Consider the following 57,461-nt stretch of genomic DNA (forward strand, 5'->3'; position numbering starts at 1 on the left):
CGTCGAGTGTCCAAGACACGCCGTAACGACCGCCGTCACAACGGCGTTATCTGGACACTCGACGAAGGGGGTCCCGCCCGTAGGCTCGGCACCATGCGCAGCGACTGGATCACGCACCGACGCCCCGACGGCGAGGTGCTCGGGTGGATGGAACCCTCCGGCGACGGGTTCGTCGTCATCGACCTCCTCGGTCGGCGCGCGACGGAGGCGGTCGACTGGCTGACCGCCGAGGAGACGCTCGAGGAGCGCGGCATCGGCTACCTCGCCGACATGTACGAGCTGCGCCTCGACGACGGGTCGTGGCTGCGGGTGCGCATCGCCGAGGTCTCGACCTCCGGCATCCGGGTCAAGAAGGAGGATTGGGGCGCGATCGGTGCATCGCAGCTGTTCTACGACCTCGCGTTCCCGGTCGATGAAGAGGTGCTGAGGCCGCTGGGCTAGCCGCGCTCGCCCCCGAGCCCACTGAGCATCCAACCAACGCAAGCGCCGTCACCCCGTCGAGTGTCCAGAACACGCCGTAACGGCCCTACGCATAACGGCGTGTTCTGGACACTCGACGATGGGCTCGCGAGCGCCGAGCGAGCTCACCAACTGCTCTTGCGGTAATCCTTCAGGAAGATGCCGAAGAGGTCCTCGCCGGCCTCGCCGCGCACGATCGGGTCGTAGACGCGAGCGGCTCCGTCGACGAGGTCGAGCGGAGCGTGGAAGCCCTCCTCGGCGAGGCGCACCTTGGTGAAGTGCGGACGCTCGTCGGTGATCCAGCCGGTGTCGACGGCGGTCATCAGGATGCCGTCGGACTCGAACATCTCGCGGGCGCTCGTGCGCGTGAGCATGTTGAGGGCGGCCTTCGCCATGTTGGTGTGCGGGTGGCCGGGGCCCTTGTAGCCGCGGCCGAAGACGCCCTCCATGGCCGAGACGTTGACGATGTACTTCCGCCGGGCCGTCGACGCCGCCATCGCGGGGCGCAGGCGGCTCACGAGCAGGAACGGGGCCGTCATGTTCGCCAGCTGCACCTCGAGCATCTCGAGGGGTTCGACCTGGTCGACGTGCTGCGTCCAGCTGTTGATGCGGTCCTCGTCGGGGATGAGGCCGCCCGCGTCGATCGCCGTCCCGGTCATCAGCCGCTCGAGCGACGACGATCCCGCCGCCATGGCCTCGGCGGTCAGCTCGTCGGCCGTGCGTGCGGCGGAGGCGAGGATCGGGTGCGCCGACACCGACTGCGCGAGCGCGAGCGGGTGCGCGTCGTTGGTGTGGCCGAAGGTGACGAGTTCGGGCAGCGGGCCGTCCGGGAGCGGTGCCAATTCCGCATCCACCAGGGGTTTGTACGCCCCCGGCGAGCGCCGCACGGTCTGCGCCGCATTGTTGATGAGGATGTCGAGCGGACCATCGGATGCCACCGACTCGGCGAGTCCGATCACCTGGGCCGGGTCACGCAGGTCGATGCCCACGACCTTCAGGCGGTGCAGCCACTCCGCACTGTCGGGCAGGGACGAGAAGCGGCGGACCGCGTCGCGCGGAAAGCGCGTGGTGATGGTGGTGTGCGCACCGTCGCGCAGCAGGCGCAGCGCGATGTACATGCCGATCTTGGCGCGACCGCCCGTGAGCAGGGCGCGCTTGCCGGTGAGGTCGGTGCGGGCGTCGCGCTTGGCGTGGCTCATCGCCGCGCAGTCGGGGCAGAGCTGGTGGTAGAACGCGTCGACGAGCGTGTAGTCCTCTTTGCAGATGTAGCAGGCGCGGGCCTTGATGAGCTCTCCGGCGAACGGCGTCTCGACGCGCGTTGCGAGCGGGATGCCGCGCGTCTCGTCGTCGATACGGTCCGCCGCCCCGGTCGCGGTCGCCGCCACGACGGCGCGATCGGCCTCGGCGATGCGCTGGCGCTTCTCACGCCGCGACTGGCGCTTGACGTCCTTGTAGAGCTTGCCGGTCTGGCGCCGCAGCGCGATGTACGCAGGGTCCTCGCGGTCGAGCGATGAGGCGGCGTCGATCACGCGCAGCGCGATCTCGAGCTCGGTCGGAGAGATGGATGCCACGGCCTCGACGCCGAGCGCGGCACCGGACTCATCGGCATCCGGAACCGCATCGGTCGCCGACGGACCCGCGGCATCGGGCGCGGCGGCATCCGGCGCGATGTCGCGTTCGGGGGTGGGGGGTGTTTCGGGCACAGGGAAGTGTACCGAGGCGTCGCTGAACGCCGGATGGGTCATGTGCGCAGGATGCCGTCGGCCGCCTCGACGAGACGTTGCGCGTGCAGCACCAAACGCTCGCATTCTTTCCGTGACGGCAGACGGTCACCGTATGACTGACACGCTTGTATCGATTTCTTGTCGATTGCCACGACTTCTGGACAATGACCAAACGGAATCCCCGCGCGGGGTCGAGAGGGTGTGGACGCTGCTCGAGCGGCAGAGCGCCCGACGGACCTGCGGACGACGCGGAGCCGGTCGCCGCTAGAGCTTGCCGCCGTCGACCCAGCGCGTGTGGGCCTTCAGCGCGTGCAGGACTGCCAGGCGCACGACGAAGTAGACGACCAGGCCGATGATCGCGAGAGCGACCAGCCAGCCGGCGAGAAGGATGAACAGGTGAGCGCCTCCGACAGCTGAGAACATCCGGCGAGCCTAGCCGCGAGCGCGGGCGGTCACCAGAACGCCAACGCGGTGCACCCGGATCACCGGGTGGCGCGGCGACGGAGCGCGGCGAGGAGAAGGACCCCTCCGCCGAGGATCGAGACCACTCCCGCGACGAGGCCGCCCCCGACGAGCCCGCCGGTGTCGATGCCGCTGACCGCGAGCGTGCGCGGACTCGGGCTCGTCGTCGGCGTGGGATCCGGGGTGGGGGTCGCCGTCGGCGTAGGTGTGGGGGTAGGCGTCGGCAGCGGCGCGTCGATCGCGGCGCGCATCTCGCTCGCCCACTTCCACGGCGCATCCGGGCCGCCCGGCAGTGAGTTGAAGTACTCCCACCCCGCGACCCCGCCGAAGGTGGGGGTCTCGGCTTTGATCTCTTGGATGGATGCCGTCAGCTCCGGGAGCGGAATCCAGCCACTCCCGCAGTTGTCGGGGTTCGTGAGGACCGCCATCACGATCTTGCTGGCCGGAATGCCCGCGCCCTGCGTGCTCTGGTAGTCGACGATCGCGCCGTACTCGTCCGACGTCGGGTCACCCCACCCGCAATAGAACTGCGTGTTGAACCAGTCGATCGACGCCCCCGAGCTCGCATAGAGGTCGTCGTAGTCGAAGCCCGAGAGGTTGTCCTCGCCGACGAGCGCCGCGGTCACCGGCGACAGCGTGACGAGGAACGTCGAGCCGAAGTCGGCACGCAGATCGGCGATCACACGTTCGACCACGGCGATGTCGGTGTCGGTCTCGACGTCGAGATCGATGCCGTCGAGGGAGTACGTCGTGACGAAGTCGTGGAGGCGGGCGTACTGCACGTCGTAGTCGTCGGTCAGGCTCTGCCAGGTGGCGTTCTGGGCGCCGCCGATCATGCCGACGACGGCGACCCCCGCCGCCTGGATCTGCCGGAGCTCCGCCCACATGGTGTCGAAGGACGGGTCGTCGGGCAGCAGATCGTTGAGCTTCAGCTCATCGGCGTTCATGTGCACGGCGGCGAGGTTCACGACATCCACGCCGGTGCTCTCGGTGACGAGCGGCAGCGGCGAGATGTACGCGCCGGTCGAGCCGTTCACGAACTGCTTCTGGTAGTAGACGACGACCCGGCCGCTGTCGCGCACGGCGGGCGCCGCCGGGGACGCCGCCGCCGATGCCGGGCTGACGCCGCCGCCGAGCGCGAGCGCCAGCGCCGCGAGGGCGCCGCTCACGATGACCCCGATGCCGTATCTCTTCGCCGTGCGCTGCCCCATGCCCGCCCTCTCGTCCACCTCACAGAATGCCGCGCCGGTGGCATCCGGTCCAGTCGAGACACCGCACGGACATCGAGGGTTTGCGAGCCGATGACCTCGCGGGGGCTAGCGATTCGGAAGGAGTTCGGCCCGGCCGCGCGCGGCGACGGGTCGCGGTGTCCGCGACCTGTCGTACCGCAGCAGCCACCGCTGAGCCGGGATCTCGATGAGCTTGTGCAGCGCCCACGCAAGAGCCAGTGCGATCCCGAAGGCGGCGAGCGCGAGCGGCACGGCCTGACGCCACGGCAACTGCGGGTGCCCGTCGGGCCACGCCGACGAGACCGAGGCGATCACGAGCAGGTGGACGAGGTAGAACGCGAACGACACCCGGCCGAGCTCCTGCCAGAGGGGCCGCGCGAGGAAGGTCGCGTCCGCGCGGGCGTCGGCGTTCGCGAGAGAGGCGACGAGCAGCGCGTAGAAGCCGACGGTGGCGGCGAGACCCGGGTGGATGTCGGTGCCGGGCAGGGGCGGTGCCTCCGACAGCGCGTAGCCGGCCACCGCGAGCGGCACGGCGAGGACGAGGCGCACGGGCTGCCAGCTGCTCTTCTTCATCAGCAGCGCGAGGCTCACGCCGATCACGAACTCGGGCATCCGCAGCAGCGGGGTCGACGCGGCCGACATCGGAATCGGCGACGTCGACGCGATCTGCGGCGCGAGGGCGACGAGGACGAGGGATGCCGCGACGACGACGCCGAGGGTCCGGTTCGACGCCCGGGCGAGCGGGCGGATGAGGAAGGGGAAGGTGAGGTAGAAGAACGCCTCGCACACCAGGGACCAGCTCGCGGGGTTCCCCGCCTGCCACCAGTCCGGCACCCAGCCGTTGACGAGGAACACGTTCGCGACCACCGGAGCGGTGCCGTCGGCGCGGATCTCGGGGACGAGAGTGGCCGCGGCGATCAGCGCGAGGCCGACTCCGACGAGGTGCAGCGGGTAGATCCGCGCGATGCGGTGCCACCAGAACGATCGCGCGGTCTGCTGCGGCTTGTACCCCCAGGCGAGGACCAACCCGGAGAGGATGAAGAACAGGGTCACGCCGGTCTTTCCGGCCTCGAAGAGGTTTCCCCAGATCACGCCCGGTCTGCCGCCGAAGTACTCGACCGCCATCAGGTGGTGGCCGAAGATCAGCATCGCGGTCGCCCAGCGCAGCCCCGTCAGGGACGGCAGGTTGCGCACCTTGTCGAGCGGACCGGGGGTTCTCACCATCGGCGCGACGACAGGGGCAGTGAGCGTGGTGATGGCGATCGCCTCCCGTGTCGTCCTCGAGCGCGCCCACCCGCCCGTCGACGACACCGCCTATGGAGTCGACCTGAGCACGTGAAGTCGCGCAGACCGGGAGAGACGGTACACGGCGGTCCCGAGGAGATCCCTGGGAAGGGCAGGGCTTGACTCCGAGGCGCGCCGCACGTTCACCCTCGGACGCGCAGCACCCATCCGATTCGCGCACTTCTCCGAAGAGATGTCGGCGGCATGTTTTCTCCGACGGCCGCGCTCTCGCACACGGAGGACAGATGCTCGAAACGACCACGCCCGCTTTGGCGAGCCTCGCCGCGTTCCGCAACGTGACCGACCTGCTCGCTCGCCGCGCCGCCGACGCCCCCGACCACGTCGCGTTCGATGTGCCGACCGACGACCCCGCGTCCTGGCACCCCGTGACGACCGCCGCTTTCCTCGGCGACGTCCGCGCCCTCGCGAAAGGAATGATGGGCGCCGGCCTGGCGGCGGGCGACACCGTCGCGATCATGGCGCCCACGCGCTACGAGTGGGCCGTGGCCGACCTCGCCACCTGGTTCGCCGGGGGCGTCGTCGTCCCGGTGTACGACTCGTCCTCGGCATCGCAGGTCGACGCGATCGTGCGCGACGCCGGTGTGCGGTTGGCCGTCGCGGGGTCGCGGGCTCACGCCGACCTCCTGAACACGGCACTCGCGGGGACCGACGCGATCGGAACCTGGGCGATGCGCGGGGTCGACGGCATCCCGTCGCTCGACGACCTCGCCGGCCGCGGGACGCACGTCTCCGACGCCGAGCTCGAAACCCGTCGCACTCTGGCCGGTCACCACGACCCCGCGACGATCGTCTACACCTCGGGAACGACGGGCGAGCCGAAGGGGGCCGTGCTCACGCACGCCAACTTCCTCGGGCAGGTGCTCAACATCGCCGCGGCCTACCGCGAGGTGGTCACCCCGACGGGGAACACGATCATCTTCCTCCCGCTCGCCCATGTGCTCGCGCGAGGTCTGCAGCTCATCTGCATCGCCAGCGGTATGCGCATCGCGCACCTCGCAGAGCCCGCCCAGGTCGTCCCCGCCCTCTCGGTGCTCCGCCCGACGTTCCTCGTCGTCGTGCCGCGCGTGCTGCAGAAGATCCAGGCAGCCGCGGGCGAGAAGGCGGACCGCATGCGACTCGGTCGGGTCTGGGTGCGCGCGGTGTCGACTGCGGTCGCGCGCGGGCGTCGGGCGGAGAAGCAGGATGCCGGACGCCGGCACCGCGCTCCTCTGGGCTTCCGTGTGCGCGCGGCCGTGTTCGACGCCCTCTTCTACGCGCGACTGCGCGCGATCATGGGCGGTCGCGTGGACTACATCCTCTCGGGCGGGGCGACCCTCGACGGCGCCCTGTCGCTGTTCTTCCGCGGGATCGGGGTCCCGGTCATCGAGGGCTACGGGCTCACCGAGACCACCGCTCCCCTGACGGGCAATCTGCCCGGCCGCATCGTCTCGGGGACGGTCGGCCTTCCCCTGCCGGGGTCGACGGTGCGCATCAGCCCCGAGGGCGAAGTGCTCGCGCGCGGAGTGGGCGTGTTCGCCGGCTACCGCGACCCCCGACACGATGCAGAGGCATTCGTCGACGGCTTCTTCCGCACGGGAGACCTGGGACGCATCGACGCCGGCGGGCGCCTGATCCTCGAGGGACGCCTGAAAGACGTCATCGTCACCTCGAACGGCAAGACGGTGGTCCCGGCCCGCTGGGAGGGCGCGGTCGAGGCGAGCCCCCTCGTGCAGCACGCCGTCATGGTGGGCGAGGGCAAGCCGTACCTGTCGGCGCTGCTCATCCTCGATCCGGCGGAGTCGGCCGCGTGGGCGGCCTTCCACGGAGCGACGCTCGCGTCGGGATCACCCGGAGAGCTCCGGGCCATCGACGAACCGCGCCTGCGCGCCCACCTGCAACCCACCGTCGACGCCGCCAACGCCCTGGTGGCGCGCAGCGAGCAGGTCCGCCGTTTCACCCTCGTGCTCGCCGATCTCGACGATCACGAGCTCGTCACCCCCACTCTCAAGATCAAGCGCCGCGAGGTCCTGCATCGCGCCGCCGACACGATCGACACGCTGTACCGAGGAGCCGCATCATGACCGCACCCGTCCCCCCGACCACGCAGCGTTCCGGCGGCTCGCAGAACCGCGCGGCGATCATCGCCATCGTCGTCGCCCTCGCGATCGGCGCGGGCCTGGCCGTCGCGGGCAGCTCCCGCGGTGCGCAGGTCGGCGGCATCCCGGTGTTCGCCCTCGCGGTGGCGGCGGCCTACGTCATCCAGTTCCTCGTCTTCATCCCCTCGGCGCTGCGTCGAACCGAGCGCTTCTTCGATCTCACCGGGAGCCTGACGTTCATCACGGTGTCGATCGCCCTGGCACTCCTCGCTCCGGTGCAGGACGCCCGGGGCTGGATCCTCGCCGCGATGGTCGTCGTGTGGGCGGCGCGCCTGGGCTCGTTCCTCTTCGCGCGCGTCCACCGCTCGGGCTCCGACGGGCGTTTCGACGAGATCAAGACGCGGCCGCTGCGCTTCTTCCAGGTCTGGTGCATTCAGGGCCTGTGGGTCGCCCTCACCGCCTCGGCCGCGTGGATCGCGATGAGCGCGGATGCCGACGGCCGCGCGCCACTCGACGGTTTCGTGATCGCCGGGGTCGTCGTCTGGCTGCTCGGGATGACGCTCGAGATCGTCGCCGACCTGCAGAAGCAGGCGTTCCGCGCCGACCCGGCCAACAAGGGCGAGTTCATCCGCACGGGCCTGTGGTCCCGCTCACGTCACCCCAACTACTTCGGCGAGATCCTCGTGTGGGTCGGGGTCTTCGTCGTGGCGGTGCCGGTGCTGCAGGGCTGGCAGTGGGTCGCGGTCCTCTCGCCGCTCTTCGTCATCCTGCTGCTGACCCGGGTCAGCGGCATCCCGCTGCTCGAGAAGCGCGCCGACGAGCGCTGGGGCGACCGCGCCGACTACCGCGCCTATCGCGATCGCACGCCGGTGCTGATCCCGGCGCTGACCGCACGGCGGTAGGCGCGTCGCCGCCCATGACTTTCTAGAGTGGATGCCATGCGGCGAACGACGAAGACCCTCGCACTGACCGTGGGTGCCCTGGCGCTCCTCACCGCGTGCTCGCCGGCGGCCGACCCGGTCCCGCAGAGCACGGAGACCGCGGCGGCCCCGGCATCGCCGACCCCCACGGGTGGCGCGGTGATGGCATCACCGCGCGAGTGCGACGACGTCGACCTCGTCGCGGACGCGAAGGTCGCCGGCGCAGACCTCTCGGCGTGCGTGATCGCGTTCTCGCGCGCCGCGGGCAGCGGGCACCTCCACCTTCAGTCCGCCGATCTGACGGGGGAGGCCGACTTCGTCTACGGCGACGATCCCGCCACCTCGGGATCGGTCACCGGCCCCGACGGGACGAATGATTACGTGCTCACTCCCACCGAGGCCTGGGTCACGTTCGACGGCGCGTGGGTGAAAGCCGACGCGTCGAGCAGCGACTACCGCGCGGTCATCGCCGCGACCATCGGCGAGTCGTACCGCGCCTTCGCCGACCCCTCCGTCGCGGCATCCCTGCTCGCCTCCGCCCCCTCCTGGACGGTGCAGACCGGCCAGGACACGGTGACCCTTCCCGACGGCAGCGACGTGCGGGCCTGGCGACTGCAGGCCGATGCGCCCTTCTCCGCCGCGGGCGTCGACGTCAGCGAGATGATCGTGTGGCTGGGCGAGGGTCATCGCGTCGTGGGCACGCAGGCCACCGGCACCTTCGGCGGCGTGCAGAGCACCACGCTGCAGCAGTTCACGCGATGGGGCGAGCCGGTGACCATCGAGGTGCCGAAGGGCTGAGTTCGCGTCGCGGCACGTTCCGCAAGCCTCGGGAACGCCACGCTCACACGTCGGCCGCGCGAGCCGCGGCGAGCTGCTCCTCCCAGTCCGTCGGCAGGCGATCCTCCGGCCCCGGCACCGACTGGTCGAGGGGGTGGGTCGTGGACGGGGCGAGCGGGGGTCCGTGCACGACCGTCGAGGTCTCGTAGTCCCACCACCACACCTCGCCGGGCTCGAAGCTCTGAACGTACCGGTGACCCGTCACCCGCGCGTGCGCCGTGGCGTGCCGATTCAGCGACGAGTCGCAACAGCCCACGTGTCCGCACGCGGCGCACCGACGCAGGTGCACCCACCAGCTTCCACTCGCGTCGCACTCCTGGCATCCGGTCCCGCTCGGAGGCGCGCTCCGGTCGATGTGCTCGGGCGAGGACATCACGCGAGGTCGGCGATCGCGTCCGTGATGACTTTCGCGACCTCGGCGGGGTGGCTCTGCATCACGAGGTGCGGCGCGTCGAGTTCCACGACGCTCCGCAGGCCCGCCCGCTGGTAGCCGAAGCGCTCGACGTCGGGGTTGATCGTGTGGTCGGCGCTCGAGACGATGCCCCACTGGACGGGGAGCCTGCCCGGTCAGCACCTCGACATCCGTCTCACCGCCGAGGACGGCTATCAGGCCGAGCGCTCCTACTCGATCGCGAGCTTCGGCCCCGGCGAGCGCGTCGAACTCGCGGTCGACGAGGTCGACGGCGGCGAGGTCTCGCCCTACCTCGTCGAAGAGGTACGTCCCGGTGACTTCCTCGAGGTCAAGGGCCCGCTCGGCCAGTACTTCGTCTGGCGCGAGAGCGACCCCTCGCCCGTACAGCTCATCGCGGGCGGCTCCGGCATCGTCCCCCTGCTCTCGATCGCCCGGGCCCGCGCGGTCGCGGGCACGGCCCAGCCCTTCCGCCTGCTGTACTCGGTGCGTTCGGCCCCGGATGCCTTGTACGCCGACGAGATCGAGACGCTCGGCGCCCGTGGCATCCCGACCGAATGGATCCACACGCGCCTCGCCCCACCCGGGTCGCCGCGAGCCGCGGGTCGCGTCTCGTTGGTCGAGCTCGAACGCTTGACGATCCCTCCGTCCGAGCGACCCCTCATCTACATCTGCGGGCCGACCGCGTTCGTCGAGGCGACCGCCGACGCGGTCGTCGCCGCGGGCCACCCGCCGCTGCGGGTGCGGACGGAGCGTTTCGGAGGGGCCTGACCGCACGGGGTCACACTCCCCACCGATCGCATTTTCGTGTACGTTATTCGCATGGCCGACCACCTCCTGCGCGGCAAGCGCGTCACCGACTCCGAGGTACAGGCCTGGGCCGATGAGGCCGAAGCGGGCTACGACCTCACCCGTCTTCCCCGGCCGTCGCGAGGTCGACCGGCGATCGGAAACGGTCCCGGCGAAGCGACCACCGTCCGCCTCGACGCTGAAACATTGACGGCGTTGATGCGACGAGCAGAAGCCGAGGGCATCACGTCGCGATCCGAAGCCATCCGCGCGGCCGTGCGCGAGTGGGCTCACGTTGCCTGAGCTGCATCGCTCTGCACGAAAGCACTACCACCGCGATCGACTGAACGACGACGCCGTTCGGCAGGCCGCGAGCCACGTCCTCGCGTCATGGCCCCTCGACGACGAGGACGACCCCCGTCGATGGCTGCTGATCGGCATGGATTCAGCGGGTCGGACACTCGAGCTCGTGACCCTCACCTTCGACGACGGCCACGAGATGATCCTCCACGCGATGATCGCCCGACCGGAGTACCTGCGCGAACTCTGACACCCGTCACGCCCGCAACAACCCCTCCTCACGCAGCGGCACCACCGACGCCTCGACCGCCTCCTCCTCCCAGAGCCTCAGCAGCTTCAGCGCCAGGTGCAGGGTGCTGCGCTGCAGGCCGTCGGCGAGTGCGGCGCGGACCGACTCGGGAAGGTGCTCGAGCCGGTAGTAGAGGGTCGTGCGGTGGATGTGCAGCCTCTCGCAGGCCACGGGCACGCGTCCGGCGGCATCCAGGTACGCCTCGACGGTCTCGCGGGGCGTCGGATCGTCGAGGGCGAGCAGGTCGAAGGCGGCAGGGCAGGCCTGGTGCAGCAGCGGGCGTGAGCGCGGCACGGTGTGCAGGAGCGCCCACCCGCCGAGGTCTTCGGCGCGCACCGACACGACCTGATCGGGCAGGGTCGCGCGCAGGCGCGCCGAGGCGATCGCCCGCTCCACCGCGTCGTCGACCGCGGTCTCGATCGCCGCGCACACCGTCATCCCGAGGCCTCGCGGCACGAGCCCGTGCACGGCGGCCTCGCGGGTGACGGCATCCGTCAGGTCGTCGATGTCGCGCACCGGAGCCGCGAGGAAGACGGCCGCTCCCCCACGGATGCCGACGAAGTGGACCGCCCCGTGCAGGGTGAGCGCGAGGTGCCGACCGAACGCGAGGATGTCGGGGTTGATCACGTCCGCGTGTGTGGTGAGCATGCCGTGGGGGTAGCCCTCGTAGATCTTCAGGGTCGAGTTCGCGAGCATCTCGTGCTGGCGGATCGCGGCGGCCTTGTACGGCACGACCTGGTCGTCGTCGCCCTGCAGCACGAGCACGGGGACCGTGATGGCCCGGAGGTCGGCTTCCTGGTCGGTCTCCGAGAAGGCCTTGATGCCCTCGTAGTGCGCGACAGCACTGCCCGTCATGCCCTGGCGCCACCAGTTGTCGATGACCGGCTGCGACGCAGTGACGCCCTCGCGGTTGAATCCGTAGAAGGGACCGGATGCCACGGCCTCGAAGAACTCGGCACGGTTGGCCGCGAGCGCCTCACGGAACCCGTCGAAGACCGACAGCGGGGTGCCCTCGGGGTTGTCGTCGCGCTGCAGCATGAGCGGCGGGACGGCCGCGACCAGGACCGCTTTCGCGACGCGCCCCTGGGGCTCGCCGTGCTGAGCGACGTACCGGGCGACCTGGCCGCCGCCGGTGGAGTGCCCGATGTGCACGGCGTTGCGCAGGTCGAGGTGCTCGACCACGGCGCTGACGTCGCTGGCGTAGTGGTCCATGTCGTGGCCGGTGCCGATCTGCGACGAGCGACCGTGACCGCGCCGGTCGCTCGCGATCACGCGGAAGCCCTTGCCGAGGAAGTAGAGCATCTGGGCATCCCAGTCGTCGGACGACAGGGGCCAGCCGTGGTGGAACACGATCGGCTGCGCCTCAGGGTTTCCCCAGTCCTTGTAGTAGATCTCTGCGCCATCTTCGGTGGTCACGAATGCCATGACATTGCCCGCTTCCTTGTCTCGACGAGTGCGCCACGAACGTGGCTCGACCACTCAACTCCGCGGGGGCCCGGCGGGCATCAGACGTTCGTCGAGAACCGCCGGCGGGCGGCACCCTGGCAGACTTGCCGAATGGGCCGCACGATCCTGCTCGGCATCGACGGAGTGCTGCTCGTCGAGCTCGACTCCCCCGCCCGCGAGTACGCGGACTACCGCACCGGTCGCGCCCACGCGCCCCTCCCCGTTCCCGCCGATGCCGAGCTCTTGCCGGGCGGCCGGTTCTTCTTCCGCCCCGCCGTCGTCGAGGGCCTGCGCTCGCTCTCCGCCGACCTCGTCTGGAACTCACACCGCCTCGTCGACCCCGACGCGCTGCGGATCCTGTCCGATCAACTGGGCCTCGGCGACGTCGTTCGGTTCCCGGATGCCACCGAGCTCCCCGCGGCGCCCACGAACGACCCCGTCGACACGGGTCCGAACATCCTGTGGGAGCACTGGAAGGTGCTCTCCTTGATCGAGCGCCTCCGCAATCTCCCGCCGGGCGACGAGGTCGTCACGGTCGACGCCACGCTGGACTTCTCCGCGCGCCGACTGCCCGAGGGCCTGGCGCGCCGGGCCGGGCGACCGAATGCCAGCGGCCTCGGCGGCATCAAGACCGCAGACGTCTTCGGACTCCCGGCCGACGCCGTGGAGCTCCTCCGCGCGTGGGTCGCGGGCGGGGCGGTACCGCGCGTCTGACGCGCGCCCGCGCTCCGAGATACCCTGACCACGCGGCATCCGAAGAACTTCACCCGGGGGACGAACGATGAGCGAGAACACGGCACCCGTGCCGCCGGAAAAGCTCGCGCGGCGGGTACGAATCCTCACCCCCTTCTTCGCCGCGGCCTTCGCCGCCGTGGGGGTGGCGTTCACGGGGTTGGGCTTGGCATCGCCGACGATGCTCGTCGCCGGTCTCACCGAGATCGCGCTGAGCGTTCTTCTCGTGGTCGCTATCTTCGTCGCAACGCCGGTCGTGCGGTGGGTCGCTCTTGCGGTCGTGCTGGTGGGGGCCGCCACGGCGATGGTGCTCGAGGTGACGACGCTTCCCGGCGACCTGGGGATCGCCGCGACCACCCTGCTGGGCATCTTCGCGATGCTCGGCCTGACGTGGTTCATCCTGCACAGCTCCGCGCGAGCGGCACACCCCGTGCGGACCTGACTCCTCGATCCTGACACCTCGGGCCTCACGCCTCAGGCCTCACGCCTCAGGCCTCAGGCCTCACGCCTCAGGCCTCACGCCTCAGGCCGGGCGCCCCCGGAATCGGACGCCCCGGCCGGACGCTCAGTCGCGCGGCAGAGCCCGCTTCGCGACGACGCGACGGGCCTCGACGGCCGCTTCAGCGAAGTCGGCGTCGGGGTCGTCCATGACGATGGCCGTGGCGCGCGCGTGCGCGCTGATCACGTCGTACGGCGAGACGATCGCCTGCTCGATCGCCCCTTCGGCCCGGAATCCGATGGTCGCGAACGCTCGACTCAGGCTCCGCTGCGTGTCGTGATCGCCGCGGCCGAACTGCGTCGCCAGCTCGTCGGCGAGGGTCTCCTGCGCGCCTTCGGGGACGAGACCGGATGCCGTCCGCCACGCCGCGCGCGCCACTTCGGGGTGCGGATCGCGCAGCAGAGCGGGCGTGATGGCCGAGAAGGCGACGGGGTCGCCGATCTTCGACAGCGTGTGCAGCGCCTGGCTCCGTGCCTGCGGGATCTCGGACTTCACCTCGGGCAGCAGAACCTCGACCGCGCGCGACGGGTCATGCCGGGTGAGCGCCCACGTCAGCATGTCGCGGACGAAGAAATCGGACTCGACCGCGCACCTCGCGACGAGCTCCTCGACGTAGCTGTCATCGGGGCGCGTGCCCGCGGCGAGCGCGGCTTCGAGTCGAGCGGAGGCGTCCGCGTTCTGGAGCGCTGCGCGCAGCCGCTCTGTCGGCGTGGAGTCGGTCATGGTGGTCCCTTCGGTCCCTCCAGCGTCGCACGCCGCGGAGAGCGGAGGGTCGGTGTGACGGCGTTTGGGGTGAGGGCGAATTTCGAGTCCGATCGGGGCGGGATGGATCGCGTTGCCCCCGCCCGCGACAAGGTCGGGCACGCGGGGCGGCTACCGCCGGACAGCCCGCTGCTCGAGGAGCTTGCGGACGACGTCAGCGAAATGCGGCGCGTACTTCGCCCACTCCTTGTCGAGCTTCGCGACGTCGATCTTGCCCGTGTGGATGAGTTCGCACAGCTTCATCCAGCTCTCCCCCGTCGCGGCGGTGAGCGCCCCGGCCACCCCGGCGTTCACGACGACACCGGCGCCGGGGATGAGCTTGAGGAAGCTCGTCGCCAGCGCTCGCCCCGCGACCTGCACCCCGAACTGCGCGAGGGCTCCGGCGGACAGCATCGTCTTGAACTCGAGGTCGTAGATCGTCGCGACCCGGCCCATCATCGTCAGCTGGATCGGCGCCAGCGTGACAGCATCCGTGACAGGAAGGGGAACCGTCGCCGCTCCCGCGGCGGCCGCGGTGGCCGCGGCGATGATGGGCCGCGCCATCTCTCGCTTCCACGGGAGGTTGAGACGCTGCGCGATGCGAAAGGCATCCTTGTCGCTCTCGGGGGCGAGGGCCAGGGTCTCCGTGACAAGGTCACCGAGACCGTGCCCCTTGCCCTTCCCGTGCCGGTCGCGGGTCGAGGTCAGGATCACGCGGCGATACGGCACGTGCAACGGCTGGCCGGCGGCATCCACGGGTTCGTGCAGCCAGTCGACGAAGGCCTGCAGGTCTTTCGCGATGCCGCGCTGGCCGGTGAGCGGGTTCTTGATCCAGTCGACCTTGGTCAGCACGAGGATGACGGGGAGTCCGCGCGCGTCGAGCTCGCGGATCATCGCGATGTCGGCGGGCGTGAGCCGATCGTCATTCGCTTTCACGCAGTACCAGACGACCGAGATCTGGTGGTCGCCCGGGTGCGCCGCGATCGCATCGAGGTGGTTGCGCAGCTGCTGGTCGGGCGGGACGGGCGAACCGATCTCGAACCCCTCGACGTCCCAGATCCCGAGGGATTCGTCGTGGTAGAACTGCACGCCCCGCGTGACGGGGAGGCCTTTGCCGACCTTCGCCCAGTCGCGTCCGAAGACGGCGTTGACGAGCGACGATTTCCCCACGCCGGAGCTGCCGACGATCGCCAGGTTGAACCGCCCGTAGCGCGACCGCGCCTCCGACGACGCGTCCACGAACGCCTTCTCGTCGAACGCGGGCTTGCTCGCGTCTTTCTTGGCCATTGCGCCCCCTCGTTCTCGCCGCTTTCGTCAGTGTCGCATTCGCGGTGACCGCTCACCCGCCCCTGGACAACGGCGCGGCGACCGGGGCACGGCGGACACGTGATCACACGTCCGGCTCACACCCCGAGGATCTCGCGCAACAGCTCGTACTCGGCATCCATCCCCGCGTTCGCGCGCCGCGGGTCGTCCGACCGGCCGGTCCGGCGCACCTCGGCAAGGTAGCGGCGGTCGGCGTCGAGCCGGGCACGCGCGTCCGCGCCGACGTTCCCGTGCCCCGGGATCACCACGCGCGCCGCGTCGGCGTACGGCTCGAGCAGGTCGAGGGCCCGCTCGTACGCGGGAACGTCGCGAGGCCAGAACGGCAGGGGAAGCTCGACATCGCTGAGCATGTCACCCGCGACCAGCACGCGCGGCTCGGGGAGCCACAGCGCTGTGTGCCCGGGGGCGTGTCCGTCGTGCACGATGAGCTCGACGTCGAACGCCGGGGTGCCGGCATCCACTCTCCCCATGAGATCGACGAGGTCGGGCGTGAACTCGGGCCCGAGAGCCGCGACGAGGTCGTCGCGCTCGGTCCGGACAAGCTCGGCGGTACGGGGCGAGGCCCGGCGCGGGACGTCCCCGAATTCCGGATGCCACAGCACATGGTCGTGATGAGCGTGGGTCGCGAAGCCCTCGGCGACGGTCAGCCCGCGCTCGCCCAGCTCGGCGGCGAGCGCGGCAAGCTCATCGGGCATCCACGCGGGGTCGACGAGCAGAGCGCGCCCGGATGCCACGACGACGGTCGTGTTCGTCTGCATGACCTGGCTCGTGCGCACGAGCACGCCGGGCGCGATTTCGCGGAGGTCGCTCACGGCTGCCGCCGCATCCCCGCCCACCCGTCGCCGTCGCGCTGGAACACGATCCGGTCGTGCAACCGCGACGGCCTGCCCTGCCAGAACTCGAACTCCGTGGCATCCACCCGGTATCCACCCCAGTGCGGCGGGCGCGGCACCGGCTGATCCTCGGGGAACCGCGCGGAGACCTCGGCCATCTGCTCCTCGAGGGCGGCGCGGGATGCCACGGCCTCCGACTGGTGACTCGCCCAGGCCGACAGCTGCGAACCGCGCGGACGCGAGGCGAAGTACGCGTCGTCACGCTCGGCGGGCAGCGGCGTCGCGGTGCCGAGCACGATCACCTGCCGCTGCAGCGCGTACCAGGGGAACAGGATCGAGACACGCGGATTCTCGGCGAGCGCGCGCCCCTTGCGCGAAAGGCGATTCGTGAAGAACCAGAGGGCGCCGTCGTCGTCGATTCCGCGCAGCAGCACGGTGCGCGAGGTCGGTGAGCCCGTGGCATCCACCGTCGACACGACCATCGCGTTCGGCTCGGGCAGGTCGGCGGCGTCGGCGAGCCAACGCTGGAGAAGAGCGAGAGGGGATGCCGCGAGCGCGGCGTCATCGAGCTCGTCGAGCGTGTAGTCGAGCCGGTGGGCGAGGGGGTTCTCGGTCATCGCGCGGTTCTCCGGGGTCGTGGAGCCTCATCGTATGGTGCCGCGGGCGCGCGAGGGCCGGTCTTCGCCGCGAGGCCACCGGCGCGGAGGGGCGAAACCGCGGCGGATAGGATGCCCCCATGGAGGAGGGCGGAACGCGGCAGCAGATCCTCGTGCACGCCGCCCGCCTGTTCGGCCGTCACGGTTATCACGGCACCACCACGCGAGAGATCGCCGATGCCGTCGGCATCCGCCAGCCGTCGCTGTTCTACCACTTCTCCGCGAAGCACGTCATCCTCTCCGAGCTGGTCGACGCCGACCTCGCGCAGACCTTCGGTCGCCTCGAGGAGGCGCGCGCTCTTGACGCGTCCTGGGCCGAGCAGTTCCACTACTTCCTGACGATCAGCTCGCACGACTACCTCACGCTCCCCTACGACGCACGCGGGTACTACAGCGACGCGATCTTCACCGAGCCGGAGTTCGAGAACCAGCGCCGGGAGATCACGCGCTTCCACGAAGAGGTGCGCGCTCTCGTGGCGAGCGGCATCCGGGCGGGTGAGTTCATGGACGTCGACGCCGAGTTCGTCCAGCGGGCGATCACCGGCCTGCAGTTCGAGGGCATGCGCGAGCGCGAGACGAACGCCTCCGCGCCCGTCGCCCACCGACCGCTCCAGGTGTCAGACTTCATCCTCCGCGCGGTCCTCGTCGATCCCTTCCGTCTCGACGACGTCCGCGCCGCGACGCAGTCCCGCCTCGACGGGGCCGTCTCCTTCTCGCTGTAATCCCCCCGCACGCCCCTGACATTTCTCGGGGGCGACTCCGCCGTGAAATACGGGCGCAACACTCGCCGTCTATCAATTGATAGACGCATCACCTATCACTTGATAGCCTGCTCCGCACGTCACTCCCGAGGTGGCGGAGCATCGAGCATCGACGGAGATTTCCATGCACACCACCACTCGCATCGCCGCGGTCGCCGCGGTCGCCGGCATCGCAGCCCTCGGCCTGGCCGCATGCTCCTCGAGTCCGGCTCCGGCCGCCGACACGGCATCCGCGATCGCCACCGTCGCCCCCAGCGCGCTGCGGTCAGCGGGCACGCTGTCGGTCTGCACGACGAACCTGGGGTCGCCGCCCAACATCAGCACCGACGAGTCGGGCACCCTCGTCGGCAGCGAAATCGACCTGGCCAAGGCGGTCGCGGGTCGCCTCGGTCTCACGCCCGACTTCGTGACCGTGGACTTCGCCGCGCTCATCCCGAGCCTGCAGGCGAAGCAGTGCGACGTCATCATGGCGTCGCTCTACATCAAGCCCGAGCGCAAAGAGGTCGTCGACTTCGTGCCGTACCTCACCTCCGCCACGGGTGTCGCGGTCAAGCAGGGATCGGATGCCGGGATCACCGGCCTCGACGACTCGCTCTGCGGCAAGAAGGTCATGGTGACGGTCGGCACCACCGCACAGGATCTCGCCGACAAGCAGTCGACGACGTGCACGTCGGAGGGGAAGAAGCCCCTCGACATCAGCACGAACAACCAGGCGACGGTGGGCTTCCAGCAGCTCGTCAGCGGTCAGCTGGACGCCTACCTCGACGCCGCGGAGCTGATCGGCTACTACCAGAAGCAGGGCACCGCGGGCATCGAGATGGTGGGCGAGCCGACCGACGCGATCGACATCGGCGCCGCCACGCTCAAGGACGACACCGCCCTGCACGACGCGATCCAGACCGCTTTCGACGACATCGTCTCCACCGGCGACTACACGAAGATCCTCAGTGCGTGGGGACAGGAGTCGCTCGCCTACACCGGGAGCAACTGACGATGAATTTCGACTGGGGCTTCTTCTGGAAGAACCTGCTCACCCCGGGTCCTCCGTTCCTGCAGGGTCTCGCGCTGACCGTCCTCATCTCGGTGCTCGCGATGGCCGGGGCGCTCGTCGTCGGCCTCGTGATCGCGATGATGCGTCGGTCGACGTTCGCGCCGCTGCGCGTGATCGCGAGCCTGTACATCTGGCTGATCCGCGGCACCCCTCTCCTCGTCCAGCTCGTGATCATCTACACGGGCTTCGCCGCGGCGAACGTGTTCCGTTTCCAGGACGTCGACCTCGGCGGCATCCTGATCAAAGCCGCGATCCAGGCGGCGATCGTCGGGCTCATCATGAACGAGAGCGCGTACATCTCGGAGATCATCCGCGCGGGCCTCGACTCGGTCCCGGTGGGCCAGACCGAGGCGGCGCAGGCGCTGGGCATGTCGGGCGCCTCGGCGATGCGGTGGATCATCCTGCCCCAGTCGTTGCGTCTGATGGTCCCGCCGCTCGGCAACTCGTTCAACGGGCTCATGAAGAGCACGTCGATCCTCAGCGTCATCGGCGTCTCGGAGATGTTCCTGGTGACGCAGAGCATCAGCGCCGCGACCTTCCGCACATTCGAGATCTTCGCGGTGGTCGCGATCTACTACCTCGCCCTCACCACGATCTGGACGGTGATCCAGAGCGCGATCGAGAAGAAGCTCAACGCCCGGGTCGGCATCGTCACCACGGTGTCTCCGTGGCAGCGGCTGTTCGGCGGGCGGCGCTCCGCTCCCCTCACCCCCGTCACCGCCCTCTCCGACTCGGGAGTCCTGAAATGACCGACCCCATCGTCCGCGCGAAGAACGTCACGCGCGCCCTCGGCGGCCGCCAGGTGCTCGACGACGTCTCGCTCGACGTGCAGCCCGGCGAGGTCGTCGTCCTCGTCGGCCCCTCGGGCGCCGGCAAGACGACGTTCCTCCGCACGATGAACGGCCTCGAGAGCATCGACGGCGGAGAGCTCACGGTCGCCGGTCAGCCCATGGGGTACCGCATCGCACCGAACGGTCGACGCGTGCCCGCCACGAAGTCGGCCCTGCGTCAGCAGCGGCAGGAGATCGGCTTCGTCTTCCAGCACTTCAACCTCTTCCCGCACATGACCGCGCTCGAGAACATCTGGCACGCGCCCGTCCGCGTGCGCGGTGTCCCGAAGGCGGAGGCCGTCGCCCAGGCGCAGGCGCTCCTCGAGCGCGTGGGGCTGGGCGACAAGGCCGACGCGCGTCCGAGCAAGCTGTCGGGCGGTCAGCAGCAGCGCGTCGCGATCGCGCGGGCGCTCGCGATGAAGCCCCGCCTGATGCTGTTCGACGAGCCGACGAGCGCGCTCGATCCCGAGATGATCGGCGAGGTGCTCGACGTCATGCGCGAGCTCGCCGCCGACCACATGACCATGGTCGTGGTCACGCACGAGATGGGCTTCGCCCGCGAGGTGGCCGATCGGGTCGTGGTGATGGATGCCGGAGCGATCATCGAGATCGCCCCGCCAAGCCGTCTGTTCGCCGCGCCCGAGCACCCGCGCACGCAGGCCTTCCTCTCGAAGATCCTCTGACCCTTCCCCCTCCCCCGCACGATCCACCCAGGAACACCCATGTCTCGCACGCCCCTGACCGGCGCCATCGCCACCCCGCACGCCGACGCCACCCGCTCCGCGGAGAAGGCGTTCGCCAGCGGCGGCAACGCGATCGATGCCGCTCTCGCCGCGGCCGCCACGCTCAGCGTGGTCTACCCGCACAACGTCAGCATCGGCGGCGACCTGATCGCCCTGGTCCGCGACCCCTCGGGGCGCACGCGGTGCGTGAACGCGTCGGGCCCCGCGGCATCCGCCGTCGATCGCGCCGCGATGCGCGAGGCGCACGGCGAGGTGCTGCCCTACCGGGGGATCGACACCGTCACCGTGCCGGGGGCGGTCCGCGGGTGGGACGTGCTGCGACGGATGGGCGGTCAGCTCGGCTGGGAGGAGATCTTCACGGATGCCATCGTCGCCGCGCGCGACGGCGTGGCGGTGTCGCGTTCCCTCGCCGCCGCGTTCCGCGACGAGGAGGCGGCGATCGGTTTCGACGCCGGTTTCCGCGAGACGTTCCTCGCCGGCGGCCTGCCGGTCGAGGGCGACGCGCTGGTGCAGCCCGTGCTCGCCCGTACGCTCGAGGCGATCCGCGACGGCGGCGCTGCCGCGCTGTACGACGGTGGGCTCAGGGCATCCTTCGTCGATGGCCTCGCCAGCCTCGGCTCGCGCATCGGCGCGGCTGACCTGTTGCTGTTCCACCCTGAGGTCGTCGAGCCGCTGTCCACCTCGTTCGGGCCGTACCGCGTGCTGACGAGCCCGCCGAACACCCACGGCTTCGTGCTGCTGCGAGTGCTGGGCGAGCTCGAACGTCAGGGCATCGCCGACCCGCTCGGCGCGGACTTCGGACGCATGATGGAGCACTTCTTCGCCGCCAACCTCGTGCGCGACGAACTGCTCGCCGACCCGCGGGTCACCTCGGGAGACGTCACCGAGCTGCTCAACGGCGACGCGACCGCCCACGGCGACGAGCCGGTGCTGCCGGGCTTCCGTCGCCCGCGCGGTGACACGGTGGGCATCGCGGTGTCGGACTCGTCGGGGTGGTCGGTCTCGCTCATCCAGAGCGTCTACCACGCCTTCGGAGCCGCGGTCGTGGAGCCGTCCACCGGCATCCTGCTGCACAACCGCGGCACCGGCTTCTCGCTGGATCCCGCATCACCGAACGCCCTCGCCCCCGGCAAGCGCCCGCTGCACACGCTCATGCCCGTGATGGTCGACGACGCCCAGGGCCTGCGCTTCGTGTCGGCCACGATGGGCGGCCAGGGTCAGCCCCAGATCCACGCCCAGACCCTGCTGCGGGCGATGGCCGGAGCCTCCGCGCAAGAGGCGGTGTCGGCCCCGCGCGCCATCGTCGGCCCGCAGCGCGACGGCGACGCCCCGTCCGACATCTACGTCGAGAGCGACCTCCCCGCCCCGGCCCGCGCCTCGCTCGCCGAGACGCGCCTGCACCTCATCGAGACCCCGGACGCCGATGAGCTCGTCGGTCACGCCAACCTCGTCGCCGTGGCATCCGATGGTGGGCTGGATGCCGGAAGCGACCCGCGCTCGGATGGTGCGGCGAGCGTGCGGATGTACGGGGGCTGAGGCGGATCGGCTCGTAGTAGGGGAAGCGGTATGTCAGCCTGAACGCATGGGACGCGCCGCCACGATCACCGTCGCGGCCTCCGCGCTCGTCATCGCGGGGCTGGTCGCCCTCGCGATCCCGGCCTTCACCGGAATGGATGCCGACCAGCCCGAGGCCCCGGCCGTCGGGGCGGTCGGCCCCGCCGCCGACGCGCCGTCCGTGCAGACGACCGCGCCGGCGACCCCCGATATCCCCGAACTGCCCGACTGGGCAGAGGGGTCGGGGCCGTGGATCATCTACCCCGACGGATTCGAATGCCAGGGCACCGAGGGCTGCCCGAACGACTACCGGTCGCTGATCGGTGAGCCCGGCGACGTCCTCCCGCGGAACGTCTACTACTACGACCCCGCGACACACGATTTCGACCCCGCGAACCCCAACCGGTTCTTCGTGTCCCCCAAAGCCGCGCCCGGTGCCGATCTGGGCCCCATGCCGGGAGCGGACGGGTACGCGGTCGTCTCCGGGGTCGACCGGCAGGTGAAGTCCTACTACTTCGGGCGGGCCGACACCCTGGATGCCATCGGCGAGCGCTTCTCGATCGATCCGGCCGAGCTGACCCGCGACGGCGACAGGCTCGTCTTCCCCTGACCCGTCGAAAGACAGAGCAGCAGAGCGGCCGTGTCAACCCACCGCTGCACACATGTGCATTCCGTGGAATAGGTCATCGTCACGCTCCGTTAGGTTCGCGTGGCCCTTGTTCCCCACGAAAGGACTCCCGTGAGCCTGTTCAGCCCCACCACCGTCGGCAGCATCGGTGTGCGCAACCGCGTCTCGCTCGCCCCCATGACCCGCCTGCGCGCGAGCGCCGACGGCGTTCCCGGCCCGATCGTCGCGAAGTACTACGCGCAGCGCGCCGGCATCGGCCTCCTCGTCACCGAGGGCGTGTTCCCGAGCGCCGAGTCGAAGGCGTACCCCGGCCAGCCCGGAATCGTCACCGACGAGCAGGCCGCCGGCTGGGCGAAGGTCGCGGATGCCGTCCACGCTGAAGGCGGAGTGGTGTTCATGCAGCTCATGAACGGCGGACGCGTCACCCACACCGACATCACCGGCACCGACCGCATCGTCGCCCCCTCGGCGATCGCGATCGAGGGCGACACCCGCCTCGCCGACGGCTCGAAGGTCGCGTTCCCGGTTCCGCACGCCCTCGAGACCGACGAGCTCGCCACGATCCGCGACGAGTTCGTGACGGCCGCCCGTCGCGCCGTGGATGCCGGCATCGACGGCGTCGAGCTGCACTCCGCGAACGGATACCTGCTGCACGAGTTCCTCTCCCCCGCCTCCAACCAGCGCACCGACGGCTACGGCGGATCGCCCGAGGCCCGCGCCCGCTTCGTCATCGAGGTCGCGCAGGCCGTTGTCGCCGAGGTCGGCGCCGACCGCGTCGGCATCCGCATCTCCCCCGCCCACAACATCCAGGACGTCTGGGAGAAGGACGACGCCGAAACGCGCGCCACCTACGAGGCCCTCATCGCCGGCCTCGCCCCGCTGGGACTTGCGTACCTGAGCGTGCTGCACGGCGACCCCGCGAGCGACCTCATCCAGGACCTGCGCCGCGCCTTCGGCGGAACCTTCATCGTCAACTCCGGCTTCTCCAAGATGACCACGCGCGAAGAGGCCGTCACGGCCGTTGACGAGGGCATCGCCGACCTGATCGCCGTCGGCCGCCCCGCCATCGCCAACCCCGACCTCGTCACCCGCTGGGAGCAGAACGCCGACGAGAACGAGGTCGACCAGGCCTCGGTCTACGGCCCCGACGAGCGCGGATACACGGACTACCCGTTCTTGCAGGGCTGACATTCCGGATGCCAGGGCCCCGCGCGACCTGTTCGCGCGGGGCCCTCGCCTACGCGGCGGGCCCGGTAGTGCTGCACGCCTGCTCCGCACTCAGACGGTCGCCGCCGCCACGCACGTCGGACTCGATCGCATCGCATCCGTGATCCTTCGCCGACGTATCCCTATCTACAGGTGCGAACGGGTAGACCGTCACGCAACCCCAGTTTCCACAGACTCAACTCCCCGTGATGTCGAGGCATCGCGTCGGGCCGTGGATGCCTGCATCGAGGCGGGGTCTGCCGTGCGAATCGCGACAAACTTCAGCCCAACATACGGCGACGCTGTCGGCACGGCCACCGCCCCGGTGGGGCTGAATCTCACGACCCAACAAGTAGGGCGTCAGAGCCGGCAGTACGGCGTACATAGCGGGCTGCGCGCCGGAAGCGGGGGCCCGTCGGGCGTGGTAGCGAGAGGGCATGGCCGTGCCGGTTGCGCAGCCCGTTGAGTGGAGCTGACTGCGAGACCGTCCAGCTCCCGGGATTGCGCGGTGCCGCTGCGTCACACAGGCCGATAGCGCTGCATGATCGCGCCGGAACGAAGTTCCCGCCGCTCGAGGAGCTCGAGAGCGACGCCGATCCCTTCGAGAAGCCGCGGCCCACGCCGAAGCCGTGAGCCACCCAGGTATCAGCGGCGGTGGGCGACTCCTGCTGGTCGCCGACTCAGGCATATCGCCCCCGATAACCCCTTGACTATCCTGTTGATATGAACATTCGGGCCGGCCGAGAAGCGGCGGGGATGAGCCAGGCCGAGCTCGCCCGCGCCGCCAGGGTGGCGCAGCCCAACATCTCGGCGTACGAGAACGGCCGGCGTCAGCCCAGCCCCGAGGTTCTCGAACGGATCCGTCGCGCGCTGGTCGGCACCCTCAACGACCGCCTCTTCCGTCACCGCGACGAGATCCACCGCCTCGTCGCCGAGCATCACGCCACCGATCCCCGCGTCTTCGGCTCGGTCGCTCGCGGCGAGGCGACCGGCGAGTCCGACATCGACCTCCTCGTCGACTTCGGCCCCGACGCGGGCCTCCTCGACGAAGTGGGCCTGCGCCTCGCTCTGACCGATCTTCTGCAGGTCTCCGTCGATGTCGTGGCATCTGACACCCTGCGCGGCGCGCTACGCGATCGCATCCTTCGCGAAGCGGTGCCCGTGTGAGCGCTGACACCCGGAAGGCGCAGGATGCCGCGACCCGGATCATCGCGATCTGCGACGTGATCGCCGAGATTGTGGCAGAGGGCGAGGAGTCGTTCGTCGCGAACGTGCATTCGCAGTGGGCCGCCGAGATGGGCCTGATCCGCATCGGGGAGGGTGTCGCGAAGATCCCCGAGCCAATTCGCGCGCGCTTCGCCGGGCAGCCGTGGCGACAGATCATCGACATGCGAAACTTCGCCGCCCACCAATACGACGATCTCGACCCGCACCGCGTCTGGCGCACGCTGACAAGAGATGTGCCGCGGCTGCGCGCCTACCTGATCGACGCGCTCATTCCCGGCCTTCACACCGGACGGTAGCGCTGAACCGTAGCCCCGATGCGAGCTCCCTCCGCTCGATGAGTTCCAGCTTCTCCTCGACGCCCTCGAGCAACCGCGGCCGTCGCCCCGCCACCACCGAATGCACGACGAACATGTACTCGTCGATGAGCCCGTGCGCCGCGAGCGCCACCGGCAGCCGAACGCCCCCCCCAGGGCGATCCCCCGCCCCGGCTGCTCCTTCAGCGCCCGGACGGCGTCTATGACATCACCGTGGACGAGTTCCTCGCCGGGACTCCTCCGCGGAAGAACCCCCCGCGCATTCTGCGGGCTGTCCGTGTACGCATTGGGCCTGCTCGCCGACGTTGGGCTGGACGCGGCGGGCGCGGCAGCACGTCGCGCGCGGGCGCGTGCAGCAGAACCGTCCCTCGGCAGGGCCATTCGTCCGTGTCCGAGCCCTTGAACCGCGCCGAGACGAATGCCTCGACGTCGCCGCCCGGCACGACCCGCGGCACGAACGACGGGGCCCGCGACCGCGCAGGAACCCGGCCGTTCGGCGCGGGCATCAGTCGCTGACCTTGTTCTCGCGCTTCCTGAACGTTGCTTCCCCGGGGACGGTTCGACCGGTGGGGGTGGGCGGAAGACAGCCCCAGCTCGGCCCCGGGGATCACGCCTGTGGCTGAGGTCCGGGGCCGAGCGGGGCTGTCGTGGTCAATTCTTCGCTTTGTAGCGCGCTTCGACGGTGGACGTGGTCTTCTCCCCGCCGATCGTGGCCGTCGCGGTGACCGTGGCCTTGCCGGCACGAATCGTCGCCGCGCGGGAGTTGAACGCGGCGCTGACCTTCTGATTCGGCTGGACGTCGGTGAAGGTCTTCTTCCCGTACGCCGTGACGATCTCGATCTTCGCCGGCACCGTCGAACGGTTGGTCGCCGTGACGGTAACGTACGCCTTCCCCGCGATCTTGCGAGGCGAGGCGGTGGCCTCCACCATCGGTCCGGGGGCGGCGATCCCGCTCACCTCGTCGCGAGACGCGGCGACCAGGCCGTCGGTGTACCCGTCGTACGCGACCGACACCGTGCCGGTCACCCCATCGGGCACGACGACAGTAGCCGTGCCGTCGGCAGCGAGGCGCACCGTCTGAGACCACCCGCTTCCCGTCAGTGCCACGCTGCCCGCGAGATTGCCCTTGTCCGCTGCCGTGACCGCCACGCGCAGCGTCCGCGTCGCCGCGTCGTACGTCGCGTCGGTGCTCGAACCCACCGCCGTGATACCGGTCCACCCGTGCGTGGCATCCAGCACTGTCCGCGGCACGTTCACGAAGGCTCCGTGTCGACGCACATCGGGGAGCCCGTCCGTCGACACCCGCCCGGTCACGCCGGGGCCGTGCTGCTTGGTCGTGAACCATCCCGGCGTCTGAGAGAGACGGTTGTTCCAGCTGGAATTCGCGATCTGCGACGCGCTGGTCATGAACGGGATGTAGCCGTTCTCGGTGTTGAGGTCGCTGAGCAGGATCATCGCGTCGCCCGCGGCGTTGTTGTTCGGGTCGCCCGGGTTGAGCTTCACCGACGCCGGCCCTTCGAACAGCAGCAGGTCTTGGTCGACCTTCTGCCACCCGGTGGCGGGATCGTTTTTCTCCGACGGCGTGGTGACCGTCGAGGTGAGCACCTTCGACTTCTCCAGAATGTTGGAGTGGCCCGCGGTGGCTTCCGCCCCCGGCTCGCCGTTCTTCGTCAGACGGTAGTAGTCGTCACCGATCTTGAACACCGAGCTGTCGATGCGGTACGACCCCGTGTTCTGCCAGGCGATCGGAGGCGCCGTGAAGGTGCGGAAGTCGCGCGTGATCGCGAGCAGCACCTGCTCGTAGCCGCCGCCGTTCGCACCGGGCACGGGCTTGGAGTGCGCGGCATCCTGGTACATCCGCGAGGCGAAGAAGACGACGTATGACTGCAGCTGGTCGTCCCAGTACGCCTCCGGCGCCCAGGTCATGCCGGCGAGGTCGGAGTTGACCTCGACGCCGCCGTTGCCGTCCCCGTTGGTGCGCTTCCAGTGCACGAGGTCGGTCGACTCCCATGCCTCGATCTTCAGCGAGCCGTGGGTGGTGTAATGGCCCCAGTCTCCGCCGGCCGTGTTGAGGTCGGTGGCGATCATGTAGTACTTGTCGCCGTCGTGCGAGCGGAACAGGTACGGATCGCGCAGGCCGAAGGTGTCGGCATCCGACGCGATCGCCGCCTCGCCGCCGTTTCGCACCTCGAAGGTGAAGAAGTTGTTCTCGTTCGTCGACGAGATCCAGATCTTCTCTTCGTCGCGGCCGTTCGTCGTGGCGAAGTTCGCCGACGCGTACCCGACGTCGGGAGCGGTGCGCGGTCGCTCTTTCACCGTGACCGTGAGGGGGCTGCCCACCTCGGTGAACGCACCAGAGGTGGCGGTCGGGGTCAGGGTCGCGGTCGTGTCACCGTGGCCGTAGGGGGTGCGGGTCACGCGCCCGCCGCCCGCGTAGGGGTCTGCGGAGCCGACAGTGGGAGCGACGTAGGCCGGGTCGGTCGGCGTGACGCGCGCCGAGTCGGACGAGGCCCAGGTGAGGCGCGAGCCGTGCAGCGGCCCGGTCGTCACGAGCGGAAGGTTCTCCGTGGTCTCGGTGGCGACCATCGCCGCGGCGGCTTCGAGATCAGCGCGAAGGTTCGCGCGGACCTGGTCGGCTGAAGCGGCACCGACGGTCAGGGCGACGGAGGCGGTGGCGCCCCCGACCAGCCCCGTGGCGGTGATGGTGGCCGTTCCTTCGCGTACGCCCGTGACGCGCCCCGCGGCGTCGACCGTCGCGACCGACGTATCCGACGATGCCCACGAGACGCGCGTGCGTGTGGCCTCGTCGGGCGACGGCCACGCCGTCAGGGCAGAGGAAGCGCCCTGGGCGACGGTGAGCTCGCCGTCAGCGACGCCGGTGCCGGCGATGGTGAAGCCGGTGGGCACGACGACGTCCGACACTGCCGGGTAGATGGCGAGGTCGTCGATCGAGCCGTCCCAGCCCGTGTCGTTCGCGTAGAACGACTTGCCGATGTACGCCAGCGTGCCACCGAGGTCGGACAGGATCGTCGTCACCTTCGTGTCGTACCCGACCAACGCGCCATCCTGGAAGAGCGCCAGCGAACCGGGCCGAAGCACGATCCGGTAATCGTGCCAGGCGGCGCCGTCGACGTCGACGCGTCCCACACCCTGCTCGGCCCGCCAGGTGTCCTTCGAGATCACGGAGCGGATGTGATCCTGCCACGCGGAGAAGAGGAAGTAGCGCTGGTCGTTGGCTCCGACCGCGAGTGAGAAGAAGTTGCCGGTGGTCATGCGTGAGGTGGCCGAGAAGTCGATCGTCACCTCGTCGTCCGCTGCGGCGAACACCGCGTCGGGGATGCGGGCGAAGTCCGCTCCGCCGTGCAGTGCGAGCACGCGGTCGCCGCCCCGAGCTGCATCCTTCTCGACAGCCGCTCCACCCGAGAGGATCAGGTCGTGGCCGTTGCCGGAGACATCGTTTCCGGTTCCGTCCGAGAAGTCGTACCGGGCAATGGGCTCTGCAGCGGGAACGGCGACGAGGGAGCGTGCCGCGTCGTCCACAGCAGTCCGAGCGGCGTCGGAGGACGTCTGCGTCGCCGAGGGATCGGCGAGGACGGCCGCAGCCCGCGCGAGCGCGGCACGCAGGCTGGTCCACGATCCCGGGGTGAAGTCGCTCGACGACAACGCCGTCGCGGCCTTCCACGCGTCCTGCAGCGACTGGGTGTTCGCCGGCTGCGTCAGCGGCAGGCTCCCCGTGGAGGCGCTGGCGGCGGCCTCGAGCGCGGAGCGTTCGGTGGCGGTGACGGGCAGGATCGAGCCGTGCCGCTTCTTCAGCGTCCCGAAGTCGACGTGCGGGGCCTGCGCCCAGTCGTCGATCGACGAACTCCCCGGGTCGGACGTGAAGAACGGCACGTAGCCCTCGGGAACGGTCGAGTCGCCGCCGTTGGGGTGATCGGCCATCAGGCCGTACGGCATCGCCTTGCCCTTGGCCTGGGGGATGTCGTCGGCGTTGTACGCGAAGAGCTCGGGTCCCTCGAAGTTGCGGCGGTCGTACTTGTCATCCTGGAGGATGCCCTTGAGGGTGCCGACCTCCGACCACTGTCCGAGCACCGAATCGCTCTGCTCGACGGTGATCTGCGCGTCGGCCGAGGCCCGGTAGTACTTCCCGTTCGCCGAGAACATCGTCGTGTCGATGATCCCGTCCCGCGGCCGCTCGATCCACAGCTGCGGGTCGGTGAAGGTGACGAAGTCGCGCGTGGTCGAGATGTAGATCTTGCTCTTGGCGCCGCCGAACGACCCGGAATCGTCCATCTGAGCGGTCGACCAGTACACGTAGTAGACACCGGCCTTCGCGTCCCAGAATGCCTCCGGGGCCCACGCCATGCCGGCATCCGGGATCTTCGAAGCGACGTCCGCCAGGCGGGGCTCGGACCACGTCACCAGATCGTGCGACTCCCACACCACGATGTTCGTGCTCTGGTCCCGGTAGGCGCGGGGAGCGCCCCAGCCGCCGCGGTCGTGGATGTTCAGGTCGGTGGCGATGAGGTAGAACGTGTCTCCCTGGGGTGATCGCACGAGGTAGGGGTCTCGTACCCCGAGGTCGCCGATGGTCGAGGTGAGCAGCGGCTGGCTGGCCGGCCGGGTGTCGTTCCACGTGAGACCGTCAGCACTGGTGGCGAAGTACATCTGCTCGTCGGTGTGCGACTCCTCGTTGTTCGTGAAGTGCGCGAAGACGTAGTCGGTTGTCGCGACGGGGGCGGGTGCCGCGAGCACGCGTGTGCGGAACTCGCGTGACGCGGTGCCCGCGGTAGCCGTCAGCGTCACCTCGCGGTCGCCGTCGGTCGGGCGGGTGACGACACCGGCAGCGATCTCGCCAGCAGCGGCATCCGTCACCACCGAGGTATCCGACGAGGTCCAGGTGATCGCCGAGCCATAGACCGACCCGGTTGTCGGAAGGGTCAGGTCGGAGCGCACCTCGCTCAGCCCGGGGATACGGACGTGGTCGAGGTCGGCCAGGGCTCTGGCTTCTTCGCTCGGTTCGGCGATCACCGTGACGTCGACCTGCTTCTCGGAGGTCGCTCCCGCGATAGCGGCCGTCGCCGTCAGCGTGCCCTTCGCGTCGGGCTGGCCGAAGGCCGGGCGCGTGATGGTGGCCGTGCGCCCGTCCGATCCGATCGTCACGCCGGGGGTCTGCGAGGTCCACGTCACGCGTCCGCCGCCGTCGGCGAGCTGCGCGCTGGTGGTGTCGAAGGTGAGGGACGAGGGAACGGTGGCCAGGACCTCCGCGGGCGCATCGATGCCGTGACCCCACACGGCGACGTTGTCGATCGCGCCGGCAAAAGCCGCGTCGGCGGGGTAGAACGACTTCCCGAACGACGACGAGAACCCGTTGGCCAGCAGATCGTTCACGCGAACACTGCTCTGTGCGCTGACGACGGGGGCTCCCCCGTCGACGGAGAGCAGGAGGTAGCCGTTCTGGAAGGAGAGGGCGTATCGGTGCCAGGCCGACGTGTCGACGGAGGCCGACAACGTCGTCTCGCCCTGCCACGACGATGAGGTCACGGCCGCATAGGCTTGCCCGCCACGAAGACGCAGAAAGAGGTAGGTGTTCTGGTCGATGCCCAGCGCATAGGTGAAGAAGTTTCCGTCGGAGCGGTCGGAGCGGGCATCGAACTCGACCGTGACAGCGCCCGAAGCCCGGGCCTCGTCGTACACCGACCCGTCGACGGCTGCCGCCGGTGCCGCACCGCCGAACACGAGCGCGCGGTTGCCTTCACGGTCCGCTTGTGCAGCGATGTCGGCTCCACCCGTGAGAGCGAGGGGCGGCGATCCGGTGACGCCGTTTGCGGCCGTCCCATCATCGAAAGCGTACGTCGCAGCCGGGGCCTGCACAGGCGAGGCGACTGCCGCGGAGGGAAGGGAGGTCGCCGCGAGCGAGAGAATGACGGTGGCCGTAGCGCACACGCGCAACACGGAAGAGGACTTCATCAGAGTTCCCGCCTTTGGGGTCTGGACGCTGTTGCCCTGGGAACCGGCGCGCTGCGCCTGTCGCCACCAGGTGGTGGGTGGATTATGACATGTTCGCGCTAACTACGCACCTGGCCGGCCTGGTACGGTCTTGCCTGCATGTGGAGTTCGCACACTCGCATCTCCTGTGATCGAGGGGTCCCCGTCGGGGGTGGCGTCGACAAGCAGATGGTGTGCTGCTCCACCCCGGCCAGGTGCATCCAGACGGTAAAGATCAGATGAATCGGGAGATCTGGAGCACGGGGCCCGTCCGATGCGGGGACGAGCTACACCGATCAAGGAGGATCGCCCAGTGGGAATCATGAGAAGCACGTCTATTGCGACGGCCGTGCTCGCCGCGCTCGTTGCGGGTTCGGTTCCGGTGACGGCTTCGGCCGTCGACGATGAGCCCGTTGCCCGGTATGACTTCGACGACCCGGCCAACCGCGGCCTCGACTCGACAGGCCACGGACACGACATCGATACGCGAATCGGTAGCCCGGCCTTCGGTGTCCCCGCGGGCCGGACGTCGACGGCGTTGCAACTCTCGGGCGCGACGAACACCTACGCTCGCATCCCCGACGCCGTATTCGGCTCCGTCGGCGACGACTTCACGATGGAGTTCGACCTGACCTCGGCGTCGTCGGGTAACGGCTTCTTCACCGTCGGCATCGGCAAGGACGATCACCGCTACCTGCTCATCAAGATCGACGACAACGGTGGCGGCCGGGTCGCCATCGCCACCGACCAGTGGCGCAATGAGCAGGGCTTCTCCTTCTCGGCAACACCCGGCTGGCACACCTACCGCCTGACGGTGCAGGCGGGCCTGCTCGCAATGTACGTGGACGACGAGCTCGCGGGGTACAAGGACGACGTCACGATCAAGATGTCGGATCTGCAGTCGACGACTGCCTATCTCGGACGCTCCTTCTACGCCAACGACCGCACGTTCAACGGCTCGTTCGACGACATTTCGATCTGGGACGACGCGCAGGCGCCCGTGCCGGTCACGTCGCTCGCGGTGAAGGGCGACGGCGTCGCCGATGGCTCGCTCACCACCGCGGTCAACGGCAAAGCGACGCTTCGCGCCGAAGTTCAGCCCACTGGCGCCCCGGGCGCGGTGCGATGGTCCTCCTCGGCGCCTTCCATCGTCTCCGTCGCCGGCGACGGCAGTATCACCGCACGCGCCGAGGGGGAGGCCGTGATCACCGCAACGTCCGTCTTCGCTCCATCGGTCACCAGCTCGGTCACCGTGAACGTCGTTCCGCCCGGGCTCGAGGCCGCCAAGGCTGACCTCCGCGCCGCGGTCAGCGCGGTGAATCAGACCACGACCGACAATCTGGCGCTCGCGGTGAAGGGTCCGATCTTCGGCTCCGACATCACGTGGGCATCGAGCAACGCCGGCATCATCACCCCGACGACGGCACAGACCGCCAACGGCCCCGCCACCGCCGACCCGTATGGCGGCGGCGGCATCGTGACGCGTCCCGCTTACGGGACCGGTGACGTCACAGCGAGCGTCACCGCGACGGTCACCCTGAACGGCTTCACGGTGACGAGCGACCCCATTCCCGTGGCGGTGAAGGAGAAGACGCGCACCGCCCCGAATGCGGCCTATGCGTCCGTCAACTTCAAGACCGAGAACGGCCGCGACCTCGAGCAGATCTGGGTGTCCTCCACCGAGGGGAACGACTTCTTCTCCTTCCGCACCCGCAACGGCGGACAGCCCGTCATCGTCTCGGACGCCGACACCAAGGGTCTGCGCGACCCGTACGTGCTGCGCTCGCACGACGGCGACAAGTACTACATGGTCGCCACCGACCTCGACACCTCCAGCGGGAACTGGGACGGCTTCCAGACCAACGGCTCGATCAAACTCGAGGTGTACGAGTCGCCCGACATGGTCAACTGGACTCGCACGAATGGCGACGGTGACGGCGGTATCACCGTCAACACCCCTACTGCCGGTATGAGCTGGGCACCCGAGGCATTCTGGGACGACGCTCTGCAGTCTTATGTCGTCTTCTTCTCCTCGCGCATCTACCAGGACGAGACCCGCACCAACCCGGTGCGCGGGAAGTACAACGATTCGTACAACCAGGTGATGGCCGTCATCACGCGCGACTTCCGCACCTTCTCGTACCCGCCCATCGCGTGGCAGAACACCGGTTACTCGCGCATCGACTCCTCGGTCTTCCAGATCGGCGACTATTACTACCGCCTGACGAAGAACGAAGAGGGCCGCTCCGCCGGTCAGTACCTGCCCGCCGGAAAGATGACCTTCCTCGAGCGCTCCAAGGTGCTCACCTCGCCCACCACCGTCACCTCGCCCGCGAACGACCCGGAGCGCACCTGGCAGCTCGTCGACGAGTCGCTGCTGCCGTTCGAGGGTGCGGCGTCGGTGAAGCTGAACGCGGGTGACCCGAACAACAACGCCGATCAGGACGCGCTCGTGCTGCTCGCCGACGAGTTCAGCTACATCCCGTTCATGACGAGCGAGAAGCAGGTGCTGGCCTCGTCATGGAGCAACCGTCTCTCCCAGACACCGGGATGGTTCGACACCAAGCAGCCCGGACCGGGCGTCACCGGTCGCGTCTCGACCGATGGCATGCCCGAGATCACGCGCCACGGCGCGTTCCTCGGTATCCCTCAGGCCGTGTCGACGGCGCTGGAGAACTGGACCGGCATCGCCGCCGTCGGTTCGCAGACCGACGCGACGTACACGGCCGCGACCCGTGTCCTGCGCGTGGCCGTCACGGCACAGGACAAGGGCACTCTCGCCGGCAGCGTCACACTCGCGGGCGGCGAATGGACGCAGACCGTGCGTCTCGCCGCCGACGGTACGGCGAGCGTCATCGTGCCCGATCAGGTGTCCGGGACGGTGTCCGTCGCCTACGACGGGTACACGGACGGTCTCGTCGCCGCATCGCGCGACGAAGTGACCGGGATCCGTGCGGCCGAGGGTTCTTCGGTCTTGCCGATGGATGCCACGGCCTCCACTCGCAAGATCGCCGGGAAGACGTACGTCATCGTCACCGCGACCAACCGTTCGACGGTGCCGGTGCGGGTCGACGTCGTCACGGAGTATGGAAAGAAGACCTTCGTCACCGTCAAGCCCAACCAGACGGTGAGCGCGACCGTCAACTCCCGCAGGACGACGATTCCCGCGGGCACGGCGACGGTTTCCGCTACGGCCACCATCGACGGCAAGCAGGTGACCTCACGCGTCGACGCGGCCTACGGCGCGCGGAAATGATCGGGCGCGGGCGGGCGAAGGCCCTGGCACCCGCCTCTGTGGGCCCCCGGAGTTCGCTCCGATCGCGGCTGACAGGGAACCGTCAGTTCGCACGCTGCGGATTCTTCCCTCACGCTATCGGGTCGCTTCGTCGTGACGTGGGTGAGGTGCCGGCGGGCCGGAGAGACGGCCCCGCCCGCCGGCATCCGTCAGTCCTCGACCGGATTCGCCGCGGCGAACACGTTCCGCGGATCCCAGTCGGCCTTCAGCGCGCGCAGCCGGTCGATCGACGCCCCGAAGCCCGGCGCGCGATCCGCTCCCCCGTCGATGAAGGTGAGCGCGAGGCCGTCGCCGGCCCACGGCGCGAGCGCGTCGACGAGCGCAGTGGCCGCGGCCGTGGCCGCCGGAACCGCCTCCGGCACGGGCGGCACCGCGATGCCGTGCACGAGGTAGTCGCCCGCGACCGCCGACACCGCTCCCGCGTCCGCCGCCGGGCGCGCAGCCGCACCGCCGAGATGGCGGAGCTCGGCGACGAAGAGTCCCGGATCCTCGGATGCCGCCACGAACGCGGCCACCGCCTCTTCGGGCAGCGACGAGAGCAGGCGATGGCGTGTGACCGCGGGGGCCGGCTGCGGCGGGTCCATGTGCACCTGCACCAAAGCGGATGCCGGGATCCGGCCGAACGAGTCGATCTCGGGCGCGAGCTCGCGCAGCGGGGCCAGCAGCTCGGCCGCGCGGGCGTCGGTCTCGAGGATCGCGCCGTCGACCACGACGACCGACCGCCCCGACAGGAACGGCGGCAGTTGGGGCAGCGGCGGGAAGCTCATCACGCGCAGGGTCGAGGTGACCGATTCGGGGAGGGATGCCGTCCACTTCGCCCACGCGCGACTGACCGCCGGCGTGACCGAGGCGTCCCAGAGCAGCATCCCGGCGAACACGTCGGCGTGGGGCAGCAGGTCGATCTCGAGCGAGACGACGATGCCGAACGAGCCTGCGCCGCCGCGGACGGCCCAGAACAGGTCGGTGTTCTCGTGGGCGCTGGCGCGCACCAACGATCCGTCGACGGTGACGATCTGCACGGCCCGCACGGCGTTGACGCCGAGCCCGTGGGCCCGGGCGTAGAACGAGACGCCGCCGCCCAGCGCGTAGCCGGCGACGGAGACGTCGCCCGCGCTCCCGTGCAGGGCGGTGAGGCCGTGGGGGGCGGCGGCGGCGAGGACGTCGTTCCAGTGCGAGCCACCGAGCACGATCGCCGTGCGGCTGTCGGGGTGCACGGTCACGCCGCGCAGGGTCGAGAGGCGCACGAGCACCACGTCGGCGAGACCCGACTCCGCCAGACCCGCGGCGGCGTGCCCCGTGGACTGCGGCGCGACCCGCAGCCCCGCGGCGGTCGCCGCGCGGACGATGTCGACCACCTCCTCGGCGGACTCGGGCGTGGCGACGGCGAAGGGGCGCTGGTCGACGGCGACGTTCCACGGCATGCGGACGACGTCGTACTCGGGGTCGCCGGCGAAGACGACGCGGGAGCCGAGCGCCGCACGCAACGTGGCGGCGCGCTCGTCGAGAGGGGTTTCGGAGGCAGAGGGCATGAGCAGACCGTGCTTTCGGGTGGGCGACGGTACGACTCTGCTCTTCATGCGCGGCGGCCAGACTGTCGGGCGCAGTTCGGTACGGTCAGACCGTAACGAACGATCGTGTTCGCAAGGAATCGTCCGAGTTCGTGCGTGAACGCGACGGGGCTCCGTTTCATAGCCGGGCCACTCTCGCCTCGAGCATCGAGACCGCCCAGCTCGCCGCCCTCCGTGACGAGTTCGTCGCCGCCGCCACGCCGGGCCGTGGATGCCGGCCTCGCCGAGACGATCGCGTACGTTGACGAGAATTCATTGCTGCTACCCGGGGGGGCATTTTGGTAATCGACTTCGTTGCACTGGATTTCGAGACGGCGAACAGGTCGCCGTCTTCGGCATGCGCTGTTGGTGCGGTGCGCGTCCGAGACGGTGTCGTCGTGGACGACTTTCACACGCTCATCCGCCCGCCGGAGGAACACGGTGAGTTCGAGCCCGTGAACGTGCGCATTCACGGCGTCAGGGCTCGGGACGTTGAAGACGCGCCTCTGTGGCCCGAGGTCTATCCCGAGCTCCGAGCATTCATCGGAGACGACACGGTCGTCGGACACAACGCAGCGTTCGACACTTCGGTCCTGCTCAATAGCTGCGGCGCTTACGACATCGATCTGCCGTCACTCAGCGTGGTCTGCACTCTTCAGCTGTCTCGGGCCGCACTCCATCTGCCCTCGTACTCGCTCCCGTGGGTCGCCGATCATCTGGGGCTCCCGAGTTTCAACCACCACAATCCGCTCGCCGATGCTCGGACGTCCGCGCTCGTCTTGATTGCCCTCGCCACACGAGCCACCGCGTCATCGCTCGACGAGCTGTCGAAGCGACTCGCGGTAGCCCTCACCGGTACATGGACCGAGCGCGACGACGCGCTCTTCCGCGGCCTGACGGCGGAGCCCGACGCGATCGTGGGAACGGGGTTCGCGGGCGAGGTCGTGTGCTTCACCGGGGCCTTGAAGCAGATGGTGCGCAACAGGGCTCGCGAGCTCGTCGTAGAGCAGGGCGGCACTTGGCAGGACGGGGTCACACGCAGTACGACGATCCTCGTCACCGGAGACTTCGATGACCGAACCTTCCGCCCCGGTGCCGCCTTCAGTTCGAAGCTTGCGAAGGCCTTCCTGCAGGTTGAGAAGGGGCAGGCACTCGAAATAATCACCGAAGACGCATTCATCACGCGGATGTCGATCGGCGAGGAAGAACTGCGTGCGAAGATCTCGGCCGGCGGAGGTCGGTCGAAGGTGCCCGAGTGGGTCATCACGCAGGCAACCTCAGGTGAGAGCAGCGATGACTTCTGGGCATGGTTTCGGGCGGCACTCGCCCACCCCACGGGCCCGGCGAAGGGCGACGAGCCCTGCGTGTGGTGCGGCACGTCGGTGCCCGCGAAGGCGCACTGGGTTCATCGCGAGCGTCACGTCTGCGGCGTTCATTGCAATGAACGCCTGAAACGCGGAGCCCGTAGGGCGTGGGAGCGAGAGGGCATCGCCGTGCCGGTCGCTCCGCCCGTCGAGTGGAGCTGACCCCGCGGCGACCGTTCCACTCCCAGGAACTCACGCCTTCGTCACGTCACACCGGCCGGTATCGCTGCATGGTTGCGCCCGACCGGAAGTCCCGCCGTTCCACGAGCTCGAGAGTGACGTCGACCCCTTCGAGGAGCCGCGGCCCGCGCCCCGCCACAACCGGGTGCACGACGAACATGTACTCATCGATGAGCCCCGCCGCGGCGAGCGCCACCGGCAACCGCACACCGCCGAGCGAGATCCCCCGCCCCGGCCGCTCCTTCAACCGCCGCACCGCGTCGACCACGTCGCCATCGAGAAGCTCCGCGTTCCAGTCGACCTTGTCGAGAGTCGCGGATGCCACAACCTTCCGCATCGGATCCATCACCTCGGAGAAGGCCACCTCACTGGCATCCATCCAGTCCGGCCATTCCCCCGAATCGGGCCGGCGCCACGCGCCCTGCATCAGCTCATACGTGACGCGCCCGTAGAGGAGCGCATCGGAGCGGCGCAGTTCGTCGGTCCAGAACGCCATGGACTCGTCATCAGGCGGGAGGCCCTCCTCGTGCGAGCAGCAGCCGTCGAGAGTCACGTTGATGGCGTAGCGGAGGGGCTGGGTCACCCCCTCAGCTTCCTCGCCGGGACTCCTGCGCGGAAGAGCCCGCCGCCGCGAATCGCTCCGCCTGCATCGCGAACGCCTCCGCGAGCTCGGGCGGCCCGACGACCTCCATCGCCACTTCGAACCGACCGAAGGATGCCGCCAGCGCACCCCACGACCACGATCCGGCTTCGAGTGTGCAGCGGCTGTCATCGACCGCTGTGACCGTTCCATCGCCCGCGAAGGGCAGAACGCGATGCGCGGGCGCGTGCAGGACGACCGTTCCGCGGCACGGCCACTCGTTGGCATCCGATCCCTTGAAACGCCCCGAGACGAAGGCGTCGACGTCACCACCGGGCACGACCCGCGGCACGAAGGGAGCGCCGTGCGGCACGCGCGGGCGGACCCGCTCGGCGGCGAAGAGTCGCCAGTCGTCGCGGTCGAGATCCCACCCGAGCAGGTACCACCGACCGTGCGAAGTCACGAGATGGTGCGGCTCGACGCGGCGAGGCTGAGCGTTGCCCTCGCCCCTCGGCAGGTAATCGAACCGCAGCGTGACCCGGTCGCGCACGGCCTGCGCCAGCGTCAGCAGAACGGCGAGCGGCACCGCGGCCGCGGGCGCCTCGCCCGGACGCCCCACCGTCGTGACCTCGACAGCGTCGAGCCGATGCCGAAGCCGCGACGGAAGCACCTGACGCATCGTCGCGAGAGCCCGGACCGCGGCCTCGCCGATCCCGGCACCGAGCGCGGGCGCCGCCCTCAGCGCGATCGCGACCGCGAGTGCCTGATCGTCGTCGAACAGAAGCGGGGGCATGTCGTTGCCGGCTTCGAGCCGGTATCCGCCGTCGGGGCCCATCGTCGAATCGATGCGGTAACCCATCTCGCGGAGCCGATCGATGTCGCGCCGCACCGTGCGATCGCTGATGCCGAGCCGCGACGCCAGCACCGACCCCGGCCACTCGCGTCGGGCCTGAAGCAGCGACAGCAGCGTGAGTAGTCGCGACGTCGTGGCCATGGCATCCACGGTAGATCGCTTCTAGGACAGAAACAGACCTATACGGGTGGGACTGTCGTTCCACGAGCCGATTCCGGCCCAGATACCGAGGAGCAGACATGTCCGTGCAGACCACCACCCACCTGAACTTCCGCGGCGACGCCCGTGAGGCGCTCACGTTCTACCAGTCCGTCTTCGGCGGACACCTCGTCATCAACACGTACGCCGATTTCGGGATGCCGGCCGAGATACCCGGATCCGACAAGGTCGTCTTCGGCATGGTCGCTGCCGAGAACGGATTCCGCGTGATGGGTTACGACATCCCAGGCCTCACCGAGGGCGGCATCGCGGGCGGCGGCGCGACGCGCCGCGAGAACGGCACGACGATCACCGAGCAGGCGGTGTTCGTGTCGATCAGCGCGCCGACGCTCGAGGAGCTGCAGGGCTATTGGGACGCTCTGGCGGTGGATGCCACGATCGTCGAGCCGCTGGCGGCTTCGGCGTGGAGCGCGGGGTTCGGGATGTTGACGGATGGGTTTGGGGTGACGTGGAGCTGCAGCGTCGATGCGTCTTAGGCGCTTCGCGGGTCTGGTGCAGCGCGCGCGAGGCCCGCGACCCGTTCGTGTAGGGCCGAGCTATGCATGCCAGCCCTCACCCTTGCGAGACGTCACGCGCCGTCCCGCTGCTGAACCGCTATGCAGCGTGAAGTGGAGCAGTGTGATCAACTCTGGATAGCTCCGGAGGGCGGACGTTCCTCGTCTGCAGGAGGCCCGTCCTCACGCTGCAGGCGCTTCGCGAGCTTCTCCGCCCATCGCCCCGCAGACTGACGCGCGCTCTCGAGCGCGTCGCCACTGAAGCGTCCGACGGCCTGCGCACCTTCCGTACCGGCTTCGATGACGTCGTCCCGGACGTCCGCCGCTGCACGGACCCAGCCGCGGGCCTCGACGGAATCCTGGTGCTCCGCCAGCCCCAGGGCCGTATGGAAATGGCCGAGCCCCTCCGCGACATCGTTTCGAGCTTGCACGACAGTTCCCGCGGAGAACGGGTTGAGGAGCACCTTCGCGTTGGCTCGTTCGGCTCCCGCGTCCATCCGCGTCAGCAGCGACCGAGTCGTTTGCACGATGACGTCGCGACGGCGCTGACGGGCCGTCGTGAGTGCGAGCCGGTGTTCGTCGATCTCCTCGGGCGAAGCGCTGAGAACGCGATCGAGCTCAAGCATCCCGAGTGCTTCCTGCAATTGGAAAGACTTCGCGACCACGCTCAACCATTCCGCGACGGAGGACTGCGCCTCCTTCACCAGATCAGCGAGATCACCGATCTTGGCCGTGCGTTCGACCTTGTCCGCGATGGCGTCGAGCTGCCGCAAGGCGTATGCCTGCGTACGCGCAATGGTCGAGGCAGAGTTCTGAATCTTCGACCACGTGACCTCGGAGACTCGTCCGACCGTGTCGCGCACGACGACGGCCTCGTCGATCAGCATCTCGACACCGATCATCTCGGACAGCACCGCGTCCTTCTGCGCGCGCAGAACCTCGTCGACCTTGGCGTCGATCGCCGCGAGGTAGTCGGTGATCTCGTCCATCTGCTGCTGCATCGCGTACTGCGCCATAATGCCGCCGACGCCGGACAGGACGGCGGGGTTCGTGAGGAGGGCCCCCGGTCTGGCCAGCGGAGATCCCGGCTTCGTGACGAATTGCAAATTCTTCACGAATCGGCCCTTGTCGCCGCGCGTCGTCGCATGCCAAAACTTCGTGGCCGAGTTCTGCACCACGGGTAGCAGCTGCGCCGCCCTCGCCGACTCTTCGGTGAGCTTCACCCACCGACCAGCGTTGGCCGAGATGTCTGCTGCGGCGTTGAGCACTGTCGCTCCGGTAACGGCCGACGGCAACACCCTCGTGAGGTCGAACGACGTGGACGACAGTCCGGAGACGGCAACGAACTTCGCTACCTGCGTGGGTTCGCCCACGAGAACGAATCCGTCACCGTCGCTGATGACCTCGATGTCATCGAAGTCTTCCGCACTGGGCTCGAGATCGCTCACAGCGCGAACCCCGCGTTCGATGTCGTCGATCTTGAAGCTGCCATTGGTCCCCCTCCACCCCGTTGCGGTATGGGGCAGCATCTCACAACCGCAAGCTCGCGAGGCACCCTACCGGTGTGTCGAGCACGCCCGATGAAACCATGGGGCCGCGAAGTTGCGGCGCTCGGGCTCGGCCGGGCGAGCGACGACGATCCCAGGCCAGGGTGAAAATCTGGCCCCCAGAAATACGGGATGGCGGCGCCCTGCCGCAGCGACCACACTGTCAGCATGGTCACCGCCCTAGCCGCCGGACGTGCGCGCAGCGACATCGACGTGCTCTCGCGCGCCGGTCTTCCGCTCGCGGACTTCATGGCGGAGTCCGCCGCCACGCTACTGGGCGTCATCCCCTTCGTGGCGGGCTGCTTCTCGAGCACCGGCCCCGCGACCTCGCTCATCTCGCGCACCTACAAACTCGGCGACCTGCTGGGGCGCAACGAGTCCGATGTCGCCTGAGCGCGCATCGAGTACGGCGGCGAACCCGACGCGACCCACTACGACGAGATGGCCGCCTCCGGCAGCGTCGCCGCCGGCATCCACTCCGCCACGGGCGGCCAGGTCGACCGCCTCGAGCGCATGGCCGACCTCGTGCTCCCCCGGTTTGGATACGCCGACGAGGCGCGCGTCGTATTCGCCGACCGGGGTGGAGTCTGGGCGACGCTGTCCATCCTCCGCGGCACTGACGACGCCGTCTTCGACCCCGCGGAACTCACCCTGCTGACCGAGATCGCCCCGGCCCTGACGCGTGGCATCCGGACCGGCCTGCTGTCGCAGGTCGCCTCGCGCGAGGCCGCACAACCGACCGGCCCCACCGTGCTCATTATCGACGCGGCGGGTCGCGTCGTGCAGTCGAGCCCCGGCGCGCAAGAACGGCTCGCGCAGCTCAGCATCCCAGGCACCGACCCCCTCAGCTATATCCAGGCGCTCATCGGCGGAGCCCGCCGCTTCGCATCAGGGGCGTTGGACCGGATGCCACGCATTCGCACCCGCACCCCCGACGGCGTGTGGCTGGTGCTGCACGCCGCACCCCTCGGCGGCGTCGGCGACCGGGCAGGCGACGTGGTGGTGACGATCGAAGAGGCACGACCGCAGGAGGTCGTCGACATCGTCGCCGCGGCGTTCACGCTGACTCTTCGCGAGCACGAGGTGGTCGGGGCGGTGCTCCGCGGTGCCGACACGAGGATCGTTAATCTCAATTCTCGCACCGTCGCTGGGGGCTGCGCATGCACGACTAAGGCTGCATTCGCGATTAAGCACCGACGGGCGTCCGTACACGCGCTGGTACGGGGGCGACCTAGGCCAGAACGAGGTTGAGCAGATCGCGCGGGACGCGATTCGTTTCATCTACCTTCCGGCGCTTCGCGAGGCGGCCGGCGAGCTTCGACCGGGCCCCGGTAACCGGCTTGCCAACCTCGTGTCCTCCCTCGCGCCGGTGGGCCACGCAGACCGCCAGGCGCTCGTTGACATAATGCAACGAGCGAACGACGAACTGGAGACCGTCGGCTCTGTGATCGCCGCGGCTCAGGCTGTGCAAGGGCGTCTGCAAGGGATTACCGGTACTGGCCCGTTCGAGCACGGGTCATCTGTCAAGTTTTCTGAGGCGCGCTTCGAACGCATCATATCCAGCCTGCAGGCGCTCGCTGGATCCGGGACCGATCTCGGGCGACTGGCTGAAAACGGCCTCGGCTACAACAATCTGCTTTTTGTTGCCGTGTTGCTATCGCTTATCGAGTCCGACCATGAAGTTCCGCTCAACTTCCTTCTCGTCGAAGAGCCGGAAGCACATCTGCATCCGCAGCTGCAATCCCTGCTGATGGTCTATCTTGAGTCGCTTACTGATCAGAGCACTCACGTCATCGCGACCACCCACTCGCCGCAATTCGCGTCCGCCGCTGAGGTGCGCAGAGTGACCGTGCTGCGACGCGGACACGGCAACTCCCCGACAACGGCGCACTCCCTCGCAGATGCTCCGATCAGTTCGAAAGGGTTCGCGCACCTTCGACGTTTCCTCGATGCCACAAAGTCCAGCCTCCTCTTCGCCGAGGGTGTCCTGCTCGTGGAGGGAATTGCCGAGCTGCTTCTCGTTCCACGTCTGGCATACCGACACTGCGAGTACATGAGCGGCGGGAGACCGAGGTGCAGACTGTGCACAGTGTCAAGGGTCGGTCTCTTGATTCCGTTCTATTGGTGGCTCAGGTGCCAGAGCGAGCAATTCATGAGTCGAACGCAGACGTATGGAGCGCTGCCGTGAGCCAAGCGCGGGTGGTCATGAAAGAGGAGCTTCGGCTTGGCTACGTTGCTCTAACGCGGGCCCGGATCCTCGCGGCAGTGGCACTGCCATCCGATACACCACGCAGGATCGTCGATCGATGGCTTGAGGCTGGTTTCCAGGCACAATCGGATATCTAGCGGACAGTCATCTCCTCCCTGGTCGCGCGAAGAGATCGTCGCACGCGGAGACTCGCGCGGCCGGTTCCCCACGATCACGACACACGAGGCAACAGATCGCGAACCCGATCGACACCATCCGCTCGCGCACGATCGCTTCATCGTCCGCGTCGCGTGGACCTAGGACAGAAATCCGTACCGTCTGTCACCCTTCATGCTCAGATCCATGCTGTACACGGCTGAGGCCATGCGGTCATTGACCTCAGCCTCGCTTTGCGACGGTCAGGGTGAATCGACCTCGACCGGGGGCCTGGGATGTCGCGCGTGAAGACGAGAGATGTCCACTCCTTACAGGTGTCCACTTCGTTTTGCCCTGGGATCGGCGGGTTGATGACCTCGCCGAGTCGATGCAGCGCCGCACTCTGGCAGGATGCCGTGCGTTCGGCGCAAACTGAGGTGCGGCGCGCGGCGAGGAGTCGCGAGGACTCCCGTGATCGCCCACGCTGCCGCACATGTCGACTGACGCGGCAGGCAGAAGGACTTGAGGTGTCTGCCGCGCACGGCATGATGGTCTCATCGGCACTTGAAGGGGCAACACCGTGACCAAGACGAGTGGAGAAGCTCGGTGACGACTCCGGTCGTCGAGCAGCGAATCGTGAAGTCTCGTGACCGTGTGAGGGCCTATGGGGAGGTCTTCACGCCCCGCTGCATGGTCGATCAGATGCTCGATCTCGTCAGCGACGATCTCGAAGACGGCCCCGATTTCGTAGACAAGACCTTCCTCGAGCCTGCGGCGGGTGACGGAAACTTCCTCGTCGCAATCCTGCAACGCAAGCTGCAGGCAGTCGAGAAGCGCCTCTCCCCTGATGCGTGGGCCGATGAGTCGCTCTTCGCGCTGGCATCGATCTACGGCATCGAACTCCTCGAAGATAACCACGAAGAGGCGCGGGCCGCGATGCTCGCCGAGTTCGTCGGTTTTCACTCGCGGCACGATGCCGCGCTCAGTCCCGACTCCACGGTCGTCCGCGCGGCACGTTTCCTCATCGACACAAACATTGTCCGAGGGAACACGCTTACCGGCCTTGACTGGCTCGGCGAAGGGATCCAGTTCTCGTGGTGGAATCGCGTCGCACACTCCCCCGGCATTGTGCAGCGAGAACCTTTCTCGCTCGCGTCGTTGCGGGAGAGCAGCGGCTTCGACTTCACGGTATACGAAACATACGCAGCGTGCCCGATCGACCGCATCCACGAGGAAGTGAGAGCCGGTGCCTAGCCCGAATATCCGAACGTTCCGCGAGGTCGTGCCCTACATCTACTCGTGGACGACCCCCGATATCCCAAAGTACGACGGCTGGGAGAAGATCGGGTACACCGAGCAAGACTCGGCAGACAAGCGCATTGCGCAGCAGGCGAGCCAACTCAACATCGCGAAGGTGAAGCAGTGGGCCTACCGCGCAGCGTTCATCACCGAAGACGGTGGCACGTTCCGTGATTCTGACTTCCATGCGTTTCTCAAGCAGCAGGGCATCGAGCGCGAGGTGGATCCCGCGAACGCCCTGAGCCGTACGGAGTGGCATAGGTTCGCCGACGCGCCGAAGTCGAGTCGGCAGTATTTTCTCGACTTCGCGTCGAAGTCGTTCACCACGCAGTCAGGGGCCTCGCAGGACGACTACGAACTGCGCCCCGAGCAGCGCGAAGCGGTCACCCAAGCGCTGACAGCATTCGGCGCGCGCAACGCCCACGAGGTGTTGTGGAACGCGAAGCCGCGATTCGGCAAGACGCTGACGACGTACGATCTTGTGCGCGAAATGGATGCCCGTCGAGTTCTGATCGTGACGAATCGCCCCGCGATCGCCCACTCCTGGTTCGATGACTATCAGCGGTTCATCGGCCATCAGACGACGTATCAGTTCGTGTCCGACTCTCCGTCGCTCGGTCAGCGCGGCCCGATGACGCGTGAGCAGTGGCGCGCCTACTCCCGTGAGCACATTGATGAAGACCCGCGCATCATCGAGTTCGTGTCGCTGCAGGATCTGAAGGGGTCCAAGTACTTCGGCGGGTCGTTTGACAAGCTCAAGCACATCGCCGACGCCGACTGGGATCTCCTCGTGATCGATGAAGCGCACGAGGGTGTCGACACGACGAAGACGGATGTCGCGTTCACCCAAATCACCCGCAGCCACACGCTGCACCTGTCGGGGACACCGTTCAAGGCGCTCGCGTCGGGCCGGTTCGCTGCGGATCAGATCTTCAACTGGACGTACGAAGACGAGCAAGAGGCAAAGACTTCATGGTCGGATGACGGGGTCGACAATCCGTACGCGCAGCTGCCGACCCTAAACCTGCTGACCTATCAGCTGTCCCGGATGATCACCGATTGCCTCGCCGAGGGCGTTGCGCTCGACGAGGAGGCCGGGAACGTCGACTACACGTTCGATCTCGCGGAGTTCTTCGCCACGAAAGACAACGGGCTCTTCGTGTACGAAGCCGATGTGCTTCGGTTCCTTGACGCGCTGACGTCACTGGAGAAGTACCCGTTCTCGACCTCGGAGCTGAGGGACGAGATCCGACACTCGTTCTGGCTGCTCAACCGAGTTGCATCGGCGAAGGCACTTGAGCGGCTGCTGAAGAAGCATCCCGTCTTCGGCGAGTATACGGTGATCCTGGCGGCCGGCGACGGTCGCCCGAACGTGGGCGAGAACGACGGACTCGACGAAGACGCCGACGACGCGGCGACCGTCGGCAAGTCACTCGATGAGGTTCGCGCCGGTATCGTTGAAGCGGAGGCTAAGGGCGGCAAGACGATCACGCTGTCGGTGGGTCAACTTACGACTGGCGTCACGGTGCCGGAGTGGACAGCGGTCATCATGCTGTCCAATCTCTCCTCCCCCGCTCTCTATATGCAAGCAGCGTTCCGCGCGCAGAACCCGTGCACGTTCACCCGCGGCGGCAAAATGTTTCAGAAGAAGAACGCCTACATCTTCGACTTCGCTCCCGAACGCACGCTCACGATCTTCGATGCGTTCGCCAACAACCTCGCTCCGAGTCCCCCCGTTGATACTGGTGACCGCAGGGAGAACATCAGACGACTTCTGAACTTTTTCCCCGTCCTGGGTGAAGACACTGAGGGTCGGATGATCGAGCTCGACGCGGCGCAGGTACTCACGTTCCCTCAGGTGTTCAAGGCTCGCGAAGTCGTCCGGCGAGGCTTTCTGTCGAACCTGCTGTTCGCCAACGTGTCCGGCATCTTCCGAGCTGTGGAGCACTTCGAAGACATCCTCAACCAGCTGCCCGTCGCGAAAGAGAAGAAGGCCACGCAGGTCGGTCCGATCGACATGCCGTTCCCGCCGCCAACGACCGACGCGGACGGCAACGTGCAGATCGATGTCGGCACCGTCATCAACCCGAAGGTCGCCGAGCTGGGCAAGCCAATCTACGCCGACGCCGACGTTCCGCAACTCGACCCGGCAACAACGAAGGCTGCCGATGCCGCCAAACAGGTGGCTGCGGTCGTGACAGAGAAGGCACGCGACACGCGTGCCAAGGTGGCGGCCGAATACGGAATGACCGCGAAGCAGATTGAGAACGACGAGAAGTCCACCGCGGCGCTAGTGAAGGCCAAGGTCGAACGCGCCTACGTCGACCACCAGATCGCGCTCAGCCACATCGATGCCGAGGGCGCGGATGCGGCCACGGAAGCCGACTTCATCGCGATCGACGAGAAGAAGTCCGGCGCGAAAGCTGAGCTCGACGCGCGTGTGCTCGCGATCTTTCACAGCGCGCTCGACAGCGTCACCGAGACCATCGTCACGCGCGAGGAAACAAAGAAGGCGCAGTCGCACGCGAACAAGACGATGGATGCCGCGCGCGACCATCTGCGCGGGTTCGCGCGCACCATCCCGATGTTCCTCATGGCGTACGGCGACCGCAGCACCGAGCTCGCCAACTTCGACGACTACACACCGGATGACGTGTTCGCCGAGATCACAGGCATCACCGAGGAAGACTTTCGCAAGCTCCGCGACGGCCGCGACGTCTCTGATCAGGCCACCGGAAACATCACTCGCGTTCCCGGCCTATTCGACGAAGCCGTCTTCAATCAAGCGATAAAGGAATTCCTGACCAAGAAGGCCGAACTCGCCGACTACTTCGACCCGGCGCTGACTGAGGACATCTTCGCATACATCCCGCAGCAGAAAACGTCGCTCGTGTTCACCCCGAAGCCTGTCGTGCAGCTGATGTGCGACACGCTCGAGGCCGAGAACCCGGGCATCTTCGCAGACCTCGATAAGACATTCGCCGACCTGTTTTCCACGGCTGGACTGTTTTGCATGGAGATTGTCCGTCGGCTCGACAAAGGCCTGGCCGACGCGATTCCTGACCAGCGCGAGCGGCTGAAGCACATTTTCACCCGCCAGGTGTTCGAGATGAGTCCGAACCAGATCCTGCACGACATCACACTGGAAGCCGTCAGCGGTGGCGTCGCTGAACGCCGGGCGTGGCTGGAAGACTCCGGACACTTCCGAGTCGGCGACCTCGCTCGAATGAATGCCGAAGAACGCGAGCGGGTCGTTGACGAGATGCTGGGAGACAACTGACATGGCCAAGAAATTCGACGTCGTGATCGGGAACCCGCCGTATCAGGAGGACGCCAGCGGAACGGCGACGCACAGCATGCCGATCTATCACCGCTTCATGGATGCCGCCTACGAAGTCGGCACCAAGGTTGTGCTCATCACTCCAGCACGGTTCCTATTTGACGCGGGGTATACCCCGAAGGACTGGAACGCGAAGATGCTCGCCGACCGACACCTTTCGGTCGCCCATTTCGCCCCTAACAGCGATGAACTCTTTCCGGGAACCATCATTAACGGTGGGATTGTCGTCACTTACCGCGACGCCGACCTCGAGGTCGAGCCAATTGGCACGTTCACACACTTCCCTGAACTCAATACCATTACGAAGAAGGTGCGGTCGAAGGGCTTCGAGCCGTTGGAATCGATCGGTATCACCAGCTCCCGATCCTTCCGTTTCACACCCAAGATGCATGAGGACTTTCCTCAGGCCTCGACTCTCATGGCCGCAGGCGAGCAGTTCAAAATCAACACGAAGACTTTCGATCAGCTCGCTTTCCTCTATTCCGAGCAACGCCCGCAGGACGGGCAAATCTACGTGCGCGTCATGGGACTTGATGGAAAGCAGCGTACTTCTCGCTGGATCCTTGGCGAATACGTCAGTGGCCCCGCGAATCTCGGAAAGTTCAAAGTGGTGCTGCCGGCGTCTCGGGGGCACCTCGGTACTCTCGGGGCGGAGCCAGCAATCGTAATCGGTACCCCGTTCCTGGGCGAGCCCGGCGTAGCCGTAACCCAGACGTACATCACCATCGGGGCTTTCGACTCGGAACCCGAAGGCGGGTCGTGCCTGAAGTATGTTAAGTCGAAGTTCGCGCGCGCACTGATCGGCATCATCAAGGCTACGCAGCACAACCCCGCGAAGGTCTGGAAGTACGTGCCAGCCCAGGACTTTTCATCAGCATCCGACATCGATTGGTCGAAGTCGATCCCCGAGATCGACGCGCAGCTCTACGCCAAGTACGGCCTGGACGACGCAGAAATCACCTTCATCGAATCCCACGTTAAGTCGATGGAATGACTCTCGTGTCTCTCCGCGTCAGTCGTCAAGTCCGAACGCTGCCGTGACCTGTTCGATCGTGAACTGCTGACGAAGCTTGGCTGCAGTGTTCTGGTTCGCGAACATACCGGTCTTCCAGAACCCCTGCTCTCGCGGCACTGTACGGGCCCAGGCAACTGGCACCGCCCATTCGGCCATCGCATCGTCCTGGTCGTCCGCGTGCCGGTAATATCCGCTCAGCGGAAGGTCCGCGAGCCGCGTTTCGCTTCCGTCGACGGTGACGGTGGTTTTGTCGAATCTCTGGGCCTCGCCGATTACCGTGCCGACGCCGACGTAACCGACCTTAGGGATGCAGGCGAAGACCCGTGCGCCAAGCGGGAGATTCTTTAACGTGCGAGAAAACCACTCGCCGCCACCTCCAGACACAAATCCGTAGGCCATTCCGTCGGACCAGTGACGGCTTTCTGGGCTGTCGCCGAACGAGACGTACCAGTCCGTGCCATTCCATGACTCGCGCGTCTTGGTGCGCACTGAGGCCGTCTTCGGGCTCGCCGCACCTTCGGGCTCGACGAGCCACGTGCGCGCGAGGTAGGACGCACCGTTGTCGTTAAAGTGTCGGAAGAACACGACATTGATCGGCACACCGTAGTCCTCGTTGAGAAAGCGGACGATTCGCTCGGTTGCCGCATCGACGCTCGCCGCCACGATCGTGAAGACCTGCGTGGCGTTGACCTCGTCGGGAAGGGTCTCATTGAAGCGTTGCGCAAACGCCTCTTCCAAGGCGATGTCGGGCTTGTAAGCCTCGAAGATGGCGTGGATCTCCGCGCGGCTGAGCCCAGACACCCAGGAGCCATAGTCCAGCGCCTGTGCAGTCACGTCTCGGGGTGTCTTGTCGCGCTTGAGTTCGATCACATGAACAGCAGCCGTCTCATCGAGCGCCATAAGGTCGATGAACCCGCCGTGCGCAGTCGGCACCTGCCGACCGATGACAAGCAAGGTAGTCCCAAGCATGGTCGGGTCGGACTCGATGTAGTTCTCGAGCTGGGACTCAAGCCCAATCGGCGTCGGCACTAATCGGCTCAACTTGTCGCCGTCGGCCCGCCATATTCCCATCTCTACTGCCATGATCGTCGTCCCCTCGGATGGGCGGCACAAGGACGGCGCCACCGACGCGCGTCGTCTTGATCGTATGGCTTCCTGTCCTGAGACGTAGTTGCGGTGGCGTACTCCAAGTTCGCAACGTAAGCAGCGGCTCGGCGACGATGTCGCGGATGCGCATTCGCGGTTCCAGCGAGGCAATCGGGTCTCGGAACACGATCTTCGCGACGCCAACACGATGTCGTCGCTCACCGGTAGCTTTCGACCCACGTGGCCGGAAGGAGATGACGATGGCAGAGAGCACGAGCTCGGACGTGCGGAATGAAAGTGAGGTTCTTCGAGTCCTGTCGAACCTCTTCGGGGTGAGGTGGGACCGCCTCGTTCAATGGGCCGTCGTGGCACTCGCAAGCGGCTGGCTGTGGTCGAGCGCCATGCCTTCCATGGCGGTCCGCCCGGACAATTTGTTCGACCAGGGACCGATCGACTGGCTCATCGAGGGGCTCATGAACCTCGGAATGGGCGTGCCACAGTGGCTGAACGACACTCCAGCATGGTTGATGCAGCCGGGGCACGCATGGGTCGTTCAACTCCTGCCGGTCGTCGCGGCGCTATGCGGCACGTTCTTGGTGAAATCTCAACGCAGCTCGGGCCTTGTCGTCCTAGGCGTCCTCGCGATGGTCACAAGCGTGCAGGCAACATCGGACTTCGCGCCGGTGTTGTGGACGCTCGTTTGGACTGTGGTCCCTATGGTTCTAGCCCTTGGCCTCTCCGTCATTCAAACGCGCTTCCACGAGATGGACACGGCGCTGCCGAGCCAGGGCTACGTGTCGACACTCATCTTCGAACGGTTCCTGCTGGCTGGGTTAGCGCCGATCTGGCAGGTTTTCCTCGGCCCCGCGATTGGAGTCGCGCTGGCCGTGAGCATGTACGGCGTTCCGCGCACCCCGGAGGAACCGACTCGAGAACTCATGAGAACCCGAATGAGGAAGCTGCGACGGTCCGGCAAGACCGTGTCTGAAGCGGGGGCGGCGGATGCCCTCGGCGTCCTCGCGGCAGTATTTCTGGCGGAACCGGACCGGCAATCTCGACAGGAACTAGCGGCGGATGCTCTGTTCGCCCTCGACGGGCCGCTGGGAGCAGGAACTGTCGCTCACCGACCGCCCTCTGCACCGGCCTCTCCCGCAGGCACTACCCCGAGCGGCGGACTACGGGGAGGTACGCACCCGACGAGCAGCGCTTCTCGGTGACAATCATCCAGACACGGAGCGCACCCGAGCCCGACTCGACGAGCTTCGAGCCCCTGATTCGAGCTGATCACGACCAGCTCAGACCGTCTCGCTACTCGGGCGACGGCGCTTGCGAGGGCGGCTCGACCGTCACATGCCGAGCCATCGAGGGAGGACCCTGGTCCATGTCCCCACCCCGGAGTACCGTCCCCACCATGACCCCAGCCACCCTCTTCCTCCACGCCGATGCCGCGCTGCGCGAGGTCATCGACCAGCTCGATCCCGCTGACTTCTCCGCCCCCGTCCCGCAGGAGTGGAGCCAGCTCGAGTCGCTCACGCTGCTCGGCATCCTCGGCCGCCATGCCTACGACGAAGCCTGGATTCCCGACGTGCTCGCCGGCCGCGCGGCGGCCGACGGCGACCCGTACGCCGACGTCGATCTACTCGGCGACGACCCCATCGCGTCATACGACGCGCTCAACGACACGGCGACAGCAGCCCTGCGCTCGGGCGACATCGCTGAGACCTTCCGCTTCACGTACGGCGACTACCCGGCCGCCGAGGGCTTCGCGCACCTCGCGACCTATCGCGCATTCCAGGCGTACTCGATCGCGAAGCACTTCGGCATCCCGTTCCACCTCTCCACCGACCTGGTCGCCGGCTTCAACGAGCACGTCACCCCGCACGCCGACGAGTGGCGCCAGTGGGGCGTCTTCCCGCCGGCCATCGAGCCTCCCGCAGATGCCGATGACGAGACACGGCTGCTCTGCACGCTCGGGTTCTGGCAGCCCTGAGCCCCGTCAGGTCGGGACACGCCCCGGGATCTCGGGCCGACCCCGCACACGACCCACCGCCCGTCATGACAAGCGGTCGCCGCCGCCCCCTCTTCCGACACCTCCGCCCGGGCGCGCTGCGCGTCCTCCTCCACGAGGTGCACCACTGCGCCACCCGCAGCCGAGCCGTTGCCTATGCCCATCGGCACGTTGGCCCACGGCGCAGAGGTGTTGCCGACAAAACAGATGCGCCGCGCCCGACGAACCGCGACCTCACTCCCCGATCTGTAACATCACCGTTCGAGGTCTGCGAGGTGGATACGCCCGCCCTGCTTTCCGTAGATCGCGATGATCTCCGCGGGCAGCGTCGGGTGCGCATTGCCGATCCAGTGCGGGGTCGTGGTGTCGAACTCCGCCGCCTCCCCCACCGTCAGATCCGTGATTTGATCCGACAGCACCAGTCGGACCTCCCCCGACAACACGTACAGCCATTCCCGCCCAGGGTGCGCATGAAATCGCGCCGGAGGCAGATCGGACACCGCGGGGTAGATCACCTTGAACGCCTGAAGCTCGCCGCGATTCACCCCCAGCGGCACATACGTGAGCCCTTCGCGCCGCACCGGCCGGAGGTGCACGCGAGGGTCCCCGTGCGCGGGGGCGGCGACCAGTTCATCGAGGGGCACCCCGTAGACACGAGCGAGGGGCAGAAGCTGCTCGAGAGACGGCCGGATCTGCGCCCTCTCCAACCGCGAGAGCGTGCTCGGCGTCAGGCCCGTCTGGGCGGCCAGTTGCGACAGCGTCAGCCCAGCCGTCTGCCGGAACGCTCGCAGCCGAGGACCGACCCTCTCGATGATCTCCGCCTCGTCCGCCACGATCCCCTCCCGATTTGCAGATGTGACAGGAGCTTTGCGCATCGGCATCGCGCGTCGCAACGATGAGGGAGCCCCGAAGACAGGAGACCGGATGCCACACCCCCACGTCGATTCCGGATTCACGACCCGCGAAGACCTCGACACCCGTATCGAGCAGTACCGTCACCTCATCTTGGGCAGTCTCGACGACCTGTCCGACGACCAGGCCCGTGCCGTCATCGCCCCCGGGAAACCGTCACTGCTCGGCGTCGTCCGCCACACGGCCTACGTCGAGGGCGTGTGGTTCGGAGAGGCCATCACGGGGCACCCCCGCTCGGAGCTGGGCCTACCCGTCGCCACCGCGAACTCGTGGAAGACGCGCAAGACCGACACCGTGGCATCCGTCATCGAACACTGCCGCCGGATACACCGGCACTCGCACGAGAACCTGGCCGATCTCGACCTCGGCGACGTCGTCTCGGGGCGCGGCGAGCGCACGGTCCTCAGCCTGTACACGCACGTGCTCAGCGAACTCGCGTGGAATACGGGTCAACTCGACATCCTGCGGGCGTTGCACGCGCGGTGAGGTCACCACTGGCCTTCACGCCCGTGGGAGCTGAGAGAAGCTCGGTCCTACGGGAGACCCCGTAGCGGCCCCCTTCGGGCGAGCTACGATCGGCACCTGGCTTCAGATCGCACGGGGCGGCTCACCTCCGCGCTCCGGTCGGAAAGCGGCGTGCTTGTCGGCGAACTGCCACACGTCATGAACCAGTCGCTCAGGGGTCTCGAGTTGAGGGAGATGCCCGGCGGTGTCGATGACGTCGAGTTCGGCATCCGCAATGGCGGTGCTGTACGCGCGGCCGTGGCTGAGGGGAACGATGCCGTCGGCCGCACCCCAGACGACGAGGACGGGGACGGCGATCTGCGGCAGGCGCGCCAACAGGGTGGGGTCGCCCATCGCCCGGCCGGCGACGGCGAGCATCGTGGCCCGGTTGCCGGCCATGTTCTGGGTGGCCGCCGCGGGGAGGGTGTCGAGGTCGATGCGGAAGTGGTCGGGTTCGTAGTAGCTGTAGTTCTCGACCTCGTGCCAGGCGAGGCTGAAGAAGTCCCGCATGGGGCCGACGTCGTTGGTGAGGCCGACAGCGTCGACGAGGATCACGCTGGTCACCCGAGGGCTGGCCGCCAAGGCCATCTCTGCGGCCGTCCACCCGCCGATGGAGTTCCCGACGATGGTGACGTCGTGCAGATCCAGGGCATCCAGCAGGGCGAGATGCGTGGCCGCGAGGTCCTTGATCGTGGCGAGCTCGGTCGGTCGAGGCGTGCCGTCGAAGCCGGGGTTGGTGGGGCTGACGACCCGGGCGTGCCGCGTCGTGGCAAGCAGCTCCGCGAACGCCCGGACGGACTGCGACCCGGCACCGCCGTGCAAGAGGAGGAAGGGGTGCCCTTCGCCCTGGTCGGTGTAGGTGACGGGCACATCGCCGAAGGCGGTGTGCACGGTCGTCGTGGTGGCGATCATCGGTCTCCTCCTCGTGCGTAACCCCATAAGCCCCGCGACCCGTTCACGGCCGCGAACGGCCGATAGGACACGAGCATCGCCGCACTGGCGGAACCCACCGTCCGCCCCGGTCCGCGGCGCGAGGCGGCGGTGTCGGTCACAGATGCAGCGGAGACGACGGGGGACATGCCAGAGAGTGTAATACAAATACATTTATATAAATAGATTGATCTTGACTCTCCCGTTCTCGGGGTCGGCACACCCCTCTCGTCGACCGCGCGCACTGAGCCGGGCGATACTTTGGGGAGATGGAGGTTGCACGACACGGCACGGCAGAGCATCTGGCGCGGGAGATCAAACGGTTGCAGTGGCGGCACCACCGCCAGCTCGACAGTCGAATGCGCGCAATCGGATCGACGATCGTGCAGTGGGACGTGTTGCGGGCACTTGCCGCCGACCCGGATGCATCCGGGCATGACCTCGCCCTCGCAACTTTCCAGAGCGACCAGTCACTCGGGCAGATGATCCGGCGCATGGAGGCGCGCGGTCTCATCACGCGGAGCAACCCGCAGGGGCGCCGATGGGTGCACCAGATCACCCCACGCGGTGCGGAAATCCTTGCGGCCGGACACTCCTTCGCCGCGGAGATCTTCGAGCAGACCTTCGGCATGCTCTCGGACGGACAACGCCAGCAGCTCGCCGAGCTGTTGGCGACCCTCAACGCGACGGAAGACTGACACCCCCTCGCATCCCGCGCAGTCGGTGAGTGGGAGATGCGAGACCGCCCACTCAGCGAGCCGCGCTCTCGCGACGCTCGGCGAGCGGCAGGAAGCAGTCGTCGACGATCGCACGGATCCGCTCCGAGCTCGGCGGAGTGAGATTCATGAGCAACTCGAGCCGCACGAGAGCGAAGGGCATCTCGAGCACGACCTCGGGTACCCGCTCGAGATCGATCTCCCCCCGGGCCGCCGCGCGCTGGTAGAGCGGCCGATCGCGGCCGGTGTCGTGAACTCCCATGAGGCGGTCGCGCACCTGGGCTGGTGTCGTCGCTCCGTCAACGGAAAGCCCCGCGTGCGCGGCGGCCATCGTGATCGCGTAGAACTCGGCGCGCGCGGCAGCCGACGCCGTCAGCTCCGCCACGAGATCACCGCGCAGCGAGCCGGTGTCGGCGAGCGGAATAGGACTCGCGGCACGCCGGTGCTCGATCGCCGCGACGACGAGAGCATCCTTGTTGGCCCACCGCCGGTAGAGAACGGGTTCGCTTGTGCGCGCTCGCCGCGCAATGGTGTCCATCGTCAACCGCCCGTACCCGGCGTCCACGAGCTCATGCCACGCCGCGTCGAGGATCGCATCCTCGAGTTCTTTGCCTCGCCGACGTTGAGTGAGCTCGGAGGCGGCCATCCTGCGAGTTTAGAAAGCTTTGACTTCCTTCTCAAGGCGGCGTACTTTGACAAGAAAGGAATGTCTTTCTTATAGGAGAGATCATGACAGACCTCACCACCACGGTGCTCATCGTCGGGGCCGGGCCCACGGGACTCACGCTCGCCTGCCAGCTGGCGCGCCGAGGCGTGCCGTTCGAGATCATCGAGGCTGCGGAAGGGGCACGGCCCGGCTCACGGGGCAAGGGCCTTCAGCCTCGGTCTCTCGAGGTTCTCGAAGACCTCGGGATCGTTCACGAGATCCTCGCGAATGCGCAGACCATTCCGATGACCGCCGTCGCCCCCGACGGTTCCTCGGTGCGGGTCGGCGAGATACCGGCCTCGCTTCTCGACCGATCGGACATCCCCTATCCCGCGAGCGTGATCACCCCGGAGTGGCGTGTCGAGAGCGCACTCCGCACGCTCCTCGAAAAGCTCGGCGGCGCGGTGCGGTTCGGCGCGAGGCTCGATTCTTTCCTCGCCGCCCCCGGCGACATCGTCGCGACCGTCGTCAGCGAAGAGGCCTCCCACACGATCCGGGCACGCTGGCTCGTCGGTTGCGATGGCGGACACAGCGTGGTTCGCAAGGCATCCGGCATCCCGTTCGTCGGAGAGACCCGTGACGACGTTCGCATGCTGGTCGCCGATGTCACCGTCGAAGGGCTGGACCGCGAGTCGTGGCACATGTGGCGCTCCGCCGACAACATGGCCTCGCTGTGTCCGCTGCCGTCGACCGACCTCTTCCAGTTTCAGGCCGGCATCGAGCCCGGCGAAGAACCAGACCTCAGCGTCGCCCATCTCCAAGCCACGCTCGATGAGGTCTCGGGCGGCACCACGGCCCAGATCATCGATGCGCCATGGACCTCGGTCTGGCGGGCGAACATCCGGCTCGCGGAGCGCTACCGCGTGGGCAACGTCTTCCTCGCCGGCGATGCCGCACACATCCACTCTCCCGCGGGAGGTCAGGGGATGAACACCGGCATCCAGGATGCGACGAACCTCGGCTGGAAGCTCGCGGCGGTCGCGAACGGTACCGACGAGAGCCTTCTCGCAACCTACGAAGACGAGCGCCGGCCGGTGGCAGAACACGTGCTGGAGATGTCGGACGAACGGATGGCGGCGATGATGCGCGATCGCGTCATGCCGGCCACGCGCGACCTCCGCACGATTCAGCTCGACATCGGCTACCGCGACTCCCGACTCGCCCGCGACGACCGTGGCGAGCGCGCGGCGCT

Annotated in this window: 51 protein-coding genes and 1 pseudogene (1 of these 52 running past the window's edge); 32 read left to right on the plus strand and 20 right to left on the minus strand. The window is 68.0% G+C overall.

Annotation, left to right across the window (positions count from 1 at the left end):
• The first annotated feature begins 93 nt into the window (after positions 1-93).
• A complete protein-coding gene (locus NS220_RS02245) occupies positions 94-441 on the plus strand; it encodes a hypothetical protein (RefSeq protein ID WP_058622483.1) in 348 nt (115 codons plus the stop codon).
• Between the two features lie 143 nt (positions 442-584).
• Here the strand turns inward: NS220_RS02245 and NS220_RS02250 are convergent, their stop codons facing one another.
• From NS220_RS02250 to NS220_RS02260, 4 genes are all read right to left on the minus strand, one after another.
• Entirely contained in the window at positions 585-2,162 is a 1,578-nt protein-coding gene (locus NS220_RS02250) for an SDR family NAD(P)-dependent oxidoreductase (protein ID WP_440589452.1), read from the minus strand.
• Between the two features lie 285 nt (positions 2,163-2,447).
• Positions 2,448-2,606, minus strand: coding sequence for a hypothetical protein (locus NS220_RS19955; protein ID WP_193755249.1), 159 nt, complete (start codon positions 2,604-2,606; stop codon positions 2,448-2,450).
• A gap of 59 nt (positions 2,607-2,665) precedes the next feature.
• Positions 2,666-3,856, minus strand: coding sequence for a glycosyl hydrolase family 18 protein (locus tag NS220_RS02255; protein ID WP_058622484.1), 1,191 nt, complete (start codon positions 3,854-3,856; stop codon positions 2,666-2,668).
• Between the two features lie 105 nt (positions 3,857-3,961).
• The gene (locus tag NS220_RS02260) at positions 3,962-5,098 is read right to left on the minus strand and encodes an acyltransferase family protein (protein WP_058622485.1); all 1,137 of its coding nucleotides are present in this window, start codon (positions 5,096-5,098) and stop codon (positions 3,962-3,964) included.
• A gap of 305 nt (positions 5,099-5,403) precedes the next feature.
• Here NS220_RS02260 and NS220_RS02265 point away from each other — a divergent pair, with 305 nt between their 5' ends.
• From NS220_RS02265 to NS220_RS02275, 3 genes are read left to right on the plus strand one after another with little or no spacing between them, the layout of a single operon-like run.
• Positions 5,404-7,239 carry an AMP-dependent synthetase/ligase gene (locus NS220_RS02265; RefSeq protein WP_058622486.1) on the plus strand — a complete coding sequence of 612 codons (1,836 nt, stop codon included), beginning with the start codon at positions 5,404-5,406 and terminating at the stop codon, positions 7,237-7,239.
• Positions 7,236-8,156: a DUF1295 domain-containing protein gene (locus tag NS220_RS02270; protein WP_058622487.1), complete on the plus strand. Its 921-nt coding sequence runs from the start codon at positions 7,236-7,238 to the stop codon at positions 8,154-8,156. The genes NS220_RS02265 and NS220_RS02270 overlap by 4 nt, the downstream gene beginning before the upstream one ends.
• A 36-nt stretch (positions 8,157-8,192) precedes the next feature.
• Positions 8,193-8,972, plus strand: a complete 780-nt coding sequence (locus tag NS220_RS02275) for a hypothetical protein (protein ID WP_058622488.1) — start codon at positions 8,193-8,195, stop codon at positions 8,970-8,972.
• A 43-nt stretch (positions 8,973-9,015) separates the two neighbouring features.
• Here NS220_RS02275 and NS220_RS02280 read toward each other — a convergent pair whose 3' ends face one another.
• On the minus strand, positions 9,016-9,384 hold the full coding sequence (locus tag NS220_RS02280) for a UBP-type zinc finger domain-containing protein (protein WP_058622489.1): 369 nt from the start codon (positions 9,382-9,384) through the stop codon (positions 9,016-9,018).
• 144 nt (positions 9,385-9,528) lie between these two features.
• On the opposite strand from NS220_RS02280, the gene NS220_RS02285 reads away from it, so the two are divergent.
• The 3 genes from NS220_RS02285 to NS220_RS02295 are packed head-to-tail and all read left to right on the plus strand — an operon-like array spanning position 9,529 to position 10,759.
• Positions 9,529-10,191 carry an FAD-binding oxidoreductase gene (locus tag NS220_RS02285; RefSeq protein WP_242864510.1) on the plus strand — a complete coding sequence of 221 codons (663 nt, stop codon included), beginning with the start codon at positions 9,529-9,531 and terminating at the stop codon, positions 10,189-10,191.
• Positions 10,192-10,242: 51 nt separating this feature from the next.
• Positions 10,243-10,512, plus strand: a complete 270-nt coding sequence (locus NS220_RS02290) for a ribbon-helix-helix domain-containing protein (protein WP_058622490.1) — start codon at positions 10,243-10,245, stop codon at positions 10,510-10,512.
• Complete coding sequence (locus tag NS220_RS02295) at positions 10,505-10,759, plus strand: hypothetical protein (protein ID WP_058622491.1); 255 nt, start codon at positions 10,505-10,507, stop codon at positions 10,757-10,759. Before NS220_RS02290 ends, NS220_RS02295 begins: the two co-directional genes overlap by 8 nt.
• 6 nt (positions 10,760-10,765) lie before the next feature.
• Here NS220_RS02295 and NS220_RS20500 read toward each other — a convergent pair whose 3' ends face one another.
• Positions 10,766-11,236, minus strand: coding sequence for a helix-turn-helix domain-containing protein (locus NS220_RS20500; protein ID WP_242864511.1), 471 nt, complete (start codon positions 11,234-11,236; stop codon positions 10,766-10,768).
• A 162-nt stretch (positions 11,237-11,398) separates the two neighbouring features.
• Positions 11,399-12,223: pseudogene (locus NS220_RS20370) on the minus strand (alpha/beta fold hydrolase); the annotation flags it as partial.
• 132 nt (positions 12,224-12,355) lie between these two features.
• Between NS220_RS20370 and NS220_RS02305 the strand changes: the two are divergent.
• Complete coding sequence (locus tag NS220_RS02305) at positions 12,356-12,958, plus strand: hypothetical protein (RefSeq protein WP_058622492.1); 603 nt, start codon at positions 12,356-12,358, stop codon at positions 12,956-12,958.
• A 67-nt stretch (positions 12,959-13,025) separates the two neighbouring features.
• Positions 13,026-13,418, plus strand: a complete 393-nt coding sequence (locus NS220_RS02310) for a hypothetical protein (RefSeq protein ID WP_058622493.1) — start codon at positions 13,026-13,028, stop codon at positions 13,416-13,418.
• A gap of 123 nt (positions 13,419-13,541) precedes the next feature.
• On the opposite strand, the gene NS220_RS02315 is transcribed toward NS220_RS02310, so the two are convergent.
• The 4 genes from NS220_RS02315 to pdxH form a co-directional block, all read right to left on the minus strand.
• Positions 13,542-14,198 carry a HEAT repeat domain-containing protein gene (locus NS220_RS02315; RefSeq protein ID WP_058622494.1) on the minus strand — a complete coding sequence of 219 codons (657 nt, stop codon included), beginning with the start codon at positions 14,196-14,198 and terminating at the stop codon, positions 13,542-13,544.
• A gap of 150 nt (positions 14,199-14,348) precedes the next feature.
• Positions 14,349-15,503: a DUF697 domain-containing protein gene (locus NS220_RS02320; RefSeq protein ID WP_058622495.1), complete on the minus strand. Its 1,155-nt coding sequence runs from the start codon at positions 15,501-15,503 to the stop codon at positions 14,349-14,351.
• A gap of 116 nt (positions 15,504-15,619) precedes the next feature.
• Positions 15,620-16,354, minus strand: a complete 735-nt coding sequence (locus NS220_RS02325; protein ID WP_153004118.1) for an MBL fold metallo-hydrolase — start codon at positions 16,352-16,354, stop codon at positions 15,620-15,622.
• The gene (gene pdxH, locus NS220_RS02330; RefSeq protein WP_058622496.1) at positions 16,351-16,992 is read right to left on the minus strand and encodes a pyridoxamine 5'-phosphate oxidase; all 642 of its coding nucleotides are present in this window, start codon (positions 16,990-16,992) and stop codon (positions 16,351-16,353) included. Before pdxH ends, NS220_RS02325 begins: the two co-directional genes overlap by 4 nt.
• 119 nt (positions 16,993-17,111) lie before the next feature.
• Between pdxH and NS220_RS20375 the strand changes: the two genes are divergently transcribed.
• The 9 genes from NS220_RS20375 (at position 17,112) to NS220_RS02375 (ending at position 25,327) form a co-directional block, all read left to right on the plus strand.
• Complete coding sequence (locus tag NS220_RS20375) at positions 17,112-17,753, plus strand: TetR/AcrR family transcriptional regulator (protein ID WP_058622497.1); 642 nt, start codon at positions 17,112-17,114, stop codon at positions 17,751-17,753.
• Positions 17,754-17,916: 163 nt separating this feature from the next.
• Positions 17,917-18,783 carry an ABC transporter substrate-binding protein gene (locus NS220_RS02340; protein WP_058622498.1) on the plus strand — a complete coding sequence of 289 codons (867 nt, stop codon included), beginning with the start codon at positions 17,917-17,919 and terminating at the stop codon, positions 18,781-18,783.
• A gap of 2 nt (positions 18,784-18,785) precedes the next feature.
• Positions 18,786-19,592 carry an amino acid ABC transporter permease gene (locus tag NS220_RS02345; protein WP_058622499.1) on the plus strand — a complete coding sequence of 269 codons (807 nt, stop codon included), beginning with the start codon at positions 18,786-18,788 and terminating at the stop codon, positions 19,590-19,592.
• Positions 19,589-20,356, plus strand: coding sequence for an amino acid ABC transporter ATP-binding protein (locus NS220_RS02350; RefSeq protein ID WP_058622500.1), 768 nt, complete (start codon positions 19,589-19,591; stop codon positions 20,354-20,356). Before NS220_RS02345 ends, NS220_RS02350 begins: the two co-directional genes overlap by 4 nt.
• Positions 20,357-20,395: 39 nt before the next feature.
• Positions 20,396-21,952, plus strand: a complete 1,557-nt coding sequence (locus NS220_RS02355) for a gamma-glutamyltransferase family protein (RefSeq protein ID WP_058622501.1) — start codon at positions 20,396-20,398, stop codon at positions 21,950-21,952.
• Positions 21,953-21,998: 46 nt separating this feature from the next.
• On the plus strand, positions 21,999-22,580 hold the full coding sequence (locus NS220_RS02360; RefSeq protein ID WP_058622502.1) for a hypothetical protein: 582 nt from the start codon (positions 21,999-22,001) through the stop codon (positions 22,578-22,580).
• A 129-nt stretch (positions 22,581-22,709) separates the two neighbouring features.
• The gene (locus tag NS220_RS02365; protein ID WP_058622503.1) at positions 22,710-23,786 is read left to right on the plus strand and encodes an alkene reductase; all 1,077 of its coding nucleotides are present in this window, start codon (positions 22,710-22,712) and stop codon (positions 23,784-23,786) included.
• 741 nt (positions 23,787-24,527) lie between these two features.
• Positions 24,528-24,971 (plus strand): helix-turn-helix domain-containing protein, encoded by a 444-nt coding sequence (locus NS220_RS02370; protein ID WP_081322939.1) that lies wholly within the window; start codon positions 24,528-24,530, stop codon positions 24,969-24,971.
• Positions 24,968-25,327 carry a HepT-like ribonuclease domain-containing protein gene (locus tag NS220_RS02375; RefSeq protein ID WP_058622504.1) on the plus strand — a complete coding sequence of 120 codons (360 nt, stop codon included), beginning with the start codon at positions 24,968-24,970 and terminating at the stop codon, positions 25,325-25,327. The genes NS220_RS02370 and NS220_RS02375 overlap by 4 nt, the downstream gene beginning before the upstream one ends.
• Positions 25,328-25,996: 669 nt before the next feature.
• Here NS220_RS02375 and NS220_RS02385 read toward each other — a convergent pair.
• Entirely contained in the window at positions 25,997-31,312 is a 5,316-nt protein-coding gene (locus NS220_RS02385) for an immunoglobulin-like domain-containing protein (RefSeq protein WP_153004119.1), read from the minus strand.
• Positions 31,313-31,652: 340 nt separating this feature from the next.
• On the opposite strand from NS220_RS02385, the gene NS220_RS02390 reads away from it, so the two are divergent.
• Complete coding sequence (locus tag NS220_RS02390) at positions 31,653-34,586, plus strand: immunoglobulin-like domain-containing protein (RefSeq protein WP_193755250.1); 2,934 nt, start codon at positions 31,653-31,655, stop codon at positions 34,584-34,586.
• A gap of 188 nt (positions 34,587-34,774) precedes the next feature.
• Here the strand turns inward: NS220_RS02390 and NS220_RS02395 are convergent, their stop codons facing one another.
• Positions 34,775-36,154: an FAD-dependent oxidoreductase gene (locus tag NS220_RS02395; protein ID WP_058622508.1), complete on the minus strand. Its 1,380-nt coding sequence runs from the start codon at positions 36,152-36,154 to the stop codon at positions 34,775-34,777.
• A 317-nt stretch (positions 36,155-36,471) separates the two neighbouring features.
• On the opposite strand from NS220_RS02395, the gene NS220_RS02400 reads away from it, so the two are divergent.
• Positions 36,472-37,698, plus strand: coding sequence for an exonuclease domain-containing protein (locus tag NS220_RS02400; RefSeq protein ID WP_081322942.1), 1,227 nt, complete (start codon positions 36,472-36,474; stop codon positions 37,696-37,698).
• 46 nt (positions 37,699-37,744) lie between these two features.
• Here NS220_RS02400 and NS220_RS02405 read toward each other — a convergent pair whose 3' ends face one another.
• Together NS220_RS02405 and NS220_RS02410 are read right to left on the minus strand one after the other, a co-directional pair.
• Positions 37,745-38,299, minus strand: a complete 555-nt coding sequence (locus NS220_RS02405; protein ID WP_058622510.1) for a dihydrofolate reductase family protein — start codon at positions 38,297-38,299, stop codon at positions 37,745-37,747.
• 4 nt (positions 38,300-38,303) lie between these two features.
• The gene (locus NS220_RS02410; protein WP_058622511.1) at positions 38,304-39,290 is read right to left on the minus strand and encodes a helix-turn-helix transcriptional regulator; all 987 of its coding nucleotides are present in this window, start codon (positions 39,288-39,290) and stop codon (positions 38,304-38,306) included.
• A 98-nt stretch (positions 39,291-39,388) separates the two neighbouring features.
• Between NS220_RS02410 and NS220_RS02415 the strand changes: the two genes are divergently transcribed.
• Entirely contained in the window at positions 39,389-39,844 is a 456-nt protein-coding gene (locus tag NS220_RS02415; protein WP_058622512.1) for a VOC family protein, read from the plus strand.
• Positions 39,845-39,990: 146 nt separating this feature from the next.
• On the opposite strand, the gene NS220_RS02420 is transcribed toward NS220_RS02415, so the two are convergent.
• Positions 39,991-41,310 (minus strand): hypothetical protein, encoded by a 1,320-nt coding sequence (locus NS220_RS02420; protein ID WP_058622513.1) that lies wholly within the window; start codon positions 41,308-41,310, stop codon positions 39,991-39,993.
• A 267-nt stretch (positions 41,311-41,577) separates the two neighbouring features.
• On the opposite strand from NS220_RS02420, the gene NS220_RS02425 reads away from it, so the two are divergent.
• From NS220_RS02425 to NS220_RS02450, 6 genes are all read left to right on the plus strand, one after another.
• Entirely contained in the window at positions 41,578-41,802 is a 225-nt protein-coding gene (locus NS220_RS02425; protein ID WP_058622514.1) for a hypothetical protein, read from the plus strand.
• Positions 41,803-41,850: 48 nt separating this feature from the next.
• A complete protein-coding gene (locus tag NS220_RS02430; protein WP_058622515.1) occupies positions 41,851-42,660 on the plus strand; it encodes a hypothetical protein in 810 nt (269 codons plus the stop codon).
• Positions 42,661-42,814: 154 nt separating this feature from the next.
• Positions 42,815-43,597 (plus strand): ATP-dependent nuclease, encoded by a 783-nt coding sequence (locus NS220_RS02435; RefSeq protein WP_193755251.1) that lies wholly within the window; start codon positions 42,815-42,817, stop codon positions 43,595-43,597.
• Between the two features lie 762 nt (positions 43,598-44,359).
• A complete protein-coding gene (locus tag NS220_RS02440; protein WP_058622517.1) occupies positions 44,360-45,007 on the plus strand; it encodes a hypothetical protein in 648 nt (215 codons plus the stop codon).
• 28 nt (positions 45,008-45,035) lie between these two features.
• The gene (locus NS220_RS02445) at positions 45,036-48,332 is read left to right on the plus strand and encodes a DEAD/DEAH box helicase (protein WP_242864507.1); all 3,297 of its coding nucleotides are present in this window, start codon (positions 45,036-45,038) and stop codon (positions 48,330-48,332) included.
• 1 nt (position 48,333) lies between these two features.
• Positions 48,334-49,386 carry an Eco57I restriction-modification methylase domain-containing protein gene (locus tag NS220_RS02450; RefSeq protein ID WP_058622519.1) on the plus strand — a complete coding sequence of 351 codons (1,053 nt, stop codon included), beginning with the start codon at positions 48,334-48,336 and terminating at the stop codon, positions 49,384-49,386.
• An 18-nt stretch (positions 49,387-49,404) separates the two neighbouring features.
• Here the strand turns inward: NS220_RS02450 and NS220_RS02455 are convergent, their stop codons facing one another.
• Positions 49,405-50,490, minus strand: a complete 1,086-nt coding sequence (locus tag NS220_RS02455) for a hypothetical protein (RefSeq protein WP_058622520.1) — start codon at positions 50,488-50,490, stop codon at positions 49,405-49,407.
• Between the two features lie 263 nt (positions 50,491-50,753).
• On the opposite strand from NS220_RS02455, the gene NS220_RS02460 reads away from it, so the two are divergent.
• Positions 50,754-51,710 (plus strand): hypothetical protein, encoded by a 957-nt coding sequence (locus tag NS220_RS02460; protein ID WP_153004122.1) that lies wholly within the window; start codon positions 50,754-50,756, stop codon positions 51,708-51,710.
• A gap of 194 nt (positions 51,711-51,904) precedes the next feature.
• Positions 51,905-52,483 carry a hypothetical protein gene (locus NS220_RS02465; RefSeq protein WP_058622522.1) on the plus strand — a complete coding sequence of 193 codons (579 nt, stop codon included), beginning with the start codon at positions 51,905-51,907 and terminating at the stop codon, positions 52,481-52,483.
• Positions 52,484-52,755: 272 nt separating this feature from the next.
• Here NS220_RS02465 and NS220_RS02470 read toward each other — a convergent pair whose 3' ends face one another.
• Positions 52,756-53,334, minus strand: coding sequence for a helix-turn-helix domain-containing protein (locus NS220_RS02470; protein WP_206542981.1), 579 nt, complete (start codon positions 53,332-53,334; stop codon positions 52,756-52,758).
• 91 nt (positions 53,335-53,425) lie between these two features.
• Between NS220_RS02470 and NS220_RS02475 the strand changes: the two genes are divergently transcribed.
• A complete protein-coding gene (locus NS220_RS02475) occupies positions 53,426-53,899 on the plus strand; it encodes a mycothiol transferase (protein ID WP_058622523.1) in 474 nt (157 codons plus the stop codon).
• A gap of 102 nt (positions 53,900-54,001) precedes the next feature.
• Here NS220_RS02475 and NS220_RS02480 read toward each other — a convergent pair whose 3' ends face one another.
• The gene (locus NS220_RS02480) at positions 54,002-54,829 is read right to left on the minus strand and encodes an alpha/beta fold hydrolase (RefSeq protein ID WP_058622524.1); all 828 of its coding nucleotides are present in this window, start codon (positions 54,827-54,829) and stop codon (positions 54,002-54,004) included.
• Between the two features lie 287 nt (positions 54,830-55,116).
• Here NS220_RS02480 and NS220_RS02485 point away from each other — a divergent pair, with 287 nt between their 5' ends.
• Positions 55,117-55,545 (plus strand): MarR family winged helix-turn-helix transcriptional regulator, encoded by a 429-nt coding sequence (locus tag NS220_RS02485; protein ID WP_058622525.1) that lies wholly within the window; start codon positions 55,117-55,119, stop codon positions 55,543-55,545.
• Between the two features lie 52 nt (positions 55,546-55,597).
• Here NS220_RS02485 and NS220_RS02490 read toward each other — a convergent pair whose 3' ends face one another.
• A complete protein-coding gene (locus tag NS220_RS02490; RefSeq protein ID WP_058622526.1) occupies positions 55,598-56,209 on the minus strand; it encodes a TetR/AcrR family transcriptional regulator in 612 nt (203 codons plus the stop codon).
• 83 nt (positions 56,210-56,292) lie between these two features.
• On the opposite strand from NS220_RS02490, the gene NS220_RS02495 reads away from it, so the two are divergent.
• On the plus strand, positions 56,293-57,461 hold the 5' portion of the coding sequence (locus NS220_RS02495) for an FAD-dependent monooxygenase (RefSeq protein WP_081322944.1). Its footprint extends 355 nt past the window's final position; the window shows 1,169 of its 1,524 coding nt (coding positions 1-1,169); the start codon lies at positions 56,293-56,295; the stop codon falls past the right edge of the window.

This window comes from Microbacterium testaceum, assembly GCF_001476655.1.
GTDB classification, from domain to species: Bacteria; Actinomycetota; Actinomycetes; order Actinomycetales; family Microbacteriaceae; genus Microbacterium; species Microbacterium testaceum_C.

Coding starts and splice junctions, on each gene's coding strand:
- NS220_RS02245 (WP_058622483.1), top strand. CDS start 94: ATGCGCAGCGACTGGATCACGCACCGACGCCCCGACGGCGAGGTGCTC.
- NS220_RS19955 (WP_193755249.1), bottom strand. CDS start 2,606: ATGTTCTCAGCTGTCGGAGGCGCTCACCTGTTCATCCTTCTCGCCGGC.
- NS220_RS02255 (WP_058622484.1), bottom strand. CDS start 3,856: ATGGGGCAGCGCACGGCGAAGAGATACGGCATCGGGGTCATCGTGAGC.
- NS220_RS02260 (WP_058622485.1), bottom strand. CDS start 5,098: ATGGTGAGAACCCCCGGTCCGCTCGACAAGGTGCGCAACCTGCCGTCC.
- NS220_RS02265 (WP_058622486.1), top strand. CDS start 5,404: ATGCTCGAAACGACCACGCCCGCTTTGGCGAGCCTCGCCGCGTTCCGC.
- NS220_RS02270 (WP_058622487.1), top strand. CDS start 7,236: ATGACCGCACCCGTCCCCCCGACCACGCAGCGTTCCGGCGGCTCGCAG.
- NS220_RS02275 (WP_058622488.1), top strand. CDS start 8,193: ATGCGGCGAACGACGAAGACCCTCGCACTGACCGTGGGTGCCCTGGCG.
- NS220_RS02280 (WP_058622489.1), bottom strand. CDS start 9,384: ATGTCCTCGCCCGAGCACATCGACCGGAGCGCGCCTCCGAGCGGGACC.
- NS220_RS02290 (WP_058622490.1), top strand. CDS start 10,243: ATGGCCGACCACCTCCTGCGCGGCAAGCGCGTCACCGACTCCGAGGTA.
- NS220_RS20500 (WP_242864511.1), bottom strand. CDS start 11,236: ATGACGGTGTGCGCGGCGATCGAGACCGCGGTCGACGACGCGGTGGAG.
- NS220_RS02305 (WP_058622492.1), top strand. CDS start 12,356: ATGGGCCGCACGATCCTGCTCGGCATCGACGGAGTGCTGCTCGTCGAG.
- NS220_RS02310 (WP_058622493.1), top strand. CDS start 13,026: ATGAGCGAGAACACGGCACCCGTGCCGCCGGAAAAGCTCGCGCGGCGG.
- NS220_RS02315 (WP_058622494.1), bottom strand. CDS start 14,198: ATGACCGACTCCACGCCGACAGAGCGGCTGCGCGCAGCGCTCCAGAAC.
- NS220_RS02320 (WP_058622495.1), bottom strand. CDS start 15,503: ATGGCCAAGAAAGACGCGAGCAAGCCCGCGTTCGACGAGAAGGCGTTC.
- pdxH (WP_058622496.1), bottom strand. CDS start 16,992: ATGACCGAGAACCCCCTCGCCCACCGGCTCGACTACACGCTCGACGAG.
- NS220_RS20375 (WP_058622497.1), top strand. CDS start 17,112: ATGGAGGAGGGCGGAACGCGGCAGCAGATCCTCGTGCACGCCGCCCGC.
- NS220_RS02340 (WP_058622498.1), top strand. CDS start 17,917: ATGCACACCACCACTCGCATCGCCGCGGTCGCCGCGGTCGCCGGCATC.
- NS220_RS02345 (WP_058622499.1), top strand. CDS start 18,786: ATGAATTTCGACTGGGGCTTCTTCTGGAAGAACCTGCTCACCCCGGGT.
- NS220_RS02350 (WP_058622500.1), top strand. CDS start 19,589: ATGACCGACCCCATCGTCCGCGCGAAGAACGTCACGCGCGCCCTCGGC.
- NS220_RS02355 (WP_058622501.1), top strand. CDS start 20,396: ATGTCTCGCACGCCCCTGACCGGCGCCATCGCCACCCCGCACGCCGAC.
- NS220_RS02360 (WP_058622502.1), top strand. CDS start 21,999: ATGGGACGCGCCGCCACGATCACCGTCGCGGCCTCCGCGCTCGTCATC.
- NS220_RS02370 (WP_081322939.1), top strand. CDS start 24,528: ATGAACATTCGGGCCGGCCGAGAAGCGGCGGGGATGAGCCAGGCCGAG.
- NS220_RS02385 (WP_153004119.1), bottom strand. CDS start 31,312: ATGAAGTCCTCTTCCGTGTTGCGCGTGTGCGCTACGGCCACCGTCATT.
- NS220_RS02390 (WP_193755250.1), top strand. CDS start 31,653: ATGAGAAGCACGTCTATTGCGACGGCCGTGCTCGCCGCGCTCGTTGCG.
- NS220_RS02395 (WP_058622508.1), bottom strand. CDS start 36,154: ATGCCCTCTGCCTCCGAAACCCCTCTCGACGAGCGCGCCGCCACGTTG.
- NS220_RS02410 (WP_058622511.1), bottom strand. CDS start 39,290: ATGGCCACGACGTCGCGACTACTCACGCTGCTGTCGCTGCTTCAGGCC.
- NS220_RS02415 (WP_058622512.1), top strand. CDS start 39,389: ATGTCCGTGCAGACCACCACCCACCTGAACTTCCGCGGCGACGCCCGT.
- NS220_RS02425 (WP_058622514.1), top strand. CDS start 41,578: ATGGTCACCGCCCTAGCCGCCGGACGTGCGCGCAGCGACATCGACGTG.
- NS220_RS02430 (WP_058622515.1), top strand. CDS start 41,851: ATGGCCGCCTCCGGCAGCGTCGCCGCCGGCATCCACTCCGCCACGGGC.
- NS220_RS02435 (WP_193755251.1), top strand. CDS start 42,815: ATGCAACGAGCGAACGACGAACTGGAGACCGTCGGCTCTGTGATCGCC.
- NS220_RS02450 (WP_058622519.1), top strand. CDS start 48,334: ATGGCCAAGAAATTCGACGTCGTGATCGGGAACCCGCCGTATCAGGAG.
- NS220_RS02455 (WP_058622520.1), bottom strand. CDS start 50,490: ATGGCAGTAGAGATGGGAATATGGCGGGCCGACGGCGACAAGTTGAGC.
- NS220_RS02460 (WP_153004122.1), top strand. CDS start 50,754: ATGGCAGAGAGCACGAGCTCGGACGTGCGGAATGAAAGTGAGGTTCTT.
- NS220_RS02465 (WP_058622522.1), top strand. CDS start 51,905: ATGACCCCAGCCACCCTCTTCCTCCACGCCGATGCCGCGCTGCGCGAG.
- NS220_RS02475 (WP_058622523.1), top strand. CDS start 53,426: ATGCCACACCCCCACGTCGATTCCGGATTCACGACCCGCGAAGACCTC.
- NS220_RS02480 (WP_058622524.1), bottom strand. CDS start 54,829: ATGATCGCCACCACGACGACCGTGCACACCGCCTTCGGCGATGTGCCC.
- NS220_RS02485 (WP_058622525.1), top strand. CDS start 55,117: ATGGAGGTTGCACGACACGGCACGGCAGAGCATCTGGCGCGGGAGATC.
- NS220_RS02490 (WP_058622526.1), bottom strand. CDS start 56,209: ATGGCCGCCTCCGAGCTCACTCAACGTCGGCGAGGCAAAGAACTCGAG.